Here is a 48015-nt window from a genome sequence, read left to right as displayed (position 1 = left end):
CCTACACCGACGATGTCTGGCGCTTTGCCACGGATCCCGGCGTTCCGTTCACCAACAACCTGGCCGAGCAAGCCGTGCGCATGTCCAAGGTCAAACAGAAAGTCTCCGGCGGCTTCCGGACCAAGAAGGGGGCCGATGCCTACTGCATCATTCACTCGTATCTCGCAACCATGCACAAGCAGGGCGCCAATCTCTTCCACGCCCTGATCCTCACTTTCCAGGGCCAGCCCCCTCAGCCTCGCCTCGCTTGAGCTTCGGCGTGGTCGCCCTGAGTAGTTACCTTGACGAAACCATAGTTGAAGCGGGCATGGTGGGCAACGAACGGACGCCCATGCAGGCGATCGGCCAGTTCTGCCGCGACTTGGGCGAAAGTAGGGGCGTCGGCTATCGCCTCGTTGCGGATACCGTTGAGTCGCTGGATGAGTGCAGGGATCGGCCGCTGTGGGTTGACCAAGGTGCTCCAGGTCGAAACCCGGTCACCCTCGGCTTCCAGCACGCCGATCCTTGTGATGCGGTCCCGTACCGGATTGGCCCCGGTGGTCTGCAGGTTGATGAAGGCAAGCCGCGCGGGAATCACGAGGCCAAGCCCGGTGCCCGGCAGCTCGAACCGTTGAGCGATCTCCTTGCCACGGTAGCCGACCATCCGGACAAGAAGAGAGACTGGCCGATGGCGTGCGAGAGACAGCGTATCCTGGTCTGACCGTTCCAGAACCATCCCGGCAGCGCCCGAGTGTGGCCGAATACGTTCTGCTCGAAATACTTCGGCATGTGCGCCCGGTAGAAGACGCGAACGTACTCGCGCCAGCGGCTAGTCTGCCGGAGGGGCGTGCCGGGACTCATACGGTTTTCTGACCAAGCCCGATGCGCGGGCGTTGCGGCAAGTCGTGTTGCCGATCCAGACAGGGCAAGCCGCGCGTCAGAAGGAAAGGTTCGTGGCAGGGCTGCGCCGCAATGCGGAGAGGACGCAGCGAAGTTGTCGCCTCTGGGGTGTGCGCCCCGCGCAGCGCGTGCCGCAAGTCATGGGGCGTCAACATGATGATCTGGTCATCATCCTCGGCCGCGACTGAGCAGGTTCGGCGGTCAGCACCGCGCGAACGACCGCACCACCTGTTCGGCCAGCGTCCGGCCGCTGAGCCAGGCACCCTCCACTTTGCCACCGTTGAGCCAGTCGCCGCAAAGCCCCAGGCCAATCTCTGGACGCCAGGCGCACCCTTCGACGAGGGCTGGTTCGGTATCGGCGTAACGCCAGCGGTGCGCAGTCCAGGCTTGCGGGGCCGGACCGCCCAGTTGGCCAAAGGCGTACAGCAGCGCTGCGGCGACGCTCTCCGGATCTTCTTCCAGATGCGCCTCGCTCCATTCTGCGCGGGCATGCAGCAGCCAGGTTTCCTCGCCGCTGCGGCCCGGCTTGCCGCTGTTGCGGGCGATCCAGCGCAGTGGGCCCTGATTGACGAAGGCGGCATCGAAGGCCAGGTCCACCGGAGCGGCAAAGTGCAGCATCAGCGCCCAACAGCCGCGCATCACGGCACTGCCGGCCAGTGCCGCCAACTCGGGGGCCAGGTGCTGCAACAAGGGTGCCGCCTGCGGCGCCGGGACGCCCAGCAGGACGGCCGCAAAGCTCGTCTCCAGCCAGCCGTTTTCAGCCGAGAAAACCTGCCAGCCGCGCGCCCGGCGCCTGAGCTGCTGGATCTTCGTTGCTGTTTGCACGGTCAGTGTGCTGGCCAGATAGCGGGCGGGCGCCGTCATGGCTGGCATGCCGACAAAGCGCTCGACCGTAGACTCGCGTTCTTTCGGCGAATTGCCATCAAACAGCCATAGCCTGGGATCCCACCAACCCGCGACCCCGGCCCGCTGCCAGCGCGCCACTTCGGCACGGAAAATACTGGGCACCGTGGTCGCATTGCCAGTCGTCGCCTCGACGCGTGCTCATCCGTCCGCCCGCGCCGCGACTCTTGTCGAACAGGCTGACTTCGAGGCCAGCCTGTTGCAGTGCCGTGGCGCAGGACAGGCCGGCGATGCCGGCACCGATCAGCGCCAGATGGGGAATTGAATTCATGGTTTTCTTGTCAACCACGATTCGGCGAGCCTGTTCGCAGATTCTTCCTGGCACAAGTCATTGCCAGCCTTGCAGCCACTGCTGGCGATCAGTGAGCTTGTGCCAGAACAGCGAAAATACTCGGCGAGAGTACACGGCTTCCAGTTCGATGCTCTCGATTCGAGTGGCCGGGGGCTCCGGTTGAATCACTCGGGTGACGATGAAGTGCTTCTCCTGGTCATGCGGGGTAACCGCCGTCCACTTGCTGAGCAGCAGCTTCTTCGGGTTCAGGCGGCGAGCATTTTGCGAACCGAAAACCTGGACGCCAATTCGGGGTGTAGCAGAGCCTTTTTCGGTTTTCTTCATATTTGTCCTAGACAAAATTCAGTTGTTTTGTTATGCTAGCACGAAATTAGGTGTATCTGACGTGCATTTTGCTTTTTTTGTCCAGCGCAAAAGTGCCTTCCGATCGATCAAACTGCTGCTTTCTGTGACGGACAAGAAGTCCCTTGCTGGACAGCAGGTGAAACTGGAGAAGATATGTCATGGAAAGAATAGCTCTTGTCACTGGAGCGGCAGGCGGGCTCGGTCAAGCGGTGGTGGCCAGGCTGGCAGAGGCAGGCTGGAGGGTGATCGTGACCAGCCGGGAGGGCGAGCGCTTGGCTCGCATCTACGGCGACAGCCACCTACAGGTGGTTGCTGACTGCTCCAGCGTAGCCGGATCGCGCCACATTTTCGCGGTGGCTCAAGCGCACCAGATGCTGCCCACAGCATTCGCGCACTGCGTCGGGAATATTCGCCTTGGCGCACTGCATCGGATGTCCGAGGTCGACTTTGCGGCCTGCCTCAACGCCAATCTGATCAGCGCCTTCCATACGCTGGCGGCTTTCGTCGGCGCTTTGCGCGACGCCAAGTGCGCGGGATCGGCGGTGCTGGTTTCGTCGGCTGCTGCGCGCATCGGCACTCCCAATCACGAGGCGGTAGCAGCGGCGAAAGCCGGTGTCGAAGGACTGGTACGCAGCGCGGCGGCGACCTATGCGGGAAATAACATCCGGATCAACGCCGTCGCGCCCGGCATCATGGACACGCCGGCCGCGACGGCCATCCTCGGCAGCGCGATGGGCCGCGACGCCGCGGCTCGCCAGTACCCGCTGCCGGGCATTGGCTCCCCAGACGAACTGGCGGAACTGATGATCTGGCTGCTCTCGGACAAGGCTGCGCGGGTGACCGGCCAGGTGTGGTCGATGGACGCCGGCTTTTCGACGATTCGGCCCCTGGTCAGGTAAAGCGGCATAACGTACTCGCTGCCTGATCCCATGCCACACAGCGTTGCCTGGCTCGGTTGCGGAGGACTGCTGCCGTTTCTCTTCCTGGCGCGACTTTCACGGTAACGAATAAAGGAGCAACGATGAACGCCTTCAACAGACTTCCGGGATTCGTGCAGGCGCCAGCTGGGCGTGAGCGCGACGTACTGCGCCTGTTACCCCGCATGCTCGTTTTCGGCACGCTGCTTCTGGCACTGCCGTCGCTTGCCGTCAGGATCTTTTCTGGGGAAGGGGATGCCGTGCAGGCCGCGACTCGCCTCCAGACGGTCGACATTCTGGCGATCAGTATCGTGGTCCTGCACTGGACGGCCGTGTTTACAGTGGCCATCGCTTCCCTCATCGTCATGGTTATGAAAGGGCCCGCTTATGTGGCGGACGCGTATCCCCTCGAGGATTCGGAAACCCCGGATTCTCCCGATCGGCGTTAGCCGTCTTCGTGCCCAAGGACTGTTCGCCAATGTTCCGGGCTACTGTAGGATCAGATGACGTCGAGGTCACCTGCCCGACGATCGCCAGATGGCTCGGGTCAAGAGCCATCGATTCGCGACTGGACTGGTTGGCTGAAGGAAAGAGGACGCTGTTCTCGCTGCTCATCCTTTCCCTTGCGGCCATGGCAAGCTCCTTGCCGGCGCGGGCCGACGGCCTGCCGGTGCCGCTGGGCGAACTGGCCAAGCCAGGCCGCTTGCTGATGCTCCGCCATGCCCACGCGCCGGGGGTCGGCGACCCGCCGAATTTCGTCATCGGCGATTGTTCCACCCAGCGCAATCTTGATGCCAGTGGCCGGGCTCAGGCACGACAGTTGGGGGCCCGTCTGCGTGCGGCCGGCCTGACCCATGCGAGAGTCTTTTCGAGCCAGTGGTGCCGCGCGCTCGAAACGGCCCGCCTGCTGGACCTTGGGCCAGTAGAGCCCTTGCCCGCGCTGAATTCCTTTTTCGAACGGCAGGACGATCGGCAACGGATTCTGGACGGCTTGCGGGCGTTTCTTGCCAGGCTGCCGATCGATGGTCAGCCGGTGATCCTGGTCACTCATCAGGTCGTGGTGAACGCCTTCACCGAGGCAACGCCTCCTGCCGGTGGCGGCAGCATTTTTCAGATCAACGGCAGCGGCGCGCCGAAGTGGCTTGGCACCATCCCGATCGAAACAAGGGGAGGTTCATGAATAGGGCCTCGATTCGACGCACCTGCCTCGCACTTCGTGCGTTGGTAGCTGCACGCTCCTGCTGCTCACCGACCCGCCTCGACCGTGACTCCTTTCCAGAAAGCAATGTGGTCCTTGATGTTCTTCGCGGCGTCTTTGGGGTTGGCGTAATACCAGGCCGCGTCCTTGTTCACCTGGCCGTCGACGATTACGTCGTAATAGCTGGCGACGCCCTTCCACGGGCAGGTAGTGTGGGTGTCGCTGGCGCGGAGATACTCGGTCTTTACCGTGCCAGGCGGAAAGTAGACATTGTTCTCGACAGTCTCGAAGGTCGTGGATTCGGCAATGACGGCGTTTTTCCAAATGGCTCTTGGCATGGTGTGGCTCCCGTTGAGGGTTGCAATGAAGACTCACAGAGGCGGCTGAAGTTCCGCTCAGGCTGACTACGCGAAGCTGATCGGGTCGCCTTCGCCGCTGGCCCTGAGTTGATCGGTGATGTCATACTGTACGCCGAGGTAGTAAATAACCTTGCCCTCGCGATCCACCAGCGGGCGGATCGACAGTCGATTGAAGAACAGCTCGCCGTTCTTGCGATAGTTGCGCAAGGTCACCACGCACCCCTCCTTTTTTGCCAGCGCCGCGCGGATGGTTGCCAATGCCGGCTGTTCGCGTTCTTCTCCCTGCAGGAAGCGACAGTTGCGACCGATGATCTCTGCTTGCGAGTAGCCGGATATCTGCTCGAAGACCTGGTTGGCATAGACAATGGGATTGTCGGGTAGATCCGGGTCGGACAGGGTGATGCCATTGACGCAGGCATCGAGAATCTGGGTGAGAACGTAGGGAATCAAACCATCGTCTTTTGCCGTCGTGAACATCAGAGCCTCCGTGGACCTCAAATCTCTCAGCAATGCGATTGCTCCTGCACTGCTAGACGTTGTTCAGCATTTCCTTTTCGATGAGCAGCTTGAGCTTTTTCACCAAGCGCCTGGCACCATCCTGTACCGCGATGCGCACCAGTTTTTCGAATGGGCGGATGTGCGGCGCCAGCGCTTCCACTTCGAAGGTGAAGGTCAGCAACGTGGACGAACTGCGGTCATCGAATTCGTAGATCGAGCGAAACGGATCCGAAACACCCTTGAAGCAGACCCGCTTCAGCGGTTCGAGTTCGGCCACCTCAAAAACCGATTCCGACTTGTGGCCGTGATCGACACGTGTCTGCCGAGCCTGGAAACCCACCTGCACCGGGCCGACCGACAGCGGTTCGAGACTCACCACTTCCGGTGACCAGCGGGGATAATTGGTCACGAAATCAGGGGCGACGAACTGGTAGACCCGGTCGATCTCTTCAAACACCAGAACGTCCGCTTTAGCGGTGATCATTGCCTATCCTTCATCATCGTTGCGTAGTGCTGCCTGCAACGATTCGAAAATGCTGGGCTCAGTGCTGTCTGCCCGGTTCCCGCCAGCAATTGCGAGATTATAGGCCGTTCTGGTCAGGCTGTCCGCGCCTCGCCTGAACCCAAGTTGATGCGATTACGACAATGACCGCCTGCGTTCCCTCTTCGGCCGCTGTGCATTCGACGAATGCAGGAGACGACTCCCCACTGCGAAGAAACCGCACACGCAGGGTCATCCGTTGCCGCCAGGTTCGGCGTCACGGGCCAGGCGGATACCCGAGAACTGCCAGCACGCCGTCGCCGGAAAGAAGTTGCGGTAACTGGCCCGCAGGTGGTCGTCGGGGGTGACGCAGGAGCCACCCCGGAGGACGTACTGATTGACCATGAACTTGCCGTTGTACTCACCCACGGCGCCCGCCCCGGCGCGGAAACCCGGATAGGGATCGTAGCTCGAGCGGGTCCATTCCCAGGCATCGCCAAACAACTGGCTGATGCCGCCGGCTGCTGCGACAGCGGGATGAAAGTCCCGCCGACCGGCGAAATGGCCGGCAATCGGGACGCCGGCGGCCGCATTTTCCCATTCCGCCTCCGTCGGTAGCCGCGCCTCGGCCCAACGGGCATAGGCATCGGCTTCGTAGTAGGAGACATGCACCAGCGGTCGCTGGCGATCGAGGGGAACCAGCCCGCCGAGGGTGAATTCCTGCCAGTCCTCCCGCCGCCGCCAGTACAACGGGTGAATGCGGTTCTCGGCAACCCGCCAGTCCCAGCCCTCGGCGAGCCAATGGACGGGTTCCCGATAGCCGCCGGCCTCGATGAACTGCAGGAACTCGCCGTTGGTCACCAGACGCGAGGCCAGCCGGTAGGGTTCGAGGAACACACGGTGGCGCGGTGTCTCGTTGTCGTAGCAGAAGCCGGAGCCCTGATGGCCGATCATCACCACCCCGCCCGGAAAGTCATGCCAGTTCAGCGCCGGCGCTGCTGCTGCGGCCGGTGGCCTGGCGGCGTAAGCCGGCGCCAGGGGGTTGCGCGAAAAGAGGTGTTTGAGGTCGGTCAGGATCAGTTCCTGGTGCTGTTGTTCGTGGTGCAGGCCGAGAGTGACCAGTGCCGTCAACGCTTCTCCCCCCCTCTGCTCGGCGAGCAGGCCCTGCAGGCGACGGTCGACGTCGGCCCGGTAGGCGAGAACGGTAGCAAACGCCGGGCGGGTCAACAACCCGCGCTCGGGCCGTGGATGCTTGTCGCCGACGGCGTTGTAATACGAGTTGTAAAGCACCCGGAAGGCTTCGTTGAAGGGCTGGAAGCCACGCTCCCAGGGTTCCAGGACGAAGGTCTCAAAAAACCAGGTGGTATGGGCGAGGTGCCATTTGACCGGGCTGGCGTCGGGCATCGACTGCACGCAGCAGTCCTCCACCGACAGCGCTGCGCACAGTTCCAGGGTCCAGTCACGCACCCGCCGGTAGGGGGCCGAGAGATCGTTGAGCGGCATCAGGCTATGCTCCAGGAGATGCTTTCAGGGCCGGGCAAGAAAGATCGCAAACCACTGCTCGGGATCGGTCCAGCGCAGGCTGTTGCTGAAGCCGGCGCGCCCGAGCAGGCCGGCGAAGTCGTCGATACGGTACTTGTAGCTGTTCTCGGTGTGGATGTGCTCGCCGCGGCGAAAGTTCCGGAAGCCATTCGGCCACGCTACCCGCGTTTCGTGCAAAGCTTCCAGATGCATCTCGATGCGTGACTTCTGGCGATTGAAGAAAGCGCGATGCTGCCACTGCGTGAGGTCAAAATCGGCACCCAGCAGCCGGTTGAGGTGCTGCAGCACATTCAGGTTGAAAGCAGCGGTCACCCCGGCGGCGTCATTGTAAGCCGCTTCGAGCACCGCTTCGTCCTTGACCAGGTCGACGCCGATCAGCAGCGCCCCATCGTTCCCCAGCAGACCGCGCATGCGGCCGAGCAGGGTGAGTGCCACCTCAGGGTCGAAATTCCCGATCGACGAACCAGGGTAGAACACCAGGCGTCGGGCGGACGGAACATCGCCGGGCAGGACAATCTCGCCCAGCAGATCGGCGACGACGGGGCGAACATCGAGGGAAGGAAAGGCGTCGCGCAGGCCATCGACGGCCTGATGCAGGAAATCGGCCGAGATATCGATGGCAACGAAGCACCTGGGCCTGATCATCGCGCACAGCGCTCGCGCCTTTTCGCAGTTGCCGGCCCCCAGTTCGATCACCGTCGCGCCGGGACCAATCTGCCGTGCCATCTCTTCGCCATGGGTCTCGATGATCTTGGCTTCGGTACGGGTGAGGTAGTACTCCGGCAGGCGCGTAATCCGCTCGAAGAGCGCCGAGCCGGCGGCGTCATAAAAATACTTCGGCGAAACGTTTGCCTGCGCTGCGCACAGTCCGGCGGCGATTTCGGCGACAAGGCCAACGGAAGCCATAGGCAATTCAGCAACCTCCAAAAAAAGTCTTGATGACCGATCATACTCCTTGGCAGGAACAAGGGAACTGCAACCGGCCCTGCCAGCCACCATAACGACACTTGACAGGAGCGGCGCCATGAATAGCTATCGTACTTCGCGGCTGATCCTGTGCTCGCGGCCGCGCTCGGCTGGTCGGCACCGCCCGCTGCCTGTGCCGCTCCGAGCGGCTGGTTGCAAGCGTCCGGCTGCCGCTGTTCGAGTTCGCGCGCATCAACCGCATCCCGATGGTCGCTCTCAATGTCGACGCCAGCCTGACCCGGGCGATCGATGAGCGCGGCCGGGAGGCCCTCCCCGACCACCAACGCCAGGGCGTCGGCCGCCCGGCGCTGGCCAGTGAGGCCTACCTGGACTTCCTGATTACGGTATATCGGCAGCACGCGCAGCTGAAGGGCGGCCGGGCAGACTCGGGCTTCCAGTACTTCGTCGAGGCGCAGCAGAACTGGGAGCACGCCATGGCCGAGGCGCTGGTGGCGCAACGGGTCACCGGGCCGCAGGGGCAGCCGCCGCTGGTCGTCGGCATCATCGGCAGCGGGCATTTGCGCTTCGGCTTTGGCGTGCCGCACCAGTTGCGCGGTCTCGGCGTCGATCGCGTCACGACGCTCCTGCCGCTCTCACCCGGCGAGGACTGCCGCGAGATTCGCCCTGGCCTGGCCGATGCCGTCTTCACCTTTCCAAAAGAACCCGCGACACCGGTGGCGCCGCCGCGCCTCGGCTCAAAACACGATAGAAGCCGTAACGACACTCCCGGACGCGCAGGGTGTCTTTTCCGAGGCCGCTATCGCAGTCGACGGCACTGATATTCATGGCCGGACGAGTACCCATGTTGTCCAGGACAAATTTTAGAAAATTGTTGACAATATGGGTAGGTATTTATATATTGGCAGTAATTTATATTTTTGTCCAGGACAAAACGTGAACACCACCGTGCGCCACAACGTAGGTCCAGCAACTGGTGCCCTCCTGCTGTCTGCTCTGTTCCTGGCGGTCAGCCTAGTGGCCGCACCGCCTGCTATCGCAGCCGATGCCTGCCCGGTGATACCGAATTCCGATGTTCGCCAAGACAACGGTAACCGGCAAGCACGCCAACCCGCTCTACGCGCAACTCGCCAAAGTGACCGGTACGGAACCGCAATGGAATTTTCACAAGTACCTGATCGATCGCAGCGGCCAGCAGGTGTTGAGCTTCGGTAGTCGCGTCAAGCCCGAGGACAGGGCTTTGCTCGCAAGGATCGAAGAGTTTCTCGGCAAACCGTGACCAACGTCCGTCTGACATCCAGCCTTTTCGCCACCATGGAGACCACAAAATGAACGCCCCAGACAGATTCTTCCTTCCCGACATGCAGGCCCGCGCCGACCTTCGCCAGTTGGCGATTCACAAGGTTGGCGTCAAGGACCTGCGCTACCCGCTGGCGCTGCTCGATGCTGCCGGCACCGTTCAAAACACGGTAGCCCGGTTGTCGATGTCGGTTGGCCTGCCGCCCGAGGTGAAGGGCACGCACATGTCCCGCTTTGTCGAGGTGCTCGAACAGCGGCGTGCACCACTGAACGTCAATCGTTTGCTGCGCATGTTTGACGACATGCTGCTGCGCCTGGATGCGCAGAGCGGTGCAATCGAACTCGCCTTTCCCTATTTCATCAGCAAGGCAGCGCCGGTATCCGGGGTCGAGAGCCTGCTCGACTACGACGTCCGGATGATTGTGGAGAAGCGCCAAGGGCAGGCGGTTGAACTAACGCTCGAGGTGGTCGCGCCGGTTACCAGTCTATGCCCCTGCTCGAAGGAAATCAGCGAATACGGCGCCCACAACCAGCGATCGCACATCACCATCAGCGTCCGCCTCCGTTCAGGGATGACGCCGGAAGAACTGGTACGCCTTGCCGAGGAGGAGGCCTCCTGCGAGGTCTTCGGGTTGCTCAAACGCCCGGACGAGAAGTGGGTGACCGAGCGAGCCTACGACAATCCGAAGTTTGTCGAGGACCTGGTTCGCGACATCGCGTTGCGTCTGATGAACGAGCCACGGATCGCAAATTGGACGGTCAAGTCCGAGAACTTCGAGTCGATTCACAACCACTCTGCCTACGCCGAGATCAGCGGCGAAAATGCTGGCAGTGAAGTCGCCTGAAGCCGGAGGACGAGAACATGCCTGGCGCACAACGTATCGCCGTGGTCGGATCGGGAATTTCCGGCCTGGCCAGTGCCTGGTTGCTGTCGCAAAAGCACCTGGTGACGCTGTACGAGGCAGGGTCGTATCTCGGGGGGCACACCAATACCGTCGATGTGACTGTGGACGGCGTTGAGCATCCCGTCGATACCGGTTTTCTGGTCTATAACAGCAAGACCTACCCAAACCTGACGGCCATGTTTGCTCACCTGGGGGTAGCCAGCGTCGAGACGGAAATGTCCTTTGCGGTCAGCCTCGAAGAGCCGCAACTGGAGTGGGCCGGCAGCAGCCTGGCGACCGTCTTCGGGCAGAAACGCAATCTGCTGCGGCGTGATTTCTGGCGCATGCTTGCCGACATCCTGCGTTTCAACCGGGAAAGCGTTGCCTGCCTGGAACAGTATCCCGAGTATGACCGGAGTCTGCGCTGTTTCCTGGACGCGGGCGGTTACTCGCGGCCCTTTGCCGAGTGGTATCTTCTGCCGATGGCGGCGGCGATCTGGTCTTGTCCGGCGGGCCAGATGCTCGACTATCCACTGGCCAGTTTTGTGCGCTTTTGTCGCAATCACGGACTGCTCCAGGTTTTCGATCGACCACTCTGGCGAACAGTCCGGGGCGGCGGCCGGGAGTATGTCTGCAAGCTGGCTGCCGGACTCGACGACATTCGTATGGCTACGCCGGTTCGCCACGTGCAGCGCCGCGAACTCGGCCTGCTCTTGCACACCGACGAAGGCGTCGAGTCCTACGATCAGGTTGTGCTTGCCTGTCACAGCGACCAGGCGTTGGCAATTCTCGGAGAGGAAGCCACATCGGCCGAGCGGCGCACGCTCGGTGCCATCCGCTACGCGCCAAATCGCGCCGTGCTGCACACGGACGCTGCCCTTCTGCCCCGCGATCCTACCCTCTGGTCGGCGTGGAACTACCTGTCGAGCGCACAGGAACTCGACCTGCGGCCGGTCAGTGTCTCCTACCTGATCAACCGTCTGCAGCCGCTGCCCTTCAGGATGCCGATGATGGTTTCGCTGAATCCACAGCGCGAGCCCAGGACCGAGAGGGTGATTGCCGAATTTGACTATGCACATCCGATTTTTGACGGGCCCGCAATCGCAGCCCAAAGTGAGCTGCCGACCATTTCGGGCGCCAGCGGCGTGTGGTTTTGCGGCGCTTGGGGCGGCTACGGTTTTCACGAAGATGGTCTGAAATCGGCGCTGCAGGTGGCGAATGCCCTGGCCTGTCGTGCGCCCTGGCAAGGCACGGCCGCGGCATCCCCGGCGCCGCCTGTACGGCGGCGAGCGGGTGTTTTCGCATGAACAATGCCCTCACCTCTTCAAGTCCATCGCCGCCGTGTTGGCCTGGCGCTGGCGCAACACCCTGGAGTTCAGAATCGTTCCGGCGAAGTGATCAGGCATTTTCACGTGATCATCGACGCCAGTTGGGAGAAGCGCGATGGAGTCGATGTCGGTACCCTTGACGAGCATTTCTCGTGGTCGGATGGCCGCACCTCGCGCCGCGTATGGACCATCACCCGCGTCGACGCTGGACTTTCATCTGGGTGAAGTCACCCTGAGTTTCACCAGGCGATGAGATGATGAATCCGCACATCGACGACTGGTCGGGGAAACGCGTGTGGCTGCTCGGCGCTTCGAGTGGCATCGGCGCCGCCTTGGGCCGCCTGCTGCTGGCGCGCGGCGCAAGGGTCGCGCTCTCGGCACGGAAGGTGCGCCAACTGCAAGCGGTGGCCAATGGCGCTCCGCAAGCGCTGGTGCTCCCCTGTGATGCGGCCGACGAAGCAAGCCTGTGCAGCGCCTGGGACTCGCTGCTGGCGGCGTGGGGTGGCGTCGACGTGGCGCTCTATGTCGCTGGCGACTATTTGCCGATGCGCGCCTGGGAACTCGACGTGCCCAGGGCGCGCCAGATGATCGATGTGAACTTTGGCGGTGCCGTGGCGTTCGCTGCCCGTGTCGTCCCGCAACTGTTGCAGCAGGGCGAAGGCCAGATCGGTTTCGTCGCCAGTGTGGCCGGTTATCGTGGTCTGCCGAAGTCGCTGATTTATGGTCCGACCAAAGCCGCCCTGATCAACTTTGCCGAGGCACTGTATCTTGATCTGCACCCGCAAGGGATTGGCGTGCGGGTGATCAATCCGGGCTTTGTGGCCACGCCGCTTACTGCCCAGAACGACTTCGCCATGCCGGCGCTGCTCACCCCTGAACAGGCGGCCGTGGAGACGCTTGCCGGTTTTGCCGGTAGCGCCTTTGAAATCCATTATCCGAAGCGCTTCACGCGGGCGATGAAGTGGCTGTCGCTGCTGCCCTATAGCTGGTACTTTCCGCTCGTTCGCCGCATCACCGGGGGCTGAGATGACCGTCTGCCCTGCAGACAGGACCTCTTGGCCGCCAACTTTACGCGGTTTTTCACCGCCAGCAACACGCAGGCATGGTGAAGCACGCGTGTGCGGTACAATCGCATGCCATGCAGCGCTTCGAAACGATTCCCGGACTGACTCACAGCGATTCTGAACCACAGGAACGTCACTCCAGGCAGGCGATCCTGTCCTCCTCATTCCGCTCAGGCCTTCGGGTTGATGATGTCCCCGGCCAGGGCAGGAAGCACATGCTGCGCAAGATCCATACGTTCGACAGCGACGAGTGCGAGGCGGCGATCGAGCGCCTGCGACTGGAGAGAGTCCAGCCGGAGGTGGTGGCGATCTCGCGTTGCCTGGGACTCGGCGCAATAATTTGAGGGTGATCTGCCAGTGAGGAAAAATTCGACGCCAGACCTGTTTGGCGACCTGCTCGAGGTGCCGGCGGCACCGCCAGCCGTACCGCCGCCGGCGGTGCTGCCGCCTGGCGAAGACGACGACAGCATCCTGCTGCACGATTCGGCGGCGCGCGACTACCTGGAGTATGCGATCGCGGTGGTCAAGGGTCGCGCGCTGCCGGATGTCAAGGACGGGCTGAAACCGGTGCAGCGCCGCGTTCTCTTCGCGATGCGCGAACTCGGATTGTCGGCGACCGCCAAACCGGTCAAGTCGGCGCGCGTCGTCGGCGACGTGATCGGCAAGTATCACCCGCACGGCGACACCTCGGCGTACGACGCGATGGTGCGCGTGGCGCAGCCGTTCATGCTGCGCTACCCGCTGGTCGATGGCCAGGGCAATTTCGGATCGCGTGACGGCGACAACGCCGCGGCGATGCGCTACACCGAAGCGCGCCTGACGCCGATCGCCGAACTGCTGCTCGGCGAACTCGGTGAAGGCACCGTCGATTTTCAGCCGAATTACGACGGCTCCTTCGATGAACCGGCATTTTTGCCGGCAAGGCTACCTTTCCTGCTGCTCAACGGCGCTTCGGGAATCGCCGTCGGCATGGCCACCGAAATGCCTTCGCACAATCTGCGCGAAGTCGCCGCAGCGGTGATCCACAAGATCGAGCACCCGGCCGCCGGCGTCCGCGAACTGATGGCGCACCTCCCCGGCCCCGACTACCCCCGGTGGCGGGCAGATCATCTCGTCGGCGAGCGACATCGCCGCCGCCTATGGCAGCGGCCGCGGCAGCCTGCGCGTGCGTGCGCGTTACGAGATCGAGGAGATGGCGCGTGGCGCCTGGCAGGTGGTTTTCAAGGAGTTGCCACCGGGCGTTTCCTCGGCCAGGGTGCTCTCCGAGGTCGGGGCTCTGCTCAATCCACAGCCGAAACCGGGCAAGAAGGTGATCGAACAGGCGGCGGCGCAGCTCAAGGCGCTGATGGCTTCGCAGCTCGATCGCGCGCGCGACGAGTCGGGCAAGGACGACGACGTGCGTCTGGTCTTCGAGCCGAGCAGCTCGCGCATCGATCGCAACGAGTTCGTGGCGCTGCTGCTGGCGCATACCAGCCTCGAAACCTCGGCACCGATCAACCTGGTGGCGGTCGGCATCGACGGCCGGCCGTGCCAGAAATCGCTCGCCGACCTGATCGGCGAGTGGTGCAGCTTCCGCATCCGGACCGTGCATCGGCGTACCGAGTTCCGCCTGCAGAAGGCCGACGACCGCATCCACATTCTCGAAGGCCGGCACATCGTCTTCCTCAACATCGACGAAGTGATCCGCATCATTCGCGAATCCGACGATCCGAAAAGGGCGTTGATCGCGCGCTTCACGCTCTCGGACCGGCAGGCCGAAGACATCCTGGAAATCCGCCTGCGTCAGTTGGCCCGACTCGAGGGAATTCGCATCGAGCAGGAACTGGCGAAGCTGCGTGGTGAACGCGAAGGTCTGGTCAGGCTGCTCGGCAGCGACACGCTGTTGCGCCGGCAGGTGATTCGCGAAATTCGGGCCGATGCCGAGAAGCATGGCGACGCCCGCCGGACGATCCTCCTCGCGGCGGCCACCGCTTCGCGCTCGGAGGTCGCTGCCGTCGCCGATGAACCGGTGACCGTGATCATCTCCGAGAAGGGCTGGGCGCGTGTCCGGCAGGGGCACAACCTCGACCTTTCGGGCGTCGTCTTCAAGGATGGCGATCGCGCCGGTTCGGCGCAGGAATGCCGCTCGGTGGACTCGCTGGTGATCCTGTCGACCGAAGGGCGTGCGTTCACCCTGGCGGTCGCCAGTCTTCCCGACGGTCGCGGCATGGGCGCGCCGCTGTCGTCGTTCGTCGAGCTCGGTACCGGGAAGGTCGCGCATGTACTCACCGGACTGCCGGAGGACGAACTGCTGGTCGCCAAGACCTCGGGCTACGGCTTCATCTGCACCTACGCCGACCTCTTGTCGCGTCAGAAGGCCGGCAAGGCCTTCCTGAGCGTCGAAGAGGGCGCGACCATCCTGCCGCCGCTGCGGCTTGCCGGCAAGGATCATCTGGCGGCATTATCCGAAGATGGCCGCCTGCTGATTTTTCCGCTCGAACAGATGAAGCGCCTGTCGGCCGGCAAGGGCGTGCAGATCATCGGCCTGCACGACGACGAATCCTTGCGCGCGGTCGTTGCCATCCAGGGTGACCGGGTGACGATCAAGGGGATGTTCCGAAACCGCATCAAGACCCTGCTTTCGGAAGATCGGCATCTCGGTCAGCGTGCGCGGCGCGGCTCGCCGGTGGGGCAACTCGGCCAGGTGACGCTGGCCGCGTATCCGGAGTGAGGAGAGTGAAATTGATGAATCGCAATCATTGGACGTCGTTTCGGCAGGCTGTTGTCTGGGGCCTGCTTGCCTTCTGGAGCGCACTGGCGATGGCCGAGCAGGTCGGTTGTGTGACCACCGAGTGGAAGCTGGTTGGCGCCAATCACCGGGTCTGCGTCGAGAGTTTTCCTGATCCGAAAGTGCCGGGTGTGACCTGTCATGTCAGCCAGGCGAGAACCGGCGGCATCAGCGGCTCGTTCGGCCTCGCGCAGGACCCCTCGCAGTTCTCGCTGGCATGCCGGCAGACTGGACCGATTGTTCTGCCCGCGAAGCTGCCGAAAGAGGCAACGGTGTTTGCCGAAGATACCTCGATTCTGTTCAAGGAGACGCGCGTCATCCGGATGTGGGACGAAGCCCACAAGACCCTGGTCTACCTCGCGATCAGTCGCAAGCTGATCGACGGCGCGCCAGCGAACAGCATCTCGACGGTGCCGGTGATGCCCTGGGGGGAACGCTGACGGTGCGTCCGGATCGCCTGCCGAAGCCGTGCTGCTGTAAGATCACCAGTCGATCTGCCGTAGAGCAGGTGTTCCCACCGAGCATTCCGCTGCGTCGACCGGCGCTGACGGGAAGGAGAGAAAGCCCATGGTTCCACGTCTCATGACTGCCTTCAGCGGGCCACTGCTGGAGATTGAGCGGCGTTTCCTCGACGCCATGCCGGAGATCGAGCGCTGGTTGCGCGGGCAGTGGCAGGAGCACACGCCGCCTTTTTATGGCTCGGTCGACCTGCGCAACGCAGGTTTCAAGCTTGCGCCGGTGGACATGAACCTGTTTCCCGGGGGCTTCAACAACCTCGACGCCACCTTCCTGCCGCTCTGCGTGCAGGCAGCGATGGCGGCGATCGACCGGATCTGCCCCGACGCCAGGAGGCTGCTGCTGATTCCCGAGAAGCACACGCGCAACCTCTTTTATTTGCAGAACGTCGCACAGCTCGCGGCGATCCTGCGCCTGACCGGCCTCGACGTGCGCCTCGGCTCGTGGTCGCCGGAGATCGACAGGCCGACGCCGGTGGCGCTTCCCGACGGCAGTTCGCTGCTTCTCGAACCGCTGCTGCGCAGCCGCTCCCGGCTGGGCCTCGAAGGCTTCGACCCCTGCGCGATCCTGCTCAACAACGATCTCTCGGCGGGTATCCCGCCCATCCTGCAGAACCTCGACGGGCAGTTCGTTCTGCCGCCGCTGCATGCGGGTTGGGCTTTGCGCCGCAAGTCGAACCACTTTGCGGCCTACGATGAGGTGGCGGGGGATTTCGCCAGACTGGTCGGGATCGACCCGTGGCGGATCAACCCCTACTTCTCGGTCTGCAGCAGCGTCAATTTTCATGAGCGACAGGGCGAGGACTGCCTGGCTGCCAATGTCGATGCCGTGCTCGGTCTGATCCGCGAGAAATACCAGCAATACGGGATCGAAGAAACTCCTTACGTGGTCGTCAAGGCCGACGCCGGTACTTACGGCATGGGGGTGATGACGGTCAAGGATGCGGCGCAGGTGACCGGCCTCAACCGCAGGCAGCGCAACAAGATGTCGGTGATCAAGGAAGGCCTGGCGGTGTCGCAGGTGATCATCCAGGAAGGAGTGCATTCCTATGAGCGGGTCGGCAGCGGTAGCGACGAAGGTGTCGCCGAACCGGTGGTGTACATGATCGACCGCTTTGTCGTGGGCGGCTTCTACCGTGTCCATAGCGGGCGTGGCAAGGATGAGAATCTCAACGCGCCGGGCATGCACTTCGAGCCGCTGGCCTTCGAGACCAGTTGCTCGCTGCCCGACCATTGCCAGAATCCCGATGCTGCACCGAACCGCTTTTACGTTTACGGCGTGGTTGCCCGCCTGGCGCAGCTCGCGGCCTCGCTCGAACTCGAACGTACGGCACCGATAGAGGAGCAAGTGGCATGCGCATAGCATTCATCGTCGACCCTCTGCGGTCGCTGAAGGCCTACAAGGACACCAGTATCGCGATGATGCGCGCTGCCCAGGCGGCAGGGCACGCGGTGTGGACGATCCAGCAGGAGGCGATTCACTGGTCGCCGCTGCACGGCGTCTGCGCTGCCGCGGTGCATCTGGAAATGCTCGCCGACGATCAGGACTGGTTCGTCGAGGTCGACCGTCGCGTCGTCGCCCTGCGTGATTTTCGCGCCGTTGTGATGCGCAAGGATCCACCCTTCGACATGGAATACGTGACCACCACCTGGTTGCTCGAAGGTGCCGAAGCCGAGGGCGCGCGCGTTTTCAACCGACCGCGCGCATTGCGCGACCATTCCGAAAAGTTGTCGATCGCCGAATTCGCGCATTTTTCGGTACCGACACTGGTGGCGCGCGATGCTGCGGTGATTCACTCGTTCATCGACTACGAACACGACACGATTCTCAAACCGCTCGACGGCATGGGGGGTACCCAGATTTTCCGTGTCCGTCATGACGACCCGAACCGCAACGTGATCGTCGAAACGCTGACCCGTGACGGCGCGCGCACGCTCATGGCGCAACGCTACATCCCCGAGATCGTCGATGGCGACAAGCGCATCCTGATCGTTGGCGGTGAAGTGGTTCCCTATTGCCTGGCGCGCATCCCCAAGGCCGGCGAAACCCGTGGCAACCTGGCTGCCGGCGGCACCGGCGTGGCCCGCGAACTGAGCGCGCGCGACTGGGAAATCGCCAGCACGCTGGCGCCGGTGCTGGCCGCCCGCGGCCTGTTGCTGGTCGGTCTCGACGTGATCGGCGACTGGCTGACGGAAATCAACGTCACCAGCCCGACCTGCATGGTCGAAATCGCCGGGCAGACCGGTTTCGACGCCGCCGCCATGTTCATTGCCGCCCTCGACCGTCAGTGCCTTGCCGCCTCCTAGCCTCCTAGTCTGCCTGCTCGCGCTGCTTCTTGCCAGCGTCCTGGCGGCCTGCGAGCGGGCGCCTTGCACCATCAGGAAGCCTTCGTTTTCGGGACCCGCGTCGAAGTGCTGATCGCCGGCCTGGACGAAGCGGCAGCACGTCCGGCAGCGGCAGCCGTGCTGCGCGAGTTCGATCGTCTGCATCGAACCTACCATGCCTGGAAGCCATCCGAACTGAGCGCGCTGAACGCGGCCATTGCGGCTGGCCGGCGGCAGCCGGTGACGCCGGAAATGGCCGAGCTGATTACCGAGGCGCAGCATCTGACTCGCCTCGGCGAACAGCTTTTCGACCCGGGAATCGGCCGTCTGATCGGCCTCTGGGGTTTTCAGTCCGATGAATTGCCGGCCATCCTGCCCGATCCGCTGGCTCTGGCTGCCTGGCGGGCAGTCCGGCCGAGCCTTCTCGACCTGCGGATCGAGGGCGCTTACGTCAGCAGCGACAAGCGCGAAGTGGCCCTCGATTTCGGGGGTTACCTCAAGGGTGTCGCGCTCGACCGCGCGGCGGCCATTCTGCAGGCGCAGGGGGTGCACAATGCACTGATCAACATCGGCGGCAATGTCATGGCGCTGGGGAGCAAGAATGGGCAGCGCTGGCGCGTCGGCATCCAGCACCCGCGTCAGCCCGGGCCGCTGGCGACAGTCGAACTGGCGAATGGTGAGGCGATCGGCACCTCGGGTGACTATCAGCGTTTCTTCGAGCTCGACGGCCATCGCTACTGCCATCTGCTCGACCCGCGCAGTGCGCAGCCGGTGCCGCATACGCAGTCGTTGAGCGTCCTGATCACGCCGCGCGCGGCGGCCGGGACACTTTCCGATGTCGCCTCCAAGCCTCTGTTCATTGCCGGTAGCGACTGGCCGCGCCTGGCGCGTGCGCTGCAGGTCGAGCAGGTGCTGCGGGTCGACGCACAAGGCCAGGTGCAGGTCAGCCGTGCGCTGCACGGTCGGCTCGAATACGTCGGCGGCGAGCCGAAGGGGCTTGAAGTCATCCCTTGAGGCGTTCGCCAATGCTGCCGAGCAGCGCGGAATCGCTTAGAATGACGGCCTGTCGTAAGGGGTGGAAACAATGATCGGTATTCTCCTGATAACGCATGGCTCGTTTGGTGAAAGCCTGATCCAGAATATTTGTCACGTGCTCAACAAGCGTCCGCCCCTGATCGCACAGCTTGGCGTGGCAGCTCAGGACGATCCGCTCGACATCCTGCCGCTGGCGCGCCTGCTGCTGAAAGAAGTCGACCATGGCGAAGGGGTCCTGGTGATGACCGACGTTTTCGGTGCGACACCCGGCAACCTGGCGCTCAAGCTGCTCGAGCCGGGCCGTGTCGAAGGCATTGCCGGCCTCAGTCTGCCGATGCTGCTGCGCGCTCTGACCTATCGCGAGAAAGGGATGGAAACCATGTTGCAGAAGGCGATCAGCGGTGCCCATGATGGCGTCGTAAAGCTGCCGCCGCCTGCCTAGAATCACAGGAGTTTTTGATGGTACGTGCTGAAACTGCAATCATTAACAAGCTGGGCCTGCATGCCCGTGCTTCGGCCAAGCTGACGCAACTTGCCAGCCGCTTCGCCAGCGACGTCTGGATGGAGAAGGGGGCGCGCCGCATCAACGCCAAGAGCATCATGGGCGTGATGATGCTGGCTGCCGGCAAGGGTTCGACAGTGGTCGTCGAGACCGACGGTGCGGACGAACAGGCAGCGAACGAGGCGATCCTCGGATTGATCGCGGAAAGGTTCGGCGAGGCGGAGTGAGTGCATCATGAGTTTTACCCTGCATGGCCTGGCGGTCTCCGGTGGCATCGCGATTGGACAGGCGCATCTGATGTCGCACGCGACACTCGAGGTCTCGCATCTGTTCATCGCGCCACGCCTGGTGGACAAGGAGGTGGCCCGCTTCGAGGCCGCGCTGCTGCGCGTGCGTGAGGAGTTTGCGGCACTGAAGGGACGCATGCAGCATACCTCGACCGAGTTCGGCGCTTTCATCGACCTGCATTCGATGATCCTTTCCGATCCCGAACTGGCGGAAGTTCCCAAACAACTGATCCGCGAGCGTCGCTGCAATGCCGAATGGGCGCTGGTGCAGCAGATGGAACTCCTGGTCGCCCAGTTCGAGAGTATTGACGATCAGTACCTGCGCGAGCGCAGCTACGACATACGCCAGGTCGTCGAGCGGGTGGTCAAGGAACTGGTCGGTCAGCCAGGCCGGATGTCCCTGAGAACCGGCAAGGGCATCAAGGAAGAGAATCTGATCGTCGTCGCGCACGATCTCTCGCCAGCCGACGTGATTTCCTACAAGGAACATCATTTCGCTGCCTTTGTCACCGATGTCGGCGGCTCGACTTCGCACACCGCGATTCTCGCGCGCAGCCTGCGCATTCCGGCGGTGCTTGGCCTGCATAACGCCCGGCAACTGATTCACGACGATGAGGTGTTGATTGTCGATGGCACGCGTGGCGTCCTGATCGTCAACCCCGATCCGCGCATCCTCGAAGAGTACCGGCTCAGAAAGAGTCAGATCGAGCTTGAAAGGATCAAGCTCAGACGTCTCAGGACAGCGAAGTCGGTGACCCTCGACGGCGTCGATATCGATCTTCAGGCCAACATCGAACTGCCGGGCGACGTCGCTGCAGCGCTTGATGGCGGTGCCGAAGGGATTGGCCTGTTTCGCACCGAGTTCATATTCCTCGATCGCGGCGACATGCCGACCGAGGACGAACAGTTCGAGGCCTATCGTACGGTCGTCAAGGGCATGGGCGGCCGGCCGGTCACCATCCGCACCTTCGATCTCGGCTCCGACAAGGATCTCCATCCGGAAAAGATGCAGGGCGAGCGCCTGCAAAGCAACCCGGCGCTCGGGCTACGTGCCATCCGCCTGTCGCTGGCCGAGCCGAAGATGTTCCAGACGCAGTTGCGAGCCATCCTGCGCGCTTCGAAGTACGGCAAGATCAAGCTCCTGATCCCGATGCTTTCGCAGGCGCACGAAATCGATCAGACGCTGGCAGCAGTAGAGCGGGCCAAGTCGAGCCTGCGCGGCGAACGCGTTCCCTTCGATGAAGCGATCCAGGTGGGAGCGATGATCGAGATCCCGGCCGCCGCGCTGGCCGTCGGCCTGTTCCTGCGGCGCATGCATTTTCTGTCGATTGGTACCAACGATCTGATCCAGTACACACTGGCCATCGATCGCAGCGATGAAGAGGTCGCACCGCTCTATGATCCCCTGCATCCGGCAGTGTTGATGCTGCTGGCGCACACCATCGCGAGCGCCGAAAAGGTCTATATCCCGGTTTCGATCTGCGGCGAACTCGCCGGTGACCCGACCCTGACGCGGCTGCTGCTGGGGATGGGGCTGCGCCAGTTCTCGATGCATCCGGCACAGATCCTCTCGGTCAAGCAGAAGATCATGCAGAGCAACTGCGCCGAACTGGCGCCCATCGTTCGCCGCCTGTTGCGCCATGAGGAACCGGCGAAGATTCGCGAGCAACTGGAGAAACTCAACAGTTGCGTCTGAATTCATTTTTTTCCTGCCACCGAACCGATCACGATGTCACCTGAGAATTCAGTCGGAGTCGTTGCGCCTCGGCGAGCGCAATTCAACGAGCCGCTGCGGCTGCAGAGCGGTGCCGAGTTGCCGGGTTTCGAACTGGTTTTCGAAACCTACGGTACGCTCAACGCCGAACACACCAACGCCGTGCTGGTCTGCCATGCCCTTTCCGGTAGTCACCATGTCGCCGGCCACTATGCTGACGATCCGGAAAACGTCGGTTGGTGGGATAACCTCGTCGGTCCGGGCAAGCCGCTCGACACCAGAAAATTCTTCGTGGTCGGGGTCAACAACCTCGGTGGCTGCTACGGGTCTACCGGGCCATTGTCGATCAATCCGGAGAGCGGCAAGCGCTACGGTGCTGATTTTCCACTGGTGACGGTCGAGGACTGGGTCGCGGCACAGGCCCGTCTGGCCGACCATCTGGGCGTGCGCACATGGGCTGCGGTGATTGGCGGCAGCCTCGGTGGCATGCAGGCGCTCGAGTGGTCACTGCAATTCCCGGAGCGAATCCGGCACGCCATGGTGATCGCTTCGGCGCCCAAGCTGTCGGCACAGAACATCGCCTTCAACGAGGTGGCGCGACAGGCGATCATTTCCGATCCGGATTTTCATGGGGGCTACTACGCTGATCATGGGGTCATCCCGACCAGGGGCTTGCGGCTGGCGAGAATGGTCGGTCACATCACCTATCTGTCGGATACGCAGATGGCCGAGAAATTCGGTCGTCAGTTGCGCCATGGCGAGCACAAGTTCAGTTACGAGGTCGATTTCGAGATCGAGTCCTATTTGCGTTATCAGGCAACAAGTTTGCCGCTTTCTTCGACGCCAATACCTATCTGATGATGACCAAGGCACTCGACTACTTCGATCCCGCCTATGACTACGAGGGCAATCTGCCCGCTGCGCTGGCGCGTGCCAAGGCCAGCTTCTTTGTCGCCAGTTTTTCGACCGACTGGCGTTTCGCACCGGCGCGTTCGCGTGAGATCGTCTTTGCGCTGCTGCACAATCGCCGGCGCGTCGTGTACGCGGAGATCGACTGCGGTGCCGGGCATGACTCGTTCCTGCTCGACGATCCCCACTATCACGCGCTGCTACGTGCCTATCTGGAGAACATCGCCGTATGACCGAGCATGAGCGGAGAGTCCGGGCCGAGCAGCGGGAGCGCTTCGACTTTGCGGTGATCGCCAACTGGATTCCGCCTGGCGAGCACGTTCTCGACCTGGGTTGCGGTGACGGCAGATTGCTGCGTTACCTGAACGAAACGCGGGATGTCAGTGGCTACGGCGTCGAAATCGACCATGAAAGCATCCTCGGATGTATCCGCAACGGGGTGGATGTGATCCAGATGGATATCGAGTGCGGACTTTCCGGTTTTGAGGACAGATCCTTCGAGCATGTGATCATTTCTCAGGCGCTGCAGACGATGCGTGCCACCGAGCGCATCCTCACCGAGATGCTGCGCGTCGCTGCAGAGGCGGTGGTCAGCTTCCCCAATTTCGCCTACCGTGCCAACCGAGCAGCGATCAGCGAAGGGCACATGCCGGTTTCCGAAGACCTGCCCTATGACTGGTTCGACACCCCGAATGTGCGCTTTTTCACAATTGTTGACTTCGAGGATCTGTGTCGCCGGCTCGACATCGAGATTCGCGAACGTCTGGCTTTCGACGAAGCCGGACGCGAGGTCTGCGAAGATCCCAATCTCAACGGCAGTCTCGCCTTCTATCGCCTCGGACGAAGATCCTGATGCCTGGCTGGCTACGCCTGCTGCTGACCAGGCGGATGCTGATCTGCGTGTTTACCGGCTTCAGCTCGGGTTTGCCACTGTACCTGCTGCTCAATCTGCTGCCGGCGTGGTTGCGCAGCGAAGGAGTGGATCTCAGAACCATCGGCCTGTTCGCGCTGATCCAGTTTCCCTACACATGGAAATTCATCTGGGCGCCGCTGCTGGATCGTTATCGCCTGCCCCTGGGTCGCCGGCGTGGCTGGATGCTGTTCTCGCAGCTCGGCCTGCTACTGTCGATTGGTCTGCTCGGAGGATTCTCGCCGTCGAGCAATCTGACACCGGTGATCTGGTTGTCGGTGACGCTGGCTTTCCTGTCGGCGACGCAGGATGTCGCGCTCGATGCGTTTCGCCGCGAAATCCTCAGCGATCAGGAACTCGGTCTGGGCAATTCGGTGCATGTCAATGCCTACCGGATTGCCGGGCTGGTGCCGGGATCGCTGTCGCTGATCCTCGCCGACCTGCTGCCCTGGGCGCAGGTTTTCGGGATTACTGCAGCTTTCATGTTACCGGGAATGGTGATGGTGCTGCTGGTCGGCGAACCGCCCATGCTCGGGGCGCCGAAGACCTTGCGCCAGGCAGTGGTCGAGCCGTTTCACGAGTTCATCGGCCGTCAGGGCTGGCGGGGTGCGCTGCTGGTGCTCGGCTTCATTTTTCTCTACAAGCTCGGCGATTCGCTGGCGACCGCCCTGGCGACGCCGTTTTATCTGGATCTGGGCTTCAGCAAGACCGATGTCGGCGTGATTGCCAAGCATGCCGGACTCTGGCCGGCGGTATTCGGCGGCCTGCTGGGTGGCTTGTGGATGGTGCGTCTGGGGATCAACCGCGCGCTGTGGTTATTCGGCCTGGTTCAGATGGTGACCATTCTCGGCTTCGCCTGGCTGGCGTGGCGTGGCGTGCAGGCGCCTGTCGATGCACTTGACCGGGCCGCTCTGGCCACCGTGATTGCTGCCGAGTGCCTGGGCGTCGGCCTGGGTACTGCCGCTTTCGTCGCCTTCATCGCGCGTGCCACCAATCCGGCTTTCACGGCCACCCAGTTTGCGCTGTTTACCAGCCTGGCCGCCGTTCCCCGGACCTTCATCAACGCGACGGCAGGCGCGCTGGTCGAGTCGCTGGGCTGGGTCAGCTTCTTCATCCTGTGTTTTCTGCTTGCCGCTCCGGGCATGTTGCTGTTGCTGAAGGTTGCGCCATGGAACGAGATTCGCCCGTCGCCGCCACGCTGATCGCTGCCGCCCGGCAGTTGTCGGCCAGCGTCTCGACGCTCACCTTCTCGCCGCCGGTCAGCCACGTCTACAATCCGCTGAGTTATGCCTGGTCAGCGCACGAGTTGTACCTGCGTCGCTATGGAGCAAGCACTCGGCGGGTGGTCTTTCTGGGAATGAACCCGGGTCCCTTCGGGATGGTGCAATGCGGCGTGCCTTTCGGTGAAGTCGCAGCGGTGCGCGACTGGTTGGGGATCGAGGCCGCAGTGCTGAAACCGGCTGTCGAAAATCCCCGGCGACCGATCGAAGGCTTTGCCTGCGCACGCTCCGAGGTCAGTGGGCGGCGTCTGTGGGGATTGTTCCGCGAGCGCTTCGGTTCTGCCGACGCGTTTTTTGCTGAGCATTTCGTCGCCAACTATTGCCCGCTGGCCTTTTTCGATCAAGCTCGCAACCTGACCCCCGACAGGCTGCCGGCAGCTGCAGCGGCAGCGCTGCGGGTGGCTTGCGATGCGCACCTGAAGACGCTGGTCTCTGTCTTGCAGCCCGAATGGGTGGTTGGCGTCGGCGCTTTCGCCGAAACGCGGGCAGCCGAAGCGCTCGCCGGGACGCAGGTCAGAACCGCTCGCGTGCTGCATCCGAGTCCCGCGAGCCCGCTGGCGAATCAGGGTTGGGCGGCAGCGGCGACCCGGCAACTGGTCGAGCTGGGTATCTGGGAGTGACCGGGAGGCTCTGCAGATTGCCGAGGAGGCGAGGGATGTGATTCTCTGACTCGGCTTGCGCGGCAAGGGATGATCAGGCCGGGATCCCGATCTGTTTGCGCAGCATGCGCCAGGTGCGCCAAACGAAAAAAACTCGCTGGCTCCATCGCCAGACGCGGCGCGGTTGCAGCACGACCAGCACAGCGACGCCGATGGCGACCATTTCCGGGTGTTGTTTGACGTAATCACTGCCCTGACGAACGCTGGCAATGGCACGGTCGGCAGTCGCGAGGCCTGCGCCCAGCGGTTGCAGTTGCTGGCCAAGGAGCCGGCGCTGGTTGCTGATACGTTCGATCAGTCTGCCGCGCTCGATGGCAAGGTCAATCAGCTCTTGGTTCATTGCTGGCGGCGCCTTTCATCTGGCGAAGGTCTTCTGCAAGCTCGGCAACGCTGGCCGCGAGGGGTTGATGGCTGGTACGCAGTGCACGTCGCAGAGCCGCGTAGGCAATACCTCCGCTGGTCAGCGAAATGACGGTGAAAGCGCTCAGCAGGAGCACCCGGTTGTCCCAGAACACGACGACCAGCAAGGTGATCGCCAGGATCGTGCCGACCATCAGAGAAAACGCCAGTACTTGCGACAGGAGCAGGATACGGACGGCACGCAGCTTTTCTTCCTTGAGGTCATTGCCAAGGAGTTCGAGTCGCGTGCGCCCGATGGCCAGCAGTGTGGCGGCGCTGTTCCTGGTGGCTGCCAGCAGGCCGCCGCTTGCGCCGCCCGGTGTCTCGCTCATGGCTGTCAGACGGTCGCGACCGATTATCGACGACCGATGATCACCCCGAGCAGCAGACCGACAGCTGCGGCAACGCCGACGGCACGCCAGGGATTTTCGTGTACGAAGTCGTCGGTGGCACGTGCCGCGGCCTTGGTGCGGTCGACCAGTGCCGCTTCGGCATCTGCCAGGCGGAGCTTGGCATCGCGCAGCCGCTCGCCGATGCGCTCGCGCAGATCGCCCATTTTGTCGCCGGCAACGCCAGCCGTGGCACGCAGGATTTCTTCTGCGTCGGCGACGACGACCTTCATGTCGGAGACGAGTTTTTGTTTGCTGGCGGAGGAAAGATCGGTAACTTCGGACATGATGAACCTCACAGGGGAAGATGATGGCAGGAATAGCGAGGGTGCAGGGGCAAACCTCAACGAGGTTCTCAGATTATAGAAATCGGGCGCGGAGAGCAATGCATAAAAGCCGTTGCGCTGTGCCAGGGCCTCCGTTCCGGGCAGACGCGAACTCATTCTCGTCAATCGGCCTACAGTGAATAGTCGTAATCGATGGTCAATGGCGCGTGGTCGCTGAACCGCTGTTCCTTGTAGACGGCTGCGCTGCGCGCCTTGCTGGTGATGGCGGCCGTCGCCAGTTGATAGTCGAGCCGCCAGCCGACGTTCTTTGCCCAGGCCTGGCCACGATTCGACCACCAGGTGTAAGACTCGCCAGTGCTGTCGGGATGCAGGCTGCGGTATACATCGCACCAGCCGCCTTCGTCGAGCAGTCGGCTCACCCAGGCACGCTCCTCGGGCAGAAATCCCGAGTTCCTGCGGTTGCCACGCCAGTTCCGGAGGTCGATTTCCTGATGGGCGATGTTCCAGTCGCCACCGATAATGATGTCGCGCCCGCTCGACGCAAGTTCGACGAGATGCGGATAGATCAGGGCCATGAAGCGGAATTTGGCCTCCTGCCGTTGCTCGGAGCTGGAACCTGAGGGCTGATACAGCGAGATGATCGAAAGATTTCCGAAATCCGCGCGCAGATAGCGCCCTTCGCGGTCAAACTCCTCACTTCCCAGCACGTCGAATACCCGCTCCGGTCTGTGGCGGCACCACAGACCGACGCCGCTGTAGCCTTTTTTTCTCGGCGTAGCGGTAGTAGGCATGGAAACCCTCGGGCGCTCGCATTTCTTCATCGAGGTCCGCAGCATGCGCCTTGATTTCCTGCACACAGAGGATATCCGCATGCTGGGCGCCGGCCCAGGGCAGAAGCCCCTTGCGCCATGCCGAACGAATACCGTTGAGATTCAACGTAATGATGCGTAACATAGAGGACCGATGCCGGAAACGGCTTTCATCGCGAAAATATTTTATGGGCTTTCGTCAGGAATTCATCGAGTTTGCCGTTGCTCAGGAGGTGCTGCGTTTTGGTAGTTTCACGACCAAGGCGGGACGGCTTTCGCCCTACTTTTTCAACGCTGGCCTGTTCAACAACGGTGCGGCGCTGGGGCGGCTGGCGGAATTCTACGCCAAGGCGATCACCGCCAGTGGGATCGCCGTCGACGGTCTGTTCGGCCCGGCGTACAAGGGCATCCCGCTGGTGGCCGTGGTCGCCGTTGCCCTGGCAAGGGCAGGGCACAACCTGCCATTCTCGTTCAATCGCAAGGAGGCCAAGGATCACGGAGAAGGCGGCAGCATCGTTGGTGCGCCACTGGCCGGTCGCGTGTTGATCATCGACGACGTGATCACCGCCGGTACTTCGGTTCGTGAGTCGGTGGAGCTGATTCGTGCCGCCGGTGCTTCGCCCTGCGGCGTGGTCATCGCTCTGGATCGCATGGAGCGCGGCAGCGGTGAGTTGTCGGCGGTACAGGAAGTCGAGCGGGACTACGCCATTCCGGTGCTGGCCGTCGCCAACCTCGATGATCTGATGAGCTTTCTCCAACAGCATCCGGATTTCAGGCAGAACGAGACAGCGGTAGCTCATTATCGGCAGACCTATGGCCTTCTTGCCCACAGCGGCTAGTTGCGCCCTCCTGCTGTTGGTGGTGACCGGCGGAGACGCGAGCTTCGCAGCCGCTTCGATTTTCTGTTGCACGGATGCGCAGGGCAAGCAGGTATGTGGCGACGTTTTGCCTCCGGCCTGTTATGGACGTGCCTATCGCGAGTTGGGTACTTCCGGCCGAGAACGGACTGTCGAGGCGCCACTGACCGCCGAGCAGCGAGCCCAGCGCGCCGCCGAGGAAAAACGGCGTAGCGAGCAGGAACGGGTGCTCAACGAACAGCGGCGCAAGGATCAGGCCTTGCTCAATACCTATGGCAGCGAAAAAGATATCGAAATCATGCGTAGCCGCGCCGAGCGGGACCTTACTGCGGCGATTCAGGCTGCGCAGGATCGAATCGCGGAGATCCGCAGGCTGCGCAAGAAATTCGAGGATGAAGCGGAGTTCTACAGAAACCGACAGTTGCCGGTAGACGTGGCCAAGGGTCTGCGCGACGCCGATCACGAGATCAGGGCGCAGGAGTCGGTCATCGAGTCCAAGAACAGGGATCTGGAGGCGATCCGGCTGAAGTACGACGAGGACCGGCGCCGCTTCGTTGAGATTTCAAAGCGGCCACCAGCGCGGCCCTAACGGTCATGACTTTTCCAGGCACCCCCGATCATGAAAGTCATGACCGTTTCCCTCTCCCCCCGACCCCTCCCCCGCGAGGGGGGAGGGGAGATTCGTGAGTCGCATACGCGACTTTCACATTAAGCCATGTAATGACCGTTAGCCGAGTTTCTTGCGCAGCAGGTCGCTGACGCGCTGTGGGTTGGCCTTGCCGCGCGTCGCTTTCATGGCCTGACCGACCAGTGCGTTGAAGGCCTTTTCCTTGCCGGCCCGGAACTCGGCAACCATCGCCGGGTTGGCGGCGAGCAGTTCATCGAGCAGCGTTTCCAGGGAGCCGCTGTCACTGATCTGCTGCAGGTCCTGCCTGGCGATGATCTCGTCAGCCGAACTGCCCTCGCCGCTCCACAGGGCATCGAAAACCTTCCTGGCGATATTGGTCGAGATCGTGCCGTCGCCAATGCGGGCGAGCAGGCCGCCGAGTTGTTCTGCCGAGACCGGCGATTCGCTGATTTCTCGGTCTTCCTTGTTGAGGCGGGCGGTCAGGTCGACCATGACCCAGTTGGCGCAGGTCTTGGCGTTTGCCTTGCCGGCCGTGGCGACGGCGGCTTCGTAGTAGCCGACCAGTTCCAGCGAACTGGTGAGAACCTTGGCGTCATACGCGGAAAGCCCGTAGTCGGCAATCAGGCGTTCGCGTTTGGCGGTCGGCAACTCGGGTAGTTGCGAACGAATCTGCTCGATCCACTGCTGATCGATGAGCAGCGGCAGCAGATCCGGATCGGGGAAGTATCGGTAATCGTGAGCATCTTCCTTCGAACGCATGGCGCGCGTTTCACCGCTTTCCGGATCGAATAGGACCGTCGCCTGCTCGATGCTGCCACCATCCTCAAGGGTGGCAATCTGCCACTGCACCTCGTAGTCGATGGCCTGCTGCATGAAGCGGAAAGAGTTCAGATTCTTGATTTCCCGGCGAGTACCGAAGTGCGGCTGGCCGACGGGGCGCACCGAGACGTTGGCATCACAACGAAAGGATCCCTCCTGCATGTTGCCATCACAGATGCCGATCCAGCGCACCAGCGCGTGCAAGGTCCGGGCATAGGCGACCGCTTCGGCGGAAGAACGCATGTCGGGTTCGCTGACGATTTCCAGCAAGGGAGTACCGGCACGGTTGAGGTCGATTCCCGAGCGGCCCCGGAAATGCTGCCCCAAGCCTTCATGCAGCGATTTGCCAGCATCCTCTTCGAGGTGAGCGCGGGTCAGGGAAACGACCTTTTCGCTTTCTCCGACCGGTATGGCCAACTTGCCGCCCAGCACCACTGGCAATTCGTACTGGCTGATCTGATACCCCTTGGGGAGATCCGGGTAGAAGTAGTTCTTGCGTGCAAAGACCGATCGGGGGGCAATCTTCGCGTCGACCGCGAGGCCAAAGCGGATCGCGCAGATCACGGCGCCCCTGTTCAGCACCGGCAGGACGCCAGGCAGGGCGATGTCAACGGCGTTCGCCTGGACGTTGGGGGCGGCGCCAAAGGCAGTCGAACTGCCCGAGAAGATCTTGGCCTGGGTAGACAACTGCGCGTGCGTTTCGATGCCGATGACGACTTCCCACTGTTTCATCACTGCTTACTCTCTCTTCAAGAACCGTCGGCGAAAGGCCTGCCGGCGCTGGCCGGAGGAGGGCGCTCCGACGGTATTTGCCGGCTGCCGCTTCTCAGTCGAATCCGCCTGGCCGCTGCAGGTGCCAGGCGTTTGCCTGCTGGTAGCGGTGGGCGATGTTGAGCAGCCGGGCCTCGGTGAAATAGTCACCAATCAGTTGCAGGCCGGCCGGCAAGCCGCCGGCAAACCCGCAGGGGATTGAAATTCCGGGCAGGCCGGCGAGGTTGACGGCGATCGTATAGATATCCGACAGGTACATCTGCACCGGATCGGCCGCTTTTTCGCCGAGCTGGAAAGCGGTGCTCGGACTGGTCGGCCCGATGATCACGTCGCATTTCTGGAAGGCACTGGCGAAGTCATTGGCGATCAGGCGACGGATGCGTTGCGCCTGCAGGTAGTACGCGTCGTAGTAGCCGTGCGACAGGACGTAGGTGCCGATCAGGATGCGTCGCTTGACCTCGTCACCGAAGCCCTGCGCACGACTCTTGCAGTACATATCGTTGAGGTCCTGATAGTCCGGTGCTCGATAGCCGTAGCGAACGCCGTCAAAGCGCGCCAGGTTCGAACTCGCTTCCGCTGGTGCGATCACGTAGTAGGCGGCCACCGAAAGGCCCATGCTCGGCAGGCGGATGGAAACGGTTTCGGCACCGAGCTGGCGGTACTCGCCGATTGCCGCCTCGACCAGTTGCATCACTTCGGGACTGCAGCCGCCGGCAAAAAACTCTTCCGGCAGGCCGATTTTCAATCCGGCCAATGGCTTTGCGGTGCTCGTGGCATTGATCTCGCGGCTGAAATCTTCAGCTGGGCGGTCGAGACTCGTCGAATCGCGTTCGTCGAAGCCGGCCATGGCGTTGAGCAGGATGGCACAGTCGGCTGCCGAGCGGCCAAGGGGTCCGGCCTGATCGAGTGAAGACGCGAAGGCGATCATGCCGTAACGCGAGATGACGCCATACGTGGGCTTCATCCCGGTCAGGTTGCACAATGCCGCCGGTTGGCGAATCGATCCGCCGGTGTCGGTGCCGGTGGCTGCCGGTGCCAGGCGCGCGGCGACCGAAGCGGCCGATCCGCCGGAAGAACCACCGGGAACGCGGCTGTCGTCCCAGGGGTTGTGTACCGGCCCGTAGAAGGACGTTTCGTTCGACGAACCCATCGCGAACTCGTCCATGTTGGTCTTGCCAAGCATCACCGCACCTGCGGCATGGAAGCGGGCAATTACTGCGGCATCGTAGGGGCTGACGAAATTGCTCAGCATCTTCGACCCACAGGTGGTCAGCCAGCCACTGGCGCAGAAGATGTCCTTGTGCGCGATCGGGATGCCGGTCAGCGGACCGCCTTCGCCCCTGGCCAGGCGCGCGTCGGCGGCGTCTGCCTGGGCAAGACTGCGGGCCGGATCGACGGTGATGTAAGCGTTGAGTTGCGAGTTGTGGCGGGCAATGCGTTCGAGGTAGAGCTGGGTCAGTTCGACGCTCGAAATCTCCTTGTTCGCCAGGGCGGCCGCCATCGCCTGGAGGCTGTGCTCTATCATTCGATGACCTTTGGCACAAGGTAGAGTCCGGCCTCGGTTTCCGGTGCGATGGCCTGGAAAGCGGCACGCTGAGCGAGCTGGTCGGACTCGCTCACTACATCGGCACGCAGGCGCTGTGCCACATCCTGGGCATGCGCCATGGGTTCGATGCCTTGTGTATCAACCGCCTGCATCTCTTCGATCAAGCCAAAAATCTCGTTCAGTTGGCCGAGCGTGCTACGCGCTTCGACATCACTGATTTCGATTCGGGCGAGGTGGGCAACGCGACGGACCTGTTCTAGGGTAAGCGACATGGGCAGGAAATCACCAAGGTTGTTAAATGAGGAGGCCATATAAGGTATCATAAAAGTTTTTCCAACCGCAGCCCTCACTGCGGGCCATCACGGATTTCGCAAGCATGTTCAGTTTTCTGCGCAGTTATTTTTCCAATGATCTCGCGATCGACCTAGGCACGGCCAACACGCTGATCTATGTGCGATCGAAGGGAATCGTTCTCGACGAGCCGTCGGTGGTCGCCATTCGTACGCAGGGTGGGCCGAACTCGAAGAAAACGATTCAGGCGGTCGGCAAGTCAGCCAAGGAAATGCTTGGCAAGGCACCTGGCGCGATCACGGTGATCCGGCCGATGAAGGATGGCGTGATCGCCGATTTCACGGTCACCGAGCAGATGCTCAAGCAGTTCATCAAGAAAGTGCACGACTCGCGGTTATTGTCGCCGTCGCCGCGGATCATCATCTGTGTGCCTTCGGGTTCGACACAGGTCGAACGCCGCGCGATTCGTGAGTCGGCGATCGGAGCCGGTGCGAGTCAGGTTTTTCTGATCGAGGAGCCGATGGCGGCGGCGATCGGCGCTGGTCTGCCGGTGTCCGAGCCGACGGGTTCGATGGTCGTCGATATTGGCGGCGGGACCACCGAAGTCGGCGTCATTTCGCTCGGCGGCATGGTCTATGCGGGTTCGGTACGCGTCGGCGGCGACAAGCTCGACGAGGCGATCATGAACTACATCAGCCGCAACTACGGCATGCTGATCGGCGAGAACACCGCCGAGAACATCAAGAAAAATATCGGTTCGGCGTTTCCTGGCGCCGAGGTGCGCGAGATGGAGGTTTCAGGAATCAACAAGGCCGAAGGGATTCCGCGCAAGTTCACCATTTCCTCGAACGAAATTCTCGAAGCACTGACCGAGCCGTTGAACAGCGTCGTTTCGGCGGTCAAGTCGGCGCTTGAAAAGACCCCCCCAGAACTTGGCGCCGACATTGCCGACAAAGGCATGGTACTCACCGGTGGTGGTGCCTTGCTGCGCGACATCGATCGCCTGCTGATGGAGGAGACCGGTCTGCCGGTGATCGTTGCCGAGGAGCCTTTGACCTGCGTTGCCCGAGGTTGTGGCATGGCGCTCGAAAAGATGGATAATCTCGGGAGCATTTTCGCTTCCGATTGACGCGCCGCGGTGCGTGCTGTGATCGCCGCACCTTGTCAACTCCAGGCCTGATTGATGGACCACCAGCCGCCACCGTTTTTCAAACGCGGGCCGGCACCCGTGGCGCTGCTGTCGTTCTACGTTGCGCTGTCGGTTGCACTCCTGGTGGCCGACGCGCGCCTGCAAACGCTGGAGGTGCTGCGGCAGGCGCTGTCCATGTTCACCCATCCGGTGCAACATCTGGCTCAGCTGCCGGCGAAGTTTCTCGATAACGCCGGGAATTATTTCGTGAGCGTGTCGCGTTTGCAGGATGAAAATGCCCAGTTGAAACGTGCTCGCCTTGACAACGTGGCGACGCTGCTGCGTACCCAGCACCTGGAAATCGAGAACGTGCGTCTGCGCAAACTCCTCGGCGTCAAGGAGCGGCAGCAGGCGAGCGGTCAACTGGCACAGATTCTCTATTCGGCGCGCGATCCCTATTCGCGGCGTATCGTCATCGACAAGGGGCAGCAGGACAAGGTGCTTGCCGGGCAGCCGGTGATCGATGATGCGGGCATCGTCGGTCAGGTGACCAGAGTGTTTCCCTTCGTCGCCGAAGTGACGCTGATTACCGACAAGGAACAGGCAGTGCCTGTACAGATCGTTCGCACCGGCTTGCGCTCGGTGGTTTTCGGTCTCGGCAACGGCCAGCTCGAACTGCGTTTTCTGCCGGCCAACGCCGACGTTCAGGATGGCGACGTGCTGGTCACCTCGGGACTGGACGGCATCTTTCTACCGGGCTTCCCGGTCGCCAGGGTGGTGCACATCGAACGCGACACCTCATACTCATTTGCCAGAATCTTCTGCATGCCCTTGGCCGGCGTCGAGAATTTCAGCGAAGTGATGATCCTCGACCCGCGTCCGGCGGTGGTCTTGCCGGAGCAACTCGTCAGGGAGGCTGCCGGTCGGGAAGCCAAATCGCCGGTGCGATCCGGACAGGCAAAGAAGAAACGCCTGAAAAAGGACTGAACCCGATGCAGACCAGCAGCTACTCCTCATCACGCATTCTCTTGCCGGTACGCCCGTGGTTCATCGGTTTCAGTTTGCTGGCAGCGCTGCTGCTGAACTTCCTGCCGACCACCGTCTGGCGCGGCGTGCCCGACTGGCTGGCTTTGTTGATCGTTTTCTGGAGTATTCGCGAGCCACGCCGCGTCGGCATGGGCTTGGCCTTCGTTTTCGGCGTGGCCATGGACGTTGCCGATGCCAGTCTGCTCGGACAGCACGCGCTGGCCTATGTCCTGGCGGCTTACTGCGGATCCTCGCTGTCGCGCCGGATCCTGTGGTTTCCGCTCGGGCTGCAAGCCTTGCAGGTACTGCCGCTGCTCTTGCTGGTCCAGTTGGTGCAGTTCAGCGTGCGCCTGCTCGCCGGCGCCGATTCACCAGGCATCAGCTATTTCCTCGGACCCATTTTCGGTACGTTGTTGTGGCCCTTGCTGACCTTCATCCTGCTGCTGCCGCAGCACCAACCCGTAGACCGTGATGCCAACCGGCCGCTCTGAGCCCGTGCTGTGCTGCCGGCGCTGTGTTCCCCGATGCGCAGCGCTCATGAGTCCGACGTCATCGCTGAGGGTTTCACCTTGCTGGCTGCTCAGTTACCGTTGAATGCCACCGATCGCGAGCTGTATCGCTTTCGCTTCCGGATCGCTCTTTCCGGGGTCGCGGTGCTGGCGGCTTTCATTGTCCTGATTGTGCGCTTTGTCCATTTGCAGGTGTTTCAGCACGCTTACTACACCACCCGCGCCGAGGACAACCGGATTTCCCTGGTGCCGATCGTTCCCAACCGGGGCGTCATCGTCGATCGCAATGGCACGGTCCTGGCCCGCAATTACTCGGCGTTCACGCTGGAGATTACGCCGTCGAAGGTCGCGGACCTCGAAGCGACAATCGAAGGTCTGGGCAAGGTGATCGAGGTCCTGCCCAAGGACCGCAAGCGTTTTCGCAGGTTGCTCGAAGAGAGCAGGAACTTTGAAAGCCTGCCGATTCGTACTCGCCTGAGCGAGGAAGAAGTCGCCCGTTTCGCGGCCAACCGTTATCTCTTTCCCGGTGTCGAGGTCAAGGCGCGCCTGTTCCGCCAGTATCCGCTGGGTCCGGTCGCTGCGCACGCCATCGGCTACATCAATCGCATCAACAAGCGTGACCTGGAGATCATCGAGGAAAACGAACAGACCGCCAACTACAAAGGCACCGACCATATCGGCAAGACCGGACTGGAACAGAAATACGAATATCAGTTGCATGGAGAAACCGGCTATGAGCAGGTCGAAATCGATGCGGGCGGCCGGGCCATTCGCAGCCTGTCGCGGACGGCGCCGGTACAGGGCAACAACCTGACGCTGACGCTCGACGTCAAGTTGCAGGAAATGGCCGAACAGGCTTTTGGCGACCGCCGTGGCGCGCTGGTGGCGATCGAGCCATCGAGCGGAGGCATCCTCGCGCTGGTGTCCACCCCTTCCTTCGACCCGAATCTCTTTGTCGATGGCATTCGCAACGATGACTGGGAATTGCTCAACAACTCGCCAGACAAACCGATGCTCAACCGCGCGCTGAACGGCGCCTATCCACCGGGTTCGACCTTCAAGCCGTTCATGGCAATGGCGGCGCTGGAAACCGGCAAGCGCACGCCCGGACAGACGATTTTCGATCCCGGTGTTTTCAACTTCGGCGGGCACCAGTTTCGCGATGACAAGAAGGGGGGGCACGGCAGCGTCGATATGTACAAGTCGATCGTCCAGTCCTGTGATACCTACTACTACATGCTCGCCAACGACATGGGCATCGACAGCATCGCGCGCTTCATGGGGCAGCTGGGTTTCGGTCAACGCACCGGCGTAGACATCGAGGGGGAATCGGAAGGTGTGCTGCCGTCGCCGGAGTGGAAGAAGCGTCGTTTCAAGCGACCGGAGCAGCAGAAGTGGTTTGCCGGTGAAACGATTTCGATCGGCATCGGTCAGGGTTACAATGCCTACACTCCGATCCAGCTGGCGCAGGCGACGGCCACCATTGCCAACAATGGGGTGATGTTCCGGCCGCACCTCGTGAAGTACATTACCGACAGCCGAAGTGGCGAGCAGACGATGATCGAGCCGGAGCCGCTGCGCATTCTGCCGTGGAAGCGGCAGAATGTCGACACCATCAAGAAGGCGATGATCGGCGTCAACACTGCGGGCACTGCCGCGCGCGCTTTTGCCGGTGCCGGCTATATCTCCGCAGGCAAGACCGGCACGGCGCAGGTTTTCAGCCTCAAGGGAGCGGAGTACCGGTCGTCGAGTGTCAAGAAGGAGTTGCGTGACCATGCGCTGTTCATCGCTTTTGCGCCGGCAGACCAGCCGAAGATCGCGCTGGCCGTGCTGGTGGAAAACGGTGGTTTTGGTGCCCAGTCGGCGGCGCCGATCGCACGCATGGTTTTCGATTACTATCTGCTCGGCAAGCTGCCCAAGGGGGCAGCACGGGAAGACGATGTCGAGGAGGACTAGCTGATGTTGCCGCCGTTGCTGCACCGCGTCTGGGTGCGCCTGGTCGAACACCTCGACGGGCCCTTGCTGCTGATCACCGCATTGATCATGGCCACTGGCCTGGCAACCGTCTACAGCGCCACCTACGACGCCAGCAACCGCCTGCTGGCGCAGACCGTGAACATGGCGGTGGGATTTTGTGCGATGTGGCTGGTGGCGCAGTTGCCACCGCAGAAGCTGATGGGCTTCGGCGTGCCGCTCTACGTGCTCGGCGTGATCCTGTTGATTTGCGTATTTTTCTTCGGGGTCAAGGTGAATGGGGCCAGACGCTGGTTGTCGCTCGGGTTTACCCGCATCCAGCCCTCCGAGGTGCTGAAGATTGCCGTGCCGCTGATGCTCGCCTGGTACTTTCACAAGCACGAAGCGGTGCTCAGATTCCGCCATTATCTCTTTGCCTGTCTGCTGCTGCTCATCCCTTTCGCCTTGATTGCCAAGCAGCCTGATCTCGGAACGGCGATACTCGTCGGTGCCGCCGGCTTCTACGTCATTTTCCTGGCCGGTCTGCCCTGGCAGGTGATCATTGGCCTGTTCGCTACGGCGGCGGCGGCGGCACCTTTCGTGTGGACGATGTTGCATGATTACCAGCGCAAACGCATCCTGACCCTGATCGATCCGACCAGCGATCCGCTTGGGGCGGGTTATCACATCATCCAGTCGACCATTGCCATCGGCTCGGGTGGTACATTCGGCAAAGGCTGGCTGGAAGGTACGCAGACCCACCTCGAATTCATCCCCGAGCGCCATACCGACTTCATCTTCGCCGTATTCTCCGAAGAGCGCGGTTTGCTCGGCAACAGCATCCTGGTGCTGCTCTACTTTCTGTTGGTTGCGCGTGGCCTGATGATCGCCGCCAATGCCTCGACGCTATTCGCGCGCGTCATGGCCGGCTCGGTGACGCTGAGCCTGTTCACCTATGTGTTCGTCAACATGGGCATGGTCAGCGGCATTCTGCCGGTGGTCGGGGTGCCACTGCCGTTCATGAGTTATGGCGGAACGGCGCTGGTGACCCTGTCGATCGGTATCGGCATCCTGATGAGCATCCAGACGCACCGGATGCTGGTCCGAAAATGAGGCGAGCGGAGTGTGGGCTGGCTGGGCTGGCTGGACTGGCCAGGCAACTGCCGTACACCGCGGCACTGTGCCTGTTGCCATTGCTCCTCGCAGCCTGTGGTAGTCAGCCATCGCGTCCGGCCGAGGCAGGGGCGCGCACGGCCGAGCCGGCCAAGGCACCGGCGAAGATGGTCAGGAAGGCGAACGTCCTGCAGAAGCGAGGGGGCGCCTATTACAAGGACGATGGCCCGGGGGACGAGTTTCCCGACAATCTCGATGAGATTCCCGACGCGCAGCCGCGCCTTGAACCGCTGCATCGCTTCGCCAACCGACCGTATGTCGTTCTCGGCAAGGCCTATGAGCCACATGCCAGTCTCAGACCCCATCAGGAGCGCGGTGTGGCGAGCTGGTACGGCAAGAAGTTTCATGGACAACCCACGTCGATCGGCGAACCCTACGACATGTTCTCGATGACCGCCGCACACCCGACACTGGCAATTCCTTCGTACGCGCGGGTAACCAATGTCAGCAATGGAAAGTCGGTGGTCGTGAGAGTGACCGACCGGGGGCCGTTCCATGCGGATCGTGTCATCGATCTCTCGTATGCGGCCGCTTACCGATTGGGGTACGTGGACAACGGCAGCACCCTGGTCGAAGTCGAGTCGATTCTGCCGGCAGGCGCGACGACGATGAGCTACGCGCAGGTGATGCCGGCGCCAGCACGCCCATCACGAGTGGTTCCCGGCCCGGCGGAGCGCGACGAGATTGAACTGCTGGCGGCCAGGCTCGGCCCCGACAAGGCGGCCGCGCCATCCCTGCTGGTCGATGTGACGCCGGCGGCATCTGCCACCGCGTCCGTGGGCCTACGCGGCGTTTTCCTGCAATTGGGTGCCTTTGCCAGCGCCGAAAACGCCGAGAGTCTGCGTGCCCACCTGTTGCGTGAACTGGACTGGCTCAACGAGGGAATCCAGATCAACGCCGGTGGCGGCATGCACCGCGTCCATCTGGGTCCATATATCAGCCGTGTCGATGCCGAAAAGATTGCCGAGAGGATTCGTCTGGCACTGGGTTACAAGCCCACCTTCGTGGCGCGCTGATCAGGCGTCGTCACTGTCGAGTGGGCGGAATACCCCCTGCACGACCTTCCTGCCTTGCCCGAGCTGCACCACCTGGCTCCTGATTTCGAGGGGGATGCGCTTGCCATCGTGAGCGAGCATTTCGCTGCGCACCGACTCCGCACCGCTGCTCCTGGCCAACTGCTTGCACAGATCACGAATGTCCAGGCTGTCGCCGCTGCCATGGACTGCATTGCTCTGGACGCCGAGAAGCGCTTGCAACTGTCGCCCGAAGAGTTTTTTTCGCCTGTGGGTTGGCTTCGAGAATATGCCCGGTGTTGGCGTCAGAGATCAGGATGGCGTCACGCGCACTCTCGAACAGTGCGCGTCGCAGGCTGTTGGCGTCGCGCAGTTCTTCCTTGATCGAAAGCAGCTGATTTTGCAGCAGGGCCTGGCTGACCAGACTGGCGACGGCATGTGCAAACAATCGCTGCACCGAAGTCCAGGCCGAGTGCGGTCCGACGCGCTCGATGCAGAGCACGCCCTGCAATTCTCCTTGGGCATGAATCGGCGAGTTGATGACGGCACTGATGCCGTTCATCAGCAGATAGTCGTTGCCGAACTCACGGGTGGACGGATGCTTCATCGCGTCATCGGCAACAATCGGGTCGCCCTTCTCGAGTGCCCGGAAATATTCCGGATAGCGTGCCGCGCGCAGTGTCAGGCCGCTGCTATGCCGGTCGCGAGACAGCTCGTAGAGATTGATGCACTCGAGATTCTCGCCTTGCGAACTCAAGCCCCACAGACTGACACGCTCGATGTTGAGCATCTGGCTGGTGGTGGCGGTGAGCTGGCGCAGGGTCTCGTCGAGGCGATGACCGGCAAATCCTCGTCTTGACAGTTGTGCAAACGCACCTTGCAGATCAAGGGAGTTCGAAATAGGTCGGAAAGGTGGCAACAATAGAGTCCAGCGGTAACCACTTGCGCGTGGGTATACATCCCGAAAAGTGTCACTACTGTACTGGCAGCTTGGTGTAACGGGCTGTGGAGTAGATCACGGAAGCGAGGAATCTCCTGACTGGATTGGTCACAAAACGCATACGGGTATGGCCGGGATGGCTTGCTATAATCGCCCCTTTGCCCAGACATCCAGCCATGCTCAAGCTTCGATCCCTGCTTTTCGTTCTCCTCTGCCTTCCCGTTCTGGCCGCTGCTCAGCAACTGCCGACACCGCCGGTACTGGCGGCCAAGTCATGGCTGCTGGTCGAGTCGGCTTCCGGGCAGGAACTGACCGGACAGGCGCCCGACCAGCGCCTCGAGCCGGCGTCACTGACCAAGCTGATGACGGCCTATCTGAGTTTTGCGGCGATCAGACAGGGTACGATCAAGCTTGATCAGACCGTGCCGGTCTCCCAGAAGGCCTGGAAAACGGGCGGTTCGCGAATGTTCATCCAGGTCGGCACAGAGGTCCGGGTTGAGGATCTGCTGAAGGGAATGATTGTCCAGTCGGGCAACGACGCCTGTGTCGCGCTAGCCGAAGCCATTGCCGGTGACGAGGAGAACTTCGCCCAGATGATGAATCGTGAGGCGCAGAGACTGGGCATGAAGGGATCGAGTTTTCGCAATTCGAGCGGCCTGCCTGATCCGCAGCACTATACGACGGCACGCGATCTGGCGATTCTGGCCGATGCCCTGATTCGTGATTTTCCCGAAGAGTACGCCAAGTACTACTCGATGAAGGAATTTCGCTATAACAACATCAGGCAGCCGAATCGCAACCGCCTGTTGTATATCGATCCGACCGTCGATGGCCTCAAGACCGGTCACACCGAGGCGGCGGGTTATTGCCTGGTCTCGTCGGCGAAACGCGGGTCGCGTCGCCTGGTTTCGGTGGTGCTCGGTGCGGCGTCGGACCGTGCGCGCGCACAGGAATCACTGAAACTGCTCAACTTTGGCTTCCAGTTCTACGATGCCGTGCAACTGTATGCGAAAAACGAGCCGGTTTCCACGCTGAAGGTCTGGAAGGGCAAGGAGAGTACGGTCAAGATTGGTTTTGCCAGGGATCTCGTGATGACAGTGCCCAAGGGTTTCGGTCCCAAAATCAAGACTGAACTCGTGTCGCAACAGCGGCTGATGGCGCCGGTCGCCCTCGGGCAGGTGCTGGCTACCCTGAAGGTCAGCATCGATGACAAAGCGTATGGCGATTACCCGGTAGTGGCGCTTGAGGAGGTGCCGGCCGCAGGCATTCTTGGCCGCATGATCGACAGCGTCCGTCTCTGGTTTCTTTGATCTTTACATGGGGCATGCAGCCGTCGCGATGTCTGGGTGTCGTCGCGAGAGGCGATTACTGCCGATGAGCGTTTTGCTCGATGAAACAAACCGGAGCGCCGATGTCCGACGAGACTGACCGCCTGTTCGAGTTTCCTTGCGCTTTCCCGCTGAAGATCATGGGAACGGCCAGCGAGGCCTTGACGCAGGCGGTCCTCGAAGTCATGCTGTCGCAGGCGCCGGATTTCGATCCTGCGACGATGGAGGTGCGTTCTTCATCGACCGGCAAGTATCTGAGCCTTACCTGCACCATCAATGCCACCAGCAGGGCACAACTCGACGCGCTCTATCGGGAACTGAGCAGCCATCCGCTGGTCAAGATCGTTCTGTGAAACCGGCCGGTGAGGGCGGTGCCGGTGATTCGGACGGTTTCGACAGCGACGCCATGCCGGCTGCCTCGTCGCTGCGGGTTCGCCATCTTGGCTGCACCGATTACTGGCAGACCTGGCAGGAAATGGTCCGTTTTACTGCTGCAAGAAGCGACCAGACGGTCGACGAACTATGGTGTTGCCAGCATGCGCCGGTGCTCACCCTCGGGCAGGCCGGCAAACCGGAGCATCTGCTGGCCGACCTGGGCATTCCGCTGGTGCAGACCGACCGGGGCGGCCAGATCACCTACCATGGTCCGGGCCAGGTGGTGATCTACCTGTTGCTGGATCTGAACCGAAGGAAGCTGAAAGTGCGCGAGCTGGTGACGGCGATCGAGCAGGCGGCGATCGACCTGCTTGCCGAGCATGGTGTCGTTGCCGAGCGGCATGGCGGCGCACCGGGAGTTTATGTGGGCGTGGCCAAGGTGGCGGCGCTTGGCCTGCGCGTCCGCAAGGGGTGCTGTTACCATGGAATCAGCTTGAATGTTGCGATGGATCTGTCACCGTTTGCAGCAATCAACCCCTGCGGTTACCCCGGCCTGCCGGTGACGCAGACCCGCGATCTCGGCATCGCGCTGACCCCCGCACAAGCAGCGACGGCACTGGCCGGACATCTCGTGGAACAACTGGAGCGCAAGCGATGAGCAGTCAGAATGATGGGCAGGCAGGGCAGGGGGTGGCAAGAACAGGTGCCAGGATCGCCGGCATCAAGGAAAGGGGTGAACTGAAAACGGCCCGCATTCCGATCAAGATCGTCCCGCAGGCGCCACAGCGCAAGCCTGACTGGATTCGGGTCAAGGCGGGTAACGAGGCGGGTCGCTTCGGTGAAATCAAGAAAATGTTGCGCGATCAGAAGCTGCATACCGTCTGTGAAGAAGCCGCTTGTCCGAACATTGGCGAATGTTTCGGCCGCGGTACGGCGACCTTCATGATCCTCGGCGACATCTGTACGCGTCGCTGCCCGTTCTGTGACGTCGGTCATGGCAAGCCGCTGGCGCCCGATGTCAACGAGCCTGCCCATCTTGCCGACAGCGTTGCCCGACTCAAGCTTCGCTATGTGGTGATCACCAGCGTCGACCGCGATGACCTGCGTGATGGCGGCGCACAGCATTTCGTCGAGGTGATTGCCGAAGTGCGTCGCAGGTCGCCCGACACGACCATCGAGACGCTGGTTCCCGATTTCCGGGGCCGCATGGAGATCGCCATCGAGATCCTGGGGCAGGCGCTGCCCGACATCCTCAACCACAACCTGGAAACGGTGCCGCGCCTGTATCGCCAGGCTCGGCCCGGTGCCGATTACGCGCATTCGCTGGCTTTCATCAAAGGCTTCAAGGCACGCTATCCACAGGTGCCGACCAAATCGGGACTGATGGTCGGCCTGGGTGAGAGCGACGACGAGATCCTCGAAGTGCTGCGAGACCTGCGTGCCAACGACGTCGATATGCTGACGATCGGCCAGTACCTGGCACCTTCTGGCCATCACCTGCCGGTAATGCGCTATGTGCATCCCGAGATCTTCAAGATGTACGAGCAGGAGGCGCTGGCGATGGGTTTCACTGGTGCCGCCTGCGGTCCGATGGTGCGCTCCAGCTACTGGGCGGATGTGCAGGCGCACAGCGCCGGCGTCGCCTGATCCGGGGTGTCTGCTGCTCAGTTGTAACGGATGAAGCGCGCCGGATAGCGGGCTGTGGCCCAGGCCAGAAACAGGTATTTGACCGTCTTGCCGATGCCGACTGCGATCAGGATGCCCAGCGTCGATACGTCGGCCAGGGCGCAGAAAAGCAGTGCGGGTGTCTGCGGTATCGGCGAACCGGCAATGATCAGCATGGCCACCAGGCCCCAGCGCTGCAGCCATTCGCTGGCCGTCAGCCAGGCCTGCGAGTGCATCAGTTCCGGGTAGTGCGAGACGATGAACTCCGATCCCAGATACTGGAAAATCTCGACCAGTACCGCAGCACCGCAGCCACTGGCAAGGCCACAGAGCAGTCCGAGCGATCGCCAGCGCCTGGGCGAGAGCAGCACCGCCGGGATCAGTACGGCAACGAATGGGAAGGTGAAGGTCATCGTCGACGAAAAGGCGATCGCCGTCACGACCAGCGAATAGTAACGATGTGCCACACTGCGCATCAGCAGCCGTCGCAACCAGTCGGGAAGCGGGTGCGTCTTCATTCTTTCGACGCCCCGGATCGATTCGATTTGCATACCCCGGCCGCGCGCGGCGGTCGCCCGGGCAGCAGCCTGATGGTCTGCCGACTTGTGCGCGTGCCGAAGCGCAGGATATGCTTACGCAGGCGAAGCTGCAGCCTTGCCAATTGCCACCGGGGAGTCACCATGCGCCACCTTGCAGGAATTGTCGGAATTGTAAGCGCTCTGAGCTGTTGCGGACGGTATTCGACACCCTTGGCCAGTGCGTCAGCGGTGATCGCCTCCAGCACTATGGCTACTATGAAAGTCGCGAGCGACTCTCGAATCTCCCCTCCCCCCCTCGCGGGGGGAGGGGTTGGGGGGAGAGGGGAAACGGTCTTGACTTTTCATCATCGGGTGTGTCTTGCAAAATCATGACCGTTTGACCAGATGCTGCCCACCCAGATGCGCGCGCAGGCAGTGAGGATGCTTGACGACAGGCCTGGCCTGCAATCGATCTGGCTCTTGCGGCCACCTTGAGGAGCCATATCCTGTGAAATTTGTGTTTGTGGTGCTGGTTTTGCTGTTTTCAGGATCAGCTTTTGGCGCGGCCTCTCCTGCGCTCGGTACACCGGGCGAATGGCCGAATACTTCGCCGATCCTGAGCGGCCGAGCCAGCTTTTACGGCACCGCATTTAGCGGGCGCAAAACGGCTTCCGGCGAGCATTTTGATCACCAGACCATTTCGGCAGCAAGCAATCGCTTTCCCCTGGGCTCGCTGGTGGCCGTGCGCCGGATCTTGTCCGCGCGTTGCGTGGTGGTCAGGATCAATGATCGCATGGGACATCGCAGCCGGCTGATCGACCTGTCACGTGAGGCGGCGGTACGTCTCGGAATGATCGAGGCCGGCGTCACCGAGGTGGAAGTCGTTGCCCTGCCCAAATACCTGAAAGGCCACGAAAACGCCTGTTTGCTCGCCTTTTTGCCACCGCTGCACCTGCACGCCAGCGACGGGCAAGATACCGGAATTGCGAAGAAGTAAGATGGCCTGCAGCCGCGGGCCGAGTGGCTCGCCAACGAGGGAGGAATACGAAGTGAAGGAAATCGAACTGCCCAGGGTCAAGAAATCGGTCGCGCTGTCCGGCGTGGTCGCCGGCGACACGGCAATCTGTTCGGTGGGGCGGGTCGGCAACGATCTGTATTACCGCGGCTACGATGTCATTGCGCTCGCCGAGCATGCCACTTTCGAGGAAGTGGCCTATCTGCTGCTCTATGGGCGCTTGCCGAGTCTGACCCAGCTCAACCAGTACAAGAAGAAACTCAAGACGCTGCGTGGGTTGCCGGTGATGCTGCGACCGATGCTGGAGAACCTGCCGGCCTCGGCGCATCCGATGGACGTCTTGCGTAGCGGTTGCTCGGCGCTCGGCACGATTCTGCCGGAGGCGCAGGACCATAACCCCGGTGCTGCGCGCGAGATTGCCGATCGGCTGATTGCCAGCTTCGCGTCGATGCTGCTCTACTGGTACCACTGGTCGCATAATGGCCGGCGTATCGAGACCGAGACCGATGACGACTCGATCGCCGCGCACTTCCTTCACCTCTTGCGGGGCAAGGCTCCGACGGCGCTGCAGGCGAGCAGCCTCGACAAGTCGCTGGTGCTCTATGCCGAGCACGAGTTCAACGCCTCGACCTTTGCCGCCCGGACGATCAGCGGCACCGGTGCCGACCTGTATGCGGCGGTCAGCGGTGCCATCGGCGCGCTCAGCGGACGTCGGCACGGTGGTGCCAACGAGGTTGCTTTCGAGATCCAGAGCCGCTATAACGACGCCGAACACGCCGAGCAGGACATTCGCCGCCGTCTTGAAAACAAGGAAATCATCATCGGTTTCGGGCACCCGCTGTACACCATCGCCGATCCGCGCAACAAGGTCATCCGCTCCGTCGCCCAGCAATTGTGCACCGCTGGAGACAACCTGGTACTGTTCGACATCGCCAGTCGCATCGAGGCCGTGATGTGGGAGCAGAAGCGCATGTTTCCCAACGTCGATTGGTTCTCGGGTGTGGCGTATCACATGCTGGCCGTTCCGACACCAATGTTTACGCCCCTGTTTGTCATCGCCCGCACCAGCGGCTGGGCGGCGCACGTCATCGAGCAACGCATCGATGGAAAAATCATCCGACCCTCAGCCAACTACATCGGGCCGGAGGCACAGGAGTTCGTCATCCTGTCAAAACGAAGCTGAGTATTCCACGAGGCATCCGTTTTGCAGCAAGAGAAACCGACATGAGCACACGCATTCCCACCACTCGTCCCGTACCGGACCGGGTTCTGGTCGATATCGCCGACTACGTCATCGACTTCAAGGTCGAGTCGAGGGCGGCTTTTGAAACGGCGCGTTATTGCCTGATCGACGCTCTCGGTTGTGGCCTCGAAGCGCTCGCCTACCCGGCCTGCAGCAAACTGCTCGGGCCGATCGTCCCGGGCACCGTCGTTCCCGACGGTGCCCGGGTTCCCGGCACCGCATTTCAACTCGACCCGGTGCAGGCGGCCTTCAACATCGGCACCCTGATTCGCTGGCTGGACTTCAACGACACCTGGTTGGCGGCCGAATGGGGGCATCCTTCGGATAATCTCGGGGGTATTCTCGCCACTGCCGACTGGTTGTCGCGAAGCCGCGTCGCCAGCGGGCAGGCGCCGCTGCAGATGCGCCAAGTCCTCGAAGCGATGATCAAGGCCTACGAGATCCAGGGCGTGCTGGCACTTGAAAACAGCTTCAATCGCGTTGGGCTGGATCACGTGCTACTGGTCAAGGTGGCTACTGCCGCGGTATGTACCTGGCTGATGGGCGGCGGGCGAGAGCAGATCATCAATGCCGTTTCGCAGGCTTTTGTCGATGGTCAGCCGCTGCGCACTTATCGGCATGCGCCGAATACCGGTTCGCGCAAATCCTGGGCGGCCGGCGATGCCAGCGCGCGTGGTGTGCTGCTGGCGTTGATGTCACTCAAGGGTGAAATGGGTTACCCGACGGTGTTGACTGCCCCGACCTGGGGCTTTTATGAGGTTCTGTTCAGGGGACAGCCATTCCGCCTGTCGCGTCCGTATGGCAGCTACGTGATCGAAAATGTGCTGTTCAAGATCAGTTTTCCTGCCGAATTCCATGCCCAGACGGCGGTCGAGTGTGCGGTGGAACTGCATCCACAGGTGCTTGGACGGATCGATACGATCTTCAGGGTGCTGATTCGTACCCACGAATCCGCGCTGCGCATCATCGACAAGAAGGGGCCGCTCTTCAACCCCGCCGACCGCGACCACTGCCTGCAATACATGGTCGCCGTTGCACTGATCAAGGGCCGGCTGACTGGCGAAGACTACGAGGACGCAGCGGCTGCCGACCCACGCATCGACGCGCTACGTGCGAAGATCGAGGTCAGCGAAGAACCGAGGTTTTCGGCGGACTACCTGGACCCGGCCAAGCGCTCGATCGCCAACGCCGTGCAAGTCGTATTCGCTGATGGTAGCCGGACAGCAGAACTGATCTCCGAGTACCCGCTTGGGCACTGTCGTCGCCGTGCCGAAGGTATTCCCGTGCTGGTCGAGAAATTCAGAACGCATCTGGCACGCCGGTTTTCTCCGGAGCAGCAAAGCCGCATCGAAGAGTCTTCGCGCGACGTATATCAACTGGGAGCCCTGGCAGTGCACGATTACCTCGACCAATATGCACCCTGATCGGCACTCATCGATCGGACTCCTGCGCACCTTCCGATGAGCGCCCTGGCAGCAGTGGTGCAGCATTTGCGTGGCCATCGTCAGTCTGCGAT

52 protein-coding genes and 4 pseudogenes are annotated in these 48015 nt (G+C 62.0%); 38 read left to right on the top strand and 18 right to left on the bottom strand.

Translation table 11 applies throughout. The features are described 5' to 3' along the window. Positions 1-251, top strand: a 251-nt coding sequence (locus E4Q08_RS01915; RefSeq protein WP_169069136.1) for an IS66 family transposase, incomplete at its 5' end; no start/stop codon positions are given. On the opposite strand, the gene E4Q08_RS01910 is transcribed toward E4Q08_RS01915, so the two are convergent. The 3 genes and pseudogenes from E4Q08_RS01910 to E4Q08_RS01900 all read right to left on the bottom strand — a co-directional run bounded on the left by E4Q08_RS01910 (position 233) and on the right by E4Q08_RS01900 (position 2398). Beyond that, positions 233-715, bottom strand: coding sequence for a 3'-5' exonuclease (locus E4Q08_RS01910; protein WP_372703488.1), 483 nt, complete (start codon positions 713-715; stop codon positions 233-235). The genes E4Q08_RS01915 and E4Q08_RS01910 overlap by 19 nt on opposite strands. Positions 716-1080: 365 nt before the next feature. Then, positions 1081-2053 (bottom strand): annotated as a pseudogene (locus E4Q08_RS01905) (NAD(P)/FAD-dependent oxidoreductase). 57 nt (positions 2054-2110) lie between these two features. After that, entirely contained in the window at positions 2111-2398 is a 288-nt protein-coding gene (locus E4Q08_RS01900) for a TIGR02450 family Trp-rich protein (protein WP_169069135.1), read from the bottom strand. A 179-nt stretch (positions 2399-2577) separates the two neighbouring features. Here E4Q08_RS01900 and E4Q08_RS01895 point away from each other — a divergent pair, with 179 nt between their 5' ends. The 3 genes from E4Q08_RS01895 (at position 2578) to E4Q08_RS01885 (ending at position 4516) form a co-directional block, all read left to right on the top strand. Beyond that, positions 2578-3318, top strand: coding sequence for an SDR family NAD(P)-dependent oxidoreductase (locus tag E4Q08_RS01895; RefSeq protein ID WP_169069134.1), 741 nt, complete (start codon positions 2578-2580; stop codon positions 3316-3318). Between the two features lie 122 nt (positions 3319-3440). Next, a complete protein-coding gene (locus E4Q08_RS01890; RefSeq protein WP_169069133.1) occupies positions 3441-3785 on the top strand; it encodes a hypothetical protein in 345 nt (114 codons plus the stop codon). Between the two features lie 128 nt (positions 3786-3913). Next, complete coding sequence (locus E4Q08_RS01885; protein ID WP_248594632.1) at positions 3914-4516, top strand: histidine phosphatase family protein; 603 nt, start codon at positions 3914-3916, stop codon at positions 4514-4516. 65 nt (positions 4517-4581) lie between these two features. Here E4Q08_RS01885 and E4Q08_RS01880 read toward each other — a convergent pair whose 3' ends face one another. The 5 genes from E4Q08_RS01880 to egtD all read right to left on the bottom strand — a co-directional run bounded on the left by E4Q08_RS01880 (position 4582) and on the right by egtD (position 8320). Further along, positions 4582-4872 (bottom strand): DUF427 domain-containing protein, encoded by a 291-nt coding sequence (locus E4Q08_RS01880; protein ID WP_034916500.1) that lies wholly within the window; start codon positions 4870-4872, stop codon positions 4582-4584. A 66-nt stretch (positions 4873-4938) separates the two neighbouring features. Then, entirely contained in the window at positions 4939-5370 is a 432-nt protein-coding gene (locus tag E4Q08_RS01875) for a PAS sensor domain-containing protein (RefSeq protein WP_034916502.1), read from the bottom strand. Positions 5371-5422: 52 nt separating this feature from the next. Continuing rightward, on the bottom strand, positions 5423-5875 hold the full coding sequence (locus tag E4Q08_RS01870; RefSeq protein ID WP_034916505.1) for an SRPBCC family protein: 453 nt from the start codon (positions 5873-5875) through the stop codon (positions 5423-5425). 249 nt (positions 5876-6124) lie between these two features. Next, positions 6125-7375: an ergothioneine biosynthesis protein EgtB gene (gene egtB, locus E4Q08_RS01865; RefSeq protein WP_034916507.1), complete on the bottom strand. Its 1251-nt coding sequence runs from the start codon at positions 7373-7375 to the stop codon at positions 6125-6127. 24 nt (positions 7376-7399) lie between these two features. Further along, positions 7400-8320 (bottom strand): L-histidine N(alpha)-methyltransferase, encoded by a 921-nt coding sequence (gene egtD, locus E4Q08_RS01860; RefSeq protein ID WP_169069139.1) that lies wholly within the window; start codon positions 8318-8320, stop codon positions 7400-7402. 170 nt (positions 8321-8490) lie between these two features. Between egtD and E4Q08_RS01855 the strand changes: the two genes are divergently transcribed. From E4Q08_RS01855 to E4Q08_RS01765, 19 genes and pseudogenes are all read left to right on the top strand, one after another. Continuing rightward, entirely contained in the window at positions 8491-9159 is a 669-nt protein-coding gene (locus E4Q08_RS01855; protein WP_308240033.1) for a ChaN family lipoprotein, read from the top strand. Between the two features lie 251 nt (positions 9160-9410). Next, the gene (locus tag E4Q08_RS01850) at positions 9411-9617 is read left to right on the top strand and encodes a hypothetical protein (protein ID WP_211203277.1); all 207 of its coding nucleotides are present in this window, start codon (positions 9411-9413) and stop codon (positions 9615-9617) included. Between the two features lie 49 nt (positions 9618-9666). Continuing rightward, a complete protein-coding gene (folE2, locus tag E4Q08_RS01845; protein WP_034916513.1) occupies positions 9667-10482 on the top strand; it encodes a GTP cyclohydrolase FolE2 in 816 nt (271 codons plus the stop codon). Positions 10483-10499: 17 nt separating this feature from the next. Next, on the top strand, positions 10500-11828 hold the full coding sequence (locus E4Q08_RS01840) for an NAD(P)/FAD-dependent oxidoreductase (RefSeq protein ID WP_169069131.1): 1329 nt from the start codon (positions 10500-10502) through the stop codon (positions 11826-11828). 3 nt (positions 11829-11831) lie between these two features. After that, positions 11832-12074, top strand: coding sequence for a DUF3833 family protein (locus tag E4Q08_RS25970; protein WP_372703486.1), 243 nt, complete (start codon positions 11832-11834; stop codon positions 12072-12074). Between the two features lie 32 nt (positions 12075-12106). Beyond that, entirely contained in the window at positions 12107-12874 is a 768-nt protein-coding gene (locus tag E4Q08_RS01830) for an SDR family NAD(P)-dependent oxidoreductase (protein WP_169069138.1), read from the top strand. A gap of 77 nt (positions 12875-12951) precedes the next feature. Next, positions 12952-13257, top strand: coding sequence for a hypothetical protein (locus E4Q08_RS01825; RefSeq protein WP_169069130.1), 306 nt, complete (start codon positions 12952-12954; stop codon positions 13255-13257). A gap of 13 nt (positions 13258-13270) precedes the next feature. Next, positions 13271-15623: pseudogene (locus tag E4Q08_RS01820) on the top strand (DNA topoisomerase IV subunit A). A 14-nt stretch (positions 15624-15637) separates the two neighbouring features. Next, complete coding sequence (locus tag E4Q08_RS01815) at positions 15638-16120, top strand: CreA family protein (RefSeq protein WP_034916520.1); 483 nt, start codon at positions 15638-15640, stop codon at positions 16118-16120. Between the two features lie 127 nt (positions 16121-16247). Further along, entirely contained in the window at positions 16248-17558 is a 1311-nt protein-coding gene (gshA, locus tag E4Q08_RS01810; protein WP_034916522.1) for a glutamate--cysteine ligase, read from the top strand. After that, positions 17549-18502: a glutathione synthase gene (gshB, locus tag E4Q08_RS01805; RefSeq protein ID WP_169069129.1), complete on the top strand. Its 954-nt coding sequence runs from the start codon at positions 17549-17551 to the stop codon at positions 18500-18502. Before gshA ends, gshB begins: the two co-directional genes overlap by 10 nt. A gap of 63 nt (positions 18503-18565) precedes the next feature. After that, positions 18566-19534 carry an FAD:protein FMN transferase gene (locus tag E4Q08_RS01800; RefSeq protein WP_169069128.1) on the top strand — a complete coding sequence of 323 codons (969 nt, stop codon included), beginning with the start codon at positions 18566-18568 and terminating at the stop codon, positions 19532-19534. A gap of 70 nt (positions 19535-19604) precedes the next feature. Next, positions 19605-19997, top strand: coding sequence for a PTS sugar transporter subunit IIA (locus E4Q08_RS01795; protein WP_169069127.1), 393 nt, complete (start codon positions 19605-19607; stop codon positions 19995-19997). Between the two features lie 17 nt (positions 19998-20014). Beyond that, positions 20015-20284, top strand: coding sequence for an HPr family phosphocarrier protein (locus E4Q08_RS01790; RefSeq protein WP_169069126.1), 270 nt, complete (start codon positions 20015-20017; stop codon positions 20282-20284). Positions 20285-20291: 7 nt separating this feature from the next. Further along, positions 20292-22040, top strand: coding sequence for a phosphoenolpyruvate--protein phosphotransferase (ptsP, locus tag E4Q08_RS01785; protein ID WP_034910931.1), 1749 nt, complete (start codon positions 20292-20294; stop codon positions 22038-22040). A 33-nt stretch (positions 22041-22073) separates the two neighbouring features. After that, positions 22074-23200: pseudogene (gene metX / locus E4Q08_RS01780) on the top strand (homoserine O-succinyltransferase MetX). Next, the gene (metW, locus tag E4Q08_RS01775; RefSeq protein WP_169069125.1) at positions 23197-23820 is read left to right on the top strand and encodes a methionine biosynthesis protein MetW; all 624 of its coding nucleotides are present in this window, start codon (positions 23197-23199) and stop codon (positions 23818-23820) included. The pseudogene metX and the gene metW overlap by 4 nt, the downstream one beginning before the upstream one ends. After that, entirely contained in the window at positions 23820-25079 is a 1260-nt protein-coding gene (locus E4Q08_RS01770; RefSeq protein WP_169069124.1) for an AmpG family muropeptide MFS transporter, read from the top strand. Before metW ends, E4Q08_RS01770 begins: the two co-directional genes overlap by 1 nt. After that, positions 25046-25777 carry a uracil-DNA glycosylase family protein gene (locus E4Q08_RS01765; RefSeq protein WP_034910927.1) on the top strand — a complete coding sequence of 244 codons (732 nt, stop codon included), beginning with the start codon at positions 25046-25048 and terminating at the stop codon, positions 25775-25777. The genes E4Q08_RS01770 and E4Q08_RS01765 overlap by 34 nt, the downstream gene beginning before the upstream one ends. 73 nt (positions 25778-25850) lie before the next feature. On the opposite strand, the gene E4Q08_RS01760 is transcribed toward E4Q08_RS01765, so the two are convergent. The 4 genes and pseudogenes from E4Q08_RS01760 to E4Q08_RS01745 all read right to left on the bottom strand — a co-directional run bounded on the left by E4Q08_RS01760 (position 25851) and on the right by E4Q08_RS01745 (position 27845). After that, on the bottom strand, positions 25851-26156 hold the full coding sequence (locus tag E4Q08_RS01760; RefSeq protein WP_034910925.1) for a YqjK-like family protein: 306 nt from the start codon (positions 26154-26156) through the stop codon (positions 25851-25853). Continuing rightward, complete coding sequence (locus tag E4Q08_RS01755) at positions 26137-26547, bottom strand: phage holin family protein (RefSeq protein WP_169069123.1); 411 nt, start codon at positions 26545-26547, stop codon at positions 26137-26139. Before E4Q08_RS01755 ends, E4Q08_RS01760 begins: the two co-directional genes overlap by 20 nt. A 23-nt stretch (positions 26548-26570) precedes the next feature. Then, the gene (locus tag E4Q08_RS01750; RefSeq protein ID WP_034910923.1) at positions 26571-26891 is read right to left on the bottom strand and encodes an ElaB/YgaM/YqjD family protein; all 321 of its coding nucleotides are present in this window, start codon (positions 26889-26891) and stop codon (positions 26571-26573) included. Positions 26892-27061: 170 nt separating this feature from the next. Beyond that, positions 27062-27845: pseudogene (locus tag E4Q08_RS01745) on the bottom strand (exodeoxyribonuclease III). Between the two features lie 43 nt (positions 27846-27888). Between E4Q08_RS01745 and pyrE the strand changes: the two are divergent. Next, a complete protein-coding gene (gene pyrE / locus E4Q08_RS01740; RefSeq protein WP_034910919.1) occupies positions 27889-28539 on the top strand; it encodes an orotate phosphoribosyltransferase in 651 nt (216 codons plus the stop codon). Next, entirely contained in the window at positions 28514-29146 is a 633-nt protein-coding gene (locus tag E4Q08_RS01735) for a hypothetical protein (RefSeq protein ID WP_169069122.1), read from the top strand. The genes pyrE and E4Q08_RS01735 overlap by 26 nt, the downstream gene beginning before the upstream one ends. A 138-nt stretch (positions 29147-29284) precedes the next feature. Here the strand turns inward: E4Q08_RS01735 and gatB are convergent, their stop codons facing one another. The 3 genes from gatB to gatC all read right to left on the bottom strand — a co-directional run bounded on the left by gatB (position 29285) and on the right by gatC (position 32593). Beyond that, positions 29285-30736, bottom strand: coding sequence for an Asp-tRNA(Asn)/Glu-tRNA(Gln) amidotransferase subunit GatB (gene gatB, locus E4Q08_RS01730; RefSeq protein WP_034911397.1), 1452 nt, complete (start codon positions 30734-30736; stop codon positions 29285-29287). A gap of 94 nt (positions 30737-30830) precedes the next feature. Further along, complete coding sequence (gatA, locus tag E4Q08_RS01725) at positions 30831-32300, bottom strand: Asp-tRNA(Asn)/Glu-tRNA(Gln) amidotransferase subunit GatA (protein ID WP_169069121.1); 1470 nt, start codon at positions 32298-32300, stop codon at positions 30831-30833. Beyond that, positions 32297-32593, bottom strand: coding sequence for an Asp-tRNA(Asn)/Glu-tRNA(Gln) amidotransferase subunit GatC (gatC, locus tag E4Q08_RS01720; RefSeq protein WP_034917199.1), 297 nt, complete (start codon positions 32591-32593; stop codon positions 32297-32299). Before gatC ends, gatA begins: the two co-directional genes overlap by 4 nt. Before the next feature lie 104 nt (positions 32594-32697). Between gatC and E4Q08_RS01715 the strand changes: the two genes are divergently transcribed. From E4Q08_RS01715 to E4Q08_RS01690, 6 genes are read left to right on the top strand one after another with little or no spacing between them, the layout of a single operon-like run. Then, positions 32698-33741 (top strand): rod shape-determining protein, encoded by a 1044-nt coding sequence (locus tag E4Q08_RS01715; protein ID WP_169069120.1) that lies wholly within the window; start codon positions 32698-32700, stop codon positions 33739-33741. A 54-nt stretch (positions 33742-33795) separates the two neighbouring features. Continuing rightward, on the top strand, positions 33796-34728 hold the full coding sequence (mreC, locus tag E4Q08_RS01710) for a rod shape-determining protein MreC (RefSeq protein ID WP_034917197.1): 933 nt from the start codon (positions 33796-33798) through the stop codon (positions 34726-34728). Positions 34729-34733: 5 nt separating this feature from the next. Further along, on the top strand, positions 34734-35258 hold the full coding sequence (gene mreD / locus E4Q08_RS01705; RefSeq protein WP_034917194.1) for a rod shape-determining protein MreD: 525 nt from the start codon (positions 34734-34736) through the stop codon (positions 35256-35258). 33 nt (positions 35259-35291) lie between these two features. Next, complete coding sequence (gene mrdA / locus E4Q08_RS01700; RefSeq protein ID WP_169069119.1) at positions 35292-37232, top strand: penicillin-binding protein 2; 1941 nt, start codon at positions 35292-35294, stop codon at positions 37230-37232. Between the two features lie 3 nt (positions 37233-37235). Next, the gene (gene rodA, locus E4Q08_RS01695) at positions 37236-38342 is read left to right on the top strand and encodes a rod shape-determining protein RodA (protein ID WP_169069118.1); all 1107 of its coding nucleotides are present in this window, start codon (positions 37236-37238) and stop codon (positions 38340-38342) included. After that, a complete protein-coding gene (locus E4Q08_RS01690; protein WP_169069117.1) occupies positions 38339-39418 on the top strand; it encodes a septal ring lytic transglycosylase RlpA family protein in 1080 nt (359 codons plus the stop codon). Before rodA ends, E4Q08_RS01690 begins: the two co-directional genes overlap by 4 nt. Here E4Q08_RS01690 and E4Q08_RS24010 read toward each other — a convergent pair whose 3' ends face one another. Then, complete coding sequence (locus E4Q08_RS24010) at positions 39419-39577, bottom strand: hypothetical protein (RefSeq protein ID WP_211203276.1); 159 nt, start codon at positions 39575-39577, stop codon at positions 39419-39421. Positions 39578-39590: 13 nt separating this feature from the next. Continuing rightward, on the bottom strand, positions 39591-40334 hold the full coding sequence (locus tag E4Q08_RS01685) for a GAF domain-containing protein (protein WP_169069116.1): 744 nt from the start codon (positions 40332-40334) through the stop codon (positions 39591-39593). Between the two features lie 197 nt (positions 40335-40531). Between E4Q08_RS01685 and E4Q08_RS01680 the strand changes: the two genes are divergently transcribed. From E4Q08_RS01680 to lipA, 4 genes are all read left to right on the top strand, one after another. Continuing rightward, on the top strand, positions 40532-41665 hold the full coding sequence (locus E4Q08_RS01680) for a D-alanyl-D-alanine carboxypeptidase family protein (RefSeq protein ID WP_034913611.1): 1134 nt from the start codon (positions 40532-40534) through the stop codon (positions 41663-41665). A 101-nt stretch (positions 41666-41766) separates the two neighbouring features. After that, the gene (locus E4Q08_RS01675) at positions 41767-42036 is read left to right on the top strand and encodes an HP0495 family protein (protein ID WP_034913614.1); all 270 of its coding nucleotides are present in this window, start codon (positions 41767-41769) and stop codon (positions 42034-42036) included. 53 nt (positions 42037-42089) lie between these two features. Next, positions 42090-42716 carry a lipoyl(octanoyl) transferase LipB gene (lipB, locus tag E4Q08_RS01670; RefSeq protein WP_034913616.1) on the top strand — a complete coding sequence of 209 codons (627 nt, stop codon included), beginning with the start codon at positions 42090-42092 and terminating at the stop codon, positions 42714-42716. Next, on the top strand, positions 42713-43705 hold the full coding sequence (lipA, locus tag E4Q08_RS01665; RefSeq protein ID WP_169069115.1) for a lipoyl synthase: 993 nt from the start codon (positions 42713-42715) through the stop codon (positions 43703-43705). The genes lipB and lipA overlap by 4 nt, the downstream gene beginning before the upstream one ends. 17 nt (positions 43706-43722) lie before the next feature. On the opposite strand, the gene E4Q08_RS01660 is transcribed toward lipA, so the two are convergent. Continuing rightward, entirely contained in the window at positions 43723-44241 is a 519-nt protein-coding gene (locus tag E4Q08_RS01660) for a YqaA family protein (RefSeq protein ID WP_169069114.1), read from the bottom strand. A gap of 517 nt (positions 44242-44758) precedes the next feature. Here E4Q08_RS01660 and E4Q08_RS01655 point away from each other — a divergent pair. Genes E4Q08_RS01655 through E4Q08_RS01645 form a run of 3 tightly spaced genes read left to right on the top strand, consistent with a single transcriptional unit; the run spans position 44759 to position 47923 of the window. Continuing rightward, positions 44759-45238: a septal ring lytic transglycosylase RlpA family protein gene (locus tag E4Q08_RS01655; protein WP_308240032.1), complete on the top strand. Its 480-nt coding sequence runs from the start codon at positions 44759-44761 to the stop codon at positions 45236-45238. Positions 45239-45290: 52 nt separating this feature from the next. After that, entirely contained in the window at positions 45291-46439 is a 1149-nt protein-coding gene (prpC, locus tag E4Q08_RS01650) for a bifunctional 2-methylcitrate synthase/citrate synthase (RefSeq protein ID WP_169069113.1), read from the top strand. A gap of 41 nt (positions 46440-46480) precedes the next feature. Continuing rightward, a complete protein-coding gene (locus tag E4Q08_RS01645; RefSeq protein WP_169069112.1) occupies positions 46481-47923 on the top strand; it encodes a bifunctional 2-methylcitrate dehydratase/aconitate hydratase in 1443 nt (480 codons plus the stop codon). Positions 47924-48015: the final 92 nt, after the last annotated feature.

Source organism: Candidatus Accumulibacter contiguus, from assembly GCF_012940005.1.
GTDB classification, from domain to species: Bacteria; Pseudomonadota; Gammaproteobacteria; order Burkholderiales; family Rhodocyclaceae; genus Accumulibacter; species Accumulibacter contiguus.
Note: the sequence above shows the minus strand (reverse complement) of the source record. Positions and strands in the feature narration are given on the sequence as shown.

Bases quoted from the DNA above. Each gene is read 5' to 3' on its own strand.
- E4Q08_RS01645 (WP_169069112.1), top strand. From the start codon at position 46,481: ATGAGCACACGCATTCCCACCACTCGTCCCGTACCGGACCGGGTTCTG.
- E4Q08_RS01815 (WP_034916520.1), top strand. From the start codon at position 15,638: ATGAATCGCAATCATTGGACGTCGTTTCGGCAGGCTGTTGTCTGGGGC.
- E4Q08_RS01850 (WP_211203277.1), top strand. From the start codon at position 9,411: ATGTTCGCCAAGACAACGGTAACCGGCAAGCACGCCAACCCGCTCTAC.
- mrdA (WP_169069119.1), top strand. From the start codon at position 35,292: ATGCGCAGCGCTCATGAGTCCGACGTCATCGCTGAGGGTTTCACCTTG.
- gatB (WP_034911397.1), bottom strand. From the start codon at position 30,736: ATGAAACAGTGGGAAGTCGTCATCGGCATCGAAACGCACGCGCAGTTG.
- E4Q08_RS01715 (WP_169069120.1), top strand. From the start codon at position 32,698: ATGTTCAGTTTTCTGCGCAGTTATTTTTCCAATGATCTCGCGATCGAC.
- E4Q08_RS01825 (WP_169069130.1), top strand. From the start codon at position 12,952: ATGGTGAAGCACGCGTGTGCGGTACAATCGCATGCCATGCAGCGCTTC.
- E4Q08_RS01690 (WP_169069117.1), top strand. From the start codon at position 38,339: ATGAGGCGAGCGGAGTGTGGGCTGGCTGGGCTGGCTGGACTGGCCAGG.
- lipB (WP_034913616.1), top strand. From the start codon at position 42,090: ATGCCGGCTGCCTCGTCGCTGCGGGTTCGCCATCTTGGCTGCACCGAT.
- E4Q08_RS01750 (WP_034910923.1), bottom strand. From the start codon at position 26,891: ATGTCCGAAGTTACCGATCTTTCCTCCGCCAGCAAACAAAAACTCGTC.
- folE2 (WP_034916513.1), top strand. From the start codon at position 9,667: ATGAACGCCCCAGACAGATTCTTCCTTCCCGACATGCAGGCCCGCGCC.
- gshA (WP_034916522.1), top strand. From the start codon at position 16,248: ATGGTTCCACGTCTCATGACTGCCTTCAGCGGGCCACTGCTGGAGATT.
- rodA (WP_169069118.1), top strand. From the start codon at position 37,236: ATGTTGCCGCCGTTGCTGCACCGCGTCTGGGTGCGCCTGGTCGAACAC.
- lipA (WP_169069115.1), top strand. From the start codon at position 42,713: ATGAGCAGTCAGAATGATGGGCAGGCAGGGCAGGGGGTGGCAAGAACA.
- E4Q08_RS01900 (WP_169069135.1), bottom strand. From the start codon at position 2,398: ATGAAGAAAACCGAAAAAGGCTCTGCTACACCCCGAATTGGCGTCCAG.
- E4Q08_RS01795 (WP_169069127.1), top strand. From the start codon at position 19,605: ATGATCGGTATTCTCCTGATAACGCATGGCTCGTTTGGTGAAAGCCTG.
- E4Q08_RS25970 (WP_372703486.1), top strand. From the start codon at position 11,832: ATGCCCTCACCTCTTCAAGTCCATCGCCGCCGTGTTGGCCTGGCGCTG.
- gshB (WP_169069129.1), top strand. From the start codon at position 17,549: ATGCGCATAGCATTCATCGTCGACCCTCTGCGGTCGCTGAAGGCCTAC.
- E4Q08_RS01840 (WP_169069131.1), top strand. From the start codon at position 10,500: ATGCCTGGCGCACAACGTATCGCCGTGGTCGGATCGGGAATTTCCGGC.
- egtD (WP_169069139.1), bottom strand. From the start codon at position 8,320: ATGGCTTCCGTTGGCCTTGTCGCCGAAATCGCCGCCGGACTGTGCGCA.
- E4Q08_RS01675 (WP_034913614.1), top strand. From the start codon at position 41,767: ATGTCCGACGAGACTGACCGCCTGTTCGAGTTTCCTTGCGCTTTCCCG.
- gatA (WP_169069121.1), bottom strand. From the start codon at position 32,300: ATGATAGAGCACAGCCTCCAGGCGATGGCGGCCGCCCTGGCGAACAAG.
- gatC (WP_034917199.1), bottom strand. From the start codon at position 32,593: ATGTCGCTTACCCTAGAACAGGTCCGTCGCGTTGCCCACCTCGCCCGA.
- ptsP (WP_034910931.1), top strand. From the start codon at position 20,292: ATGAGTTTTACCCTGCATGGCCTGGCGGTCTCCGGTGGCATCGCGATT.
- E4Q08_RS01790 (WP_169069126.1), top strand. From the start codon at position 20,015: ATGGTACGTGCTGAAACTGCAATCATTAACAAGCTGGGCCTGCATGCC.
- E4Q08_RS01875 (WP_034916502.1), bottom strand. From the start codon at position 5,370: ATGTTCACGACGGCAAAAGACGATGGTTTGATTCCCTACGTTCTCACC.
- E4Q08_RS01890 (WP_169069133.1), top strand. From the start codon at position 3,441: ATGAACGCCTTCAACAGACTTCCGGGATTCGTGCAGGCGCCAGCTGGG.
- egtB (WP_034916507.1), bottom strand. From the start codon at position 7,375: ATGCCGCTCAACGATCTCTCGGCCCCCTACCGGCGGGTGCGTGACTGG.
- E4Q08_RS01660 (WP_169069114.1), bottom strand. From the start codon at position 44,241: ATGAAGACGCACCCGCTTCCCGACTGGTTGCGACGGCTGCTGATGCGC.
- pyrE (WP_034910919.1), top strand. From the start codon at position 27,889: ATGGGCTTTCGTCAGGAATTCATCGAGTTTGCCGTTGCTCAGGAGGTG.
- E4Q08_RS01770 (WP_169069124.1), top strand. From the start codon at position 23,820: ATGCCTGGCTGGCTACGCCTGCTGCTGACCAGGCGGATGCTGATCTGC.
- metW (WP_169069125.1), top strand. From the start codon at position 23,197: ATGACCGAGCATGAGCGGAGAGTCCGGGCCGAGCAGCGGGAGCGCTTC.
- E4Q08_RS01880 (WP_034916500.1), bottom strand. From the start codon at position 4,872: ATGCCAAGAGCCATTTGGAAAAACGCCGTCATTGCCGAATCCACGACC.
- E4Q08_RS01765 (WP_034910927.1), top strand. From the start codon at position 25,046: ATGGAACGAGATTCGCCCGTCGCCGCCACGCTGATCGCTGCCGCCCGG.
- E4Q08_RS01870 (WP_034916505.1), bottom strand. From the start codon at position 5,875: ATGATCACCGCTAAAGCGGACGTTCTGGTGTTTGAAGAGATCGACCGG.
- E4Q08_RS01910 (WP_372703488.1), bottom strand. From the start codon at position 715: ATGGTTCTGGAACGGTCAGACCAGGATACGCTGTCTCTCGCACGCCAT.
- mreD (WP_034917194.1), top strand. From the start codon at position 34,734: ATGCAGACCAGCAGCTACTCCTCATCACGCATTCTCTTGCCGGTACGC.
- E4Q08_RS01895 (WP_169069134.1), top strand. From the start codon at position 2,578: ATGGAAAGAATAGCTCTTGTCACTGGAGCGGCAGGCGGGCTCGGTCAA.
- E4Q08_RS01755 (WP_169069123.1), bottom strand. From the start codon at position 26,547: ATGAGCGAGACACCGGGCGGCGCAAGCGGCGGCCTGCTGGCAGCCACC.
- E4Q08_RS01735 (WP_169069122.1), top strand. From the start codon at position 28,514: ATGGCCTTCTTGCCCACAGCGGCTAGTTGCGCCCTCCTGCTGTTGGTG.
- E4Q08_RS01760 (WP_034910925.1), bottom strand. From the start codon at position 26,156: ATGAACCAAGAGCTGATTGACCTTGCCATCGAGCGCGGCAGACTGATC.
- E4Q08_RS01680 (WP_034913611.1), top strand. From the start codon at position 40,532: ATGCTCAAGCTTCGATCCCTGCTTTTCGTTCTCCTCTGCCTTCCCGTT.
- mreC (WP_034917197.1), top strand. From the start codon at position 33,796: ATGGACCACCAGCCGCCACCGTTTTTCAAACGCGGGCCGGCACCCGTG.
- E4Q08_RS01830 (WP_169069138.1), top strand. From the start codon at position 12,107: ATGAATCCGCACATCGACGACTGGTCGGGGAAACGCGTGTGGCTGCTC.